General features: G+C 74.5%; 48 protein-coding genes and 1 riboswitch (2 of these 49 running past the window's edge). Of the genes, 20 read left to right on the top strand and 28 right to left on the bottom strand.

The features are described from left to right. Positions 1 to 904 carry the 3' portion of a glutamate-1-semialdehyde 2,1-aminomutase gene (locus ACZ56L_RS27160; protein WP_401761746.1) on the top strand. 413 nt of this gene lie to the left of the window's left edge, so 904 of the gene's 1,317 nt are visible here — the last part of the coding sequence; its start codon lies off the left edge, out of view; its stop codon occupies positions 902 to 904. Between the two features lie 3 nt (positions 905 to 907). Here the strand turns inward: ACZ56L_RS27160 and ACZ56L_RS27165 are convergent, their stop codons facing one another. Both ACZ56L_RS27165 and ACZ56L_RS27170 read right to left on the bottom strand, forming a co-directional pair. Next, positions 908 to 1,600, bottom strand: coding sequence for a phosphatase PAP2 family protein (locus ACZ56L_RS27165; protein ID WP_471067042.1), 693 nt, complete (start codon positions 1,598 to 1,600; stop codon positions 908 to 910). Positions 1,601 to 1,755: 155 nt separating this feature from the next. Continuing rightward, on the bottom strand, positions 1,756 to 2,901 hold the full coding sequence (locus ACZ56L_RS27170) for a hypothetical protein (RefSeq protein WP_471066922.1): 1,146 nt from the start codon (positions 2,899 to 2,901) through the stop codon (positions 1,756 to 1,758). A 410-nt stretch (positions 2,902 to 3,311) separates the two neighbouring features. On the opposite strand from ACZ56L_RS27170, the gene ACZ56L_RS27175 reads away from it, so the two are divergent. The 3 genes from ACZ56L_RS27175 (at position 3,312) to ACZ56L_RS27185 (ending at position 7,478) form a co-directional block, all read left to right on the top strand. Beyond that, entirely contained in the window at positions 3,312 to 4,637 is a 1,326-nt protein-coding gene (locus tag ACZ56L_RS27175) for an MFS transporter (RefSeq protein WP_401761520.1), read from the top strand. Positions 4,638 to 4,917: 280 nt separating this feature from the next. Beyond that, entirely contained in the window at positions 4,918 to 6,558 is a 1,641-nt protein-coding gene (locus ACZ56L_RS27180) for a FadD3 family acyl-CoA ligase (protein ID WP_471066924.1), read from the top strand. Continuing rightward, the gene (locus ACZ56L_RS27185; RefSeq protein WP_468690402.1) at positions 6,555 to 7,478 is read left to right on the top strand and encodes an alpha/beta hydrolase; all 924 of its coding nucleotides are present in this window, start codon (positions 6,555 to 6,557) and stop codon (positions 7,476 to 7,478) included. Before ACZ56L_RS27180 ends, ACZ56L_RS27185 begins: the two co-directional genes overlap by 4 nt. A gap of 55 nt (positions 7,479 to 7,533) precedes the next feature. On the opposite strand, the gene ACZ56L_RS27190 is transcribed toward ACZ56L_RS27185, so the two are convergent. Together ACZ56L_RS27190 and cobN are read right to left on the bottom strand one after the other, a co-directional pair. Continuing rightward, complete coding sequence (locus ACZ56L_RS27190) at positions 7,534 to 9,144, bottom strand: flavin-containing monooxygenase (protein WP_471066927.1); 1,611 nt, start codon at positions 9,142 to 9,144, stop codon at positions 7,534 to 7,536. A 576-nt stretch (positions 9,145 to 9,720) separates the two neighbouring features. Continuing rightward, positions 9,721 to 13,320 (bottom strand): cobaltochelatase subunit CobN, encoded by a 3,600-nt coding sequence (gene cobN, locus ACZ56L_RS27195; protein ID WP_471066929.1) that lies wholly within the window; start codon positions 13,318 to 13,320, stop codon positions 9,721 to 9,723. A 66-nt stretch (positions 13,321 to 13,386) separates the two neighbouring features. Continuing rightward, positions 13,387 to 13,512: riboswitch (cobalamin riboswitch) on the bottom strand. A gap of 100 nt (positions 13,513 to 13,612) precedes the next feature. On the opposite strand from cobN, the gene cobG reads away from it, so the two are divergent. The 3 genes from cobG (at position 13,613) to ACZ56L_RS27210 (ending at position 17,163) form a co-directional block, all read left to right on the top strand. Continuing rightward, positions 13,613 to 14,944 carry a precorrin-3B synthase gene (gene cobG, locus ACZ56L_RS27200; RefSeq protein ID WP_471066931.1) on the top strand — a complete coding sequence of 444 codons (1,332 nt, stop codon included), beginning with the start codon at positions 13,613 to 13,615 and terminating at the stop codon, positions 14,942 to 14,944. A gap of 69 nt (positions 14,945 to 15,013) precedes the next feature. Continuing rightward, complete coding sequence (locus ACZ56L_RS27205) at positions 15,014 to 15,640, top strand: precorrin-8X methylmutase (RefSeq protein WP_345226743.1); 627 nt, start codon at positions 15,014 to 15,016, stop codon at positions 15,638 to 15,640. Then, entirely contained in the window at positions 15,637 to 17,163 is a 1,527-nt protein-coding gene (locus tag ACZ56L_RS27210) for a precorrin-2 C(20)-methyltransferase (RefSeq protein ID WP_471066933.1), read from the top strand. The genes ACZ56L_RS27205 and ACZ56L_RS27210 overlap by 4 nt, the downstream gene beginning before the upstream one ends. Before the next feature lie 46 nt (positions 17,164 to 17,209). On the opposite strand, the gene ACZ56L_RS27215 is transcribed toward ACZ56L_RS27210, so the two are convergent. After that, positions 17,210 to 17,959 (bottom strand): cobalt-precorrin-6A reductase, encoded by a 750-nt coding sequence (locus tag ACZ56L_RS27215; protein WP_471066935.1) that lies wholly within the window; start codon positions 17,957 to 17,959, stop codon positions 17,210 to 17,212. Between the two features lie 20 nt (positions 17,960 to 17,979). Here ACZ56L_RS27215 and ACZ56L_RS27220 point away from each other — a divergent pair, with 20 nt between their 5' ends. The 6 genes from ACZ56L_RS27220 to ACZ56L_RS27245 all read left to right on the top strand — a co-directional run bounded on the left by ACZ56L_RS27220 (position 17,980) and on the right by ACZ56L_RS27245 (position 26,147). Then, positions 17,980 to 19,146 (top strand): cobalt-precorrin-5B (C(1))-methyltransferase, encoded by a 1,167-nt coding sequence (locus ACZ56L_RS27220; protein ID WP_471066937.1) that lies wholly within the window; start codon positions 17,980 to 17,982, stop codon positions 19,144 to 19,146. A 733-nt stretch (positions 19,147 to 19,879) separates the two neighbouring features. Continuing rightward, on the top strand, positions 19,880 to 21,361 hold the full coding sequence (locus tag ACZ56L_RS27225; protein ID WP_471066939.1) for an MFS transporter: 1,482 nt from the start codon (positions 19,880 to 19,882) through the stop codon (positions 21,359 to 21,361). Beyond that, positions 21,358 to 23,313 carry an alpha/beta hydrolase family protein gene (locus ACZ56L_RS27230; RefSeq protein ID WP_471066941.1) on the top strand — a complete coding sequence of 652 codons (1,956 nt, stop codon included), beginning with the start codon at positions 21,358 to 21,360 and terminating at the stop codon, positions 23,311 to 23,313. Before ACZ56L_RS27225 ends, ACZ56L_RS27230 begins: the two co-directional genes overlap by 4 nt. Further along, the gene (locus ACZ56L_RS27235; protein WP_345225962.1) at positions 23,273 to 23,395 is read left to right on the top strand and encodes a hypothetical protein; all 123 of its coding nucleotides are present in this window, start codon (positions 23,273 to 23,275) and stop codon (positions 23,393 to 23,395) included. The genes ACZ56L_RS27230 and ACZ56L_RS27235 overlap by 41 nt, the downstream gene beginning before the upstream one ends. Positions 23,396 to 23,487: 92 nt before the next feature. Continuing rightward, positions 23,488 to 25,425: a RiPP maturation radical SAM C-methyltransferase gene (locus ACZ56L_RS27240; protein WP_471066943.1), complete on the top strand. Its 1,938-nt coding sequence runs from the start codon at positions 23,488 to 23,490 to the stop codon at positions 25,423 to 25,425. Between the two features lie 44 nt (positions 25,426 to 25,469). After that, positions 25,470 to 26,147 carry a DUF5825 family protein gene (locus ACZ56L_RS27245; protein WP_345225957.1) on the top strand — a complete coding sequence of 226 codons (678 nt, stop codon included), beginning with the start codon at positions 25,470 to 25,472 and terminating at the stop codon, positions 26,145 to 26,147. 16 nt (positions 26,148 to 26,163) lie between these two features. Here ACZ56L_RS27245 and cobM read toward each other — a convergent pair whose 3' ends face one another. From cobM to ACZ56L_RS27260, 3 genes are all read right to left on the bottom strand, one after another. After that, positions 26,164 to 26,913 (bottom strand): precorrin-4 C(11)-methyltransferase, encoded by a 750-nt coding sequence (gene cobM, locus ACZ56L_RS27250; RefSeq protein WP_345225955.1) that lies wholly within the window; start codon positions 26,911 to 26,913, stop codon positions 26,164 to 26,166. Next, positions 26,910 to 28,136, bottom strand: a complete 1,227-nt coding sequence (gene cbiE / locus ACZ56L_RS27255) for a precorrin-6y C5,15-methyltransferase (decarboxylating) subunit CbiE (protein WP_471067044.1) — start codon at positions 28,134 to 28,136, stop codon at positions 26,910 to 26,912. The genes cobM and cbiE overlap by 4 nt, the downstream gene beginning before the upstream one ends. Positions 28,137 to 28,401: 265 nt before the next feature. After that, a complete protein-coding gene (locus ACZ56L_RS27260; RefSeq protein ID WP_373312619.1) occupies positions 28,402 to 28,479 on the bottom strand; it encodes a 50S ribosomal protein bL37 in 78 nt (25 codons plus the stop codon). Positions 28,480 to 28,723: 244 nt separating this feature from the next. Between ACZ56L_RS27260 and pgm the strand changes: the two genes are divergently transcribed. Continuing rightward, positions 28,724 to 30,364: a phosphoglucomutase (alpha-D-glucose-1,6-bisphosphate-dependent) gene (gene pgm, locus ACZ56L_RS27265; protein WP_345225953.1), complete on the top strand. Its 1,641-nt coding sequence runs from the start codon at positions 28,724 to 28,726 to the stop codon at positions 30,362 to 30,364. Positions 30,365 to 30,470: 106 nt separating this feature from the next. Then, complete coding sequence (locus ACZ56L_RS27270) at positions 30,471 to 30,848, top strand: DUF779 domain-containing protein (RefSeq protein WP_345225949.1); 378 nt, start codon at positions 30,471 to 30,473, stop codon at positions 30,846 to 30,848. On the opposite strand, the gene ACZ56L_RS27275 is transcribed toward ACZ56L_RS27270, so the two are convergent. Beyond that, a complete protein-coding gene (locus ACZ56L_RS27275) occupies positions 30,836 to 31,780 on the bottom strand; it encodes a phosphatidylinositol-specific phospholipase C/glycerophosphodiester phosphodiesterase family protein (protein WP_471066946.1) in 945 nt (314 codons plus the stop codon). The genes ACZ56L_RS27270 and ACZ56L_RS27275 overlap by 13 nt on opposite strands. Positions 31,781 to 31,980: 200 nt before the next feature. Here ACZ56L_RS27275 and ACZ56L_RS27280 point away from each other — a divergent pair, with 200 nt between their 5' ends. Beyond that, positions 31,981 to 32,334 carry a hypothetical protein gene (locus ACZ56L_RS27280; protein WP_401761499.1) on the top strand — a complete coding sequence of 118 codons (354 nt, stop codon included), beginning with the start codon at positions 31,981 to 31,983 and terminating at the stop codon, positions 32,332 to 32,334. 5 nt (positions 32,335 to 32,339) lie between these two features. Here ACZ56L_RS27280 and ACZ56L_RS27285 read toward each other — a convergent pair whose 3' ends face one another. The 12 genes from ACZ56L_RS27285 to ACZ56L_RS27340 all read right to left on the bottom strand — a co-directional run bounded on the left by ACZ56L_RS27285 (position 32,340) and on the right by ACZ56L_RS27340 (position 45,051). Beyond that, positions 32,340 to 33,062: an ABC transporter ATP-binding protein gene (locus ACZ56L_RS27285; protein WP_468690382.1), complete on the bottom strand. Its 723-nt coding sequence runs from the start codon at positions 33,060 to 33,062 to the stop codon at positions 32,340 to 32,342. After that, entirely contained in the window at positions 33,055 to 34,149 is a 1,095-nt protein-coding gene (locus tag ACZ56L_RS27290; RefSeq protein ID WP_468690381.1) for an ABC transporter ATP-binding protein, read from the bottom strand. The genes ACZ56L_RS27285 and ACZ56L_RS27290 overlap by 8 nt, the downstream gene beginning before the upstream one ends. Beyond that, on the bottom strand, positions 34,146 to 35,051 hold the full coding sequence (locus ACZ56L_RS27295; protein WP_345225940.1) for an ABC transporter permease: 906 nt from the start codon (positions 35,049 to 35,051) through the stop codon (positions 34,146 to 34,148). The genes ACZ56L_RS27290 and ACZ56L_RS27295 overlap by 4 nt, the downstream gene beginning before the upstream one ends. After that, positions 35,044 to 36,009 carry an ABC transporter permease gene (locus tag ACZ56L_RS27300; protein WP_345226736.1) on the bottom strand — a complete coding sequence of 322 codons (966 nt, stop codon included), beginning with the start codon at positions 36,007 to 36,009 and terminating at the stop codon, positions 35,044 to 35,046. The genes ACZ56L_RS27295 and ACZ56L_RS27300 overlap by 8 nt, the downstream gene beginning before the upstream one ends. Positions 36,010 to 36,050: 41 nt before the next feature. Then, a complete protein-coding gene (locus tag ACZ56L_RS27305; protein ID WP_471066949.1) occupies positions 36,051 to 37,649 on the bottom strand; it encodes an ABC transporter substrate-binding protein in 1,599 nt (532 codons plus the stop codon). A 137-nt stretch (positions 37,650 to 37,786) separates the two neighbouring features. Then, a complete protein-coding gene (locus ACZ56L_RS27310) occupies positions 37,787 to 38,911 on the bottom strand; it encodes an acyl-CoA dehydrogenase family protein (RefSeq protein ID WP_471066951.1) in 1,125 nt (374 codons plus the stop codon). Then, the gene (locus tag ACZ56L_RS27315; protein WP_471066953.1) at positions 38,908 to 40,185 is read right to left on the bottom strand and encodes an acyl-CoA dehydrogenase family protein; all 1,278 of its coding nucleotides are present in this window, start codon (positions 40,183 to 40,185) and stop codon (positions 38,908 to 38,910) included. The genes ACZ56L_RS27310 and ACZ56L_RS27315 overlap by 4 nt, the downstream gene beginning before the upstream one ends. Beyond that, positions 40,182 to 41,150, bottom strand: coding sequence for an NADPH:quinone oxidoreductase family protein (locus ACZ56L_RS27320; protein WP_345225930.1), 969 nt, complete (start codon positions 41,148 to 41,150; stop codon positions 40,182 to 40,184). The genes ACZ56L_RS27315 and ACZ56L_RS27320 overlap by 4 nt, the downstream gene beginning before the upstream one ends. A 203-nt stretch (positions 41,151 to 41,353) precedes the next feature. Continuing rightward, complete coding sequence (locus ACZ56L_RS27325) at positions 41,354 to 41,788, bottom strand: SRPBCC family protein (RefSeq protein WP_345225928.1); 435 nt, start codon at positions 41,786 to 41,788, stop codon at positions 41,354 to 41,356. Between the two features lie 35 nt (positions 41,789 to 41,823). Continuing rightward, positions 41,824 to 42,705: an SDR family oxidoreductase gene (locus ACZ56L_RS27330; RefSeq protein WP_471066955.1), complete on the bottom strand. Its 882-nt coding sequence runs from the start codon at positions 42,703 to 42,705 to the stop codon at positions 41,824 to 41,826. A 211-nt stretch (positions 42,706 to 42,916) separates the two neighbouring features. Further along, positions 42,917 to 43,663 carry a PIG-L deacetylase family protein gene (locus tag ACZ56L_RS27335; protein ID WP_345225924.1) on the bottom strand — a complete coding sequence of 249 codons (747 nt, stop codon included), beginning with the start codon at positions 43,661 to 43,663 and terminating at the stop codon, positions 42,917 to 42,919. An 89-nt stretch (positions 43,664 to 43,752) separates the two neighbouring features. Then, positions 43,753 to 45,051, bottom strand: coding sequence for an alpha/beta fold hydrolase (locus tag ACZ56L_RS27340; RefSeq protein WP_401761489.1), 1,299 nt, complete (start codon positions 45,049 to 45,051; stop codon positions 43,753 to 43,755). Between the two features lie 178 nt (positions 45,052 to 45,229). Here ACZ56L_RS27340 and ACZ56L_RS27345 point away from each other — a divergent pair, with 178 nt between their 5' ends. Beyond that, the gene (locus tag ACZ56L_RS27345; protein ID WP_471066957.1) at positions 45,230 to 46,396 is read left to right on the top strand and encodes an ABC transporter ATP-binding protein; all 1,167 of its coding nucleotides are present in this window, start codon (positions 45,230 to 45,232) and stop codon (positions 46,394 to 46,396) included. A gap of 175 nt (positions 46,397 to 46,571) precedes the next feature. Further along, positions 46,572 to 47,513 carry an ion transporter gene (locus ACZ56L_RS27350; protein WP_471066959.1) on the top strand — a complete coding sequence of 314 codons (942 nt, stop codon included), beginning with the start codon at positions 46,572 to 46,574 and terminating at the stop codon, positions 47,511 to 47,513. Here the strand turns inward: ACZ56L_RS27350 and ACZ56L_RS27355 are convergent. Genes ACZ56L_RS27355 through ACZ56L_RS27365 form a run of 3 tightly spaced genes read right to left on the bottom strand, consistent with a single transcriptional unit; the run spans position 47,486 to position 49,772 of the window. Next, positions 47,486 to 48,433 carry an ABC transporter substrate-binding protein gene (locus tag ACZ56L_RS27355; protein WP_471066961.1) on the bottom strand — a complete coding sequence of 316 codons (948 nt, stop codon included), beginning with the start codon at positions 48,431 to 48,433 and terminating at the stop codon, positions 47,486 to 47,488. The two genes, ACZ56L_RS27350 and ACZ56L_RS27355, sit on opposite strands and share 28 nt — an antisense overlap. Next, complete coding sequence (locus ACZ56L_RS27360; RefSeq protein WP_345225913.1) at positions 48,430 to 49,104, bottom strand: ABC transporter permease; 675 nt, start codon at positions 49,102 to 49,104, stop codon at positions 48,430 to 48,432. Before ACZ56L_RS27360 ends, ACZ56L_RS27355 begins: the two co-directional genes overlap by 4 nt. Then, positions 49,101 to 49,772, bottom strand: a complete 672-nt coding sequence (locus ACZ56L_RS27365; RefSeq protein WP_345225908.1) for an ABC transporter permease — start codon at positions 49,770 to 49,772, stop codon at positions 49,101 to 49,103. Before ACZ56L_RS27365 ends, ACZ56L_RS27360 begins: the two co-directional genes overlap by 4 nt. Before the next feature lie 181 nt (positions 49,773 to 49,953). On the opposite strand from ACZ56L_RS27365, the gene ACZ56L_RS27370 reads away from it, so the two are divergent. Continuing rightward, positions 49,954 to 50,328 (top strand): tetratricopeptide repeat protein, encoded by a 375-nt coding sequence (locus ACZ56L_RS27370; RefSeq protein WP_345225906.1) that lies wholly within the window; start codon positions 49,954 to 49,956, stop codon positions 50,326 to 50,328. Positions 50,329 to 50,396: 68 nt separating this feature from the next. Here ACZ56L_RS27370 and ACZ56L_RS27375 read toward each other — a convergent pair whose 3' ends face one another. Beyond that, positions 50,397 to 51,554, bottom strand: a complete 1,158-nt coding sequence (locus tag ACZ56L_RS27375; protein WP_345225903.1) for a methyltransferase — start codon at positions 51,552 to 51,554, stop codon at positions 50,397 to 50,399. A 271-nt stretch (positions 51,555 to 51,825) separates the two neighbouring features. Here ACZ56L_RS27375 and ACZ56L_RS27380 point away from each other — a divergent pair, with 271 nt between their 5' ends. Then, on the top strand, positions 51,826 to 52,275 hold the full coding sequence (locus ACZ56L_RS27380) for a nucleoside deaminase (protein WP_401761479.1): 450 nt from the start codon (positions 51,826 to 51,828) through the stop codon (positions 52,273 to 52,275). 65 nt (positions 52,276 to 52,340) lie between these two features. Here the strand turns inward: ACZ56L_RS27380 and ACZ56L_RS27385 are convergent, their stop codons facing one another. The 3 genes from ACZ56L_RS27385 to ACZ56L_RS27395 form a co-directional block, all read right to left on the bottom strand. Then, the gene (locus ACZ56L_RS27385) at positions 52,341 to 54,233 is read right to left on the bottom strand and encodes an ABC transporter ATP-binding protein (RefSeq protein WP_471066965.1); all 1,893 of its coding nucleotides are present in this window, start codon (positions 54,231 to 54,233) and stop codon (positions 52,341 to 52,343) included. Positions 54,234 to 54,415: 182 nt separating this feature from the next. Beyond that, the gene (locus tag ACZ56L_RS27390; RefSeq protein WP_471066966.1) at positions 54,416 to 55,330 is read right to left on the bottom strand and encodes a LysR family transcriptional regulator; all 915 of its coding nucleotides are present in this window, start codon (positions 55,328 to 55,330) and stop codon (positions 54,416 to 54,418) included. After that, a protein-coding gene (locus tag ACZ56L_RS27395; protein ID WP_401761477.1) for a glycine C-acetyltransferase crosses the window boundary here: on the bottom strand, positions 55,327 to 56,267 show its 3' portion. It continues 253 nt past the right edge of the window; only the last 941 of its 1,194 coding nucleotides appear in the window; its start codon lies off the right edge, out of view — the gene reads right to left on this strand; it ends in the stop codon at positions 55,327 to 55,329. Before ACZ56L_RS27395 ends, ACZ56L_RS27390 begins: the two co-directional genes overlap by 4 nt.

A 56,267-nucleotide genomic window follows, 5' to 3' on the forward strand; every position in this document is an offset into this window, starting at 1 on the left:
CGGGCGCGCGCGGGTGGCGGTCTGCGGCGACCACCCGTTCTTCTCCGCCGACGACTGGTTCGTCGCGACGACGCCGATGTCCGCCGGGATTCCGGCGGCGGTCGCCGAGCTGACGGTGTCCTTCCCGTACGGGGACCTGGCCGCCACCGAGGACCTGCTCACCCGGTACGCCGGTGAGGTCGCCTGCCTGGTCCTGGAGCCCGGCGAGCCCGCCCCCGGATATCTGGAGGGGCTGCGCGCGCTGGCCGACCGGCACGGCTGCGTGCTGGTCTTCGACGAGATGATCACCGGGTTGCGCTGGTCCGAGGCGGGCGCGCAGGGCCTGTACGGGGTGGTGCCCGACCTCTCCACCTTCGGCAAGGCGCTGGGCAACGGGTTCGCGGTGTCCGCGCTGGCGGGGCGGCGCGAGCTGATGGAGCGGGGCGGGCTGCGGCACGCGGGCGAGCGGGTGTTCCTGCTGTCGACCACGCACGGGGCGGAGACGCACGCCCTGGCCGCTGCGATGGCCGTGCAGAGCACGTACACCGAGGAGGGCGTCACGGCCCGACTGCACGCGATCGGGGACCGGTTGGCGGCCGGGGTGCGGGCGGCGGCGGCCGGCGCGGGCGTCGGCGGCCACGTCGTCGTGCGGGGCCGGGCCAGCAACCTGGTCTTCGCCACCCTGGACGAGCGGGGGCGTCCCTCGCAGGAGTACCGCACGCTGTTCCTGCGCCATCTCCTCGCGAACGGGGTGCTGGCGCCGTCCTTCGTGGTGAGCAGCGCGCTCACCGACGCGGACGTCGACCGCACGGTCGAGGCGGTGGCCGGGGCGTGCACGGTGTACCGCAAGGCGCTGGACGCGGGTGATCCCACGCCCTGGACGGGCGGACGGCCGGTGCGGCCGGTGTTCCGCAGCCGGGCGTGACCGTCAGGCGCGCCCGCCCCGGCCGGCGTCGGCCACCCGGTCGACCAGCCGGGCCGTCGCCGGCACCACCGCGAGCGCGGTGCACCAGCCGCCGACGGCGTCGGTCGGGTAGTGCGCGCTGAGCGCGGCCTGCGCCCACCCCATGACCCCGCCGGCGAGCAGGGACGCGGCGAGCACCAGCAGCGTCCCGGCCGCTCTCCCCAGCCCCCACCGGCCCGCCGCGAGCAGCGCCAGGACCAGCGCGAACGCGGTGAGGAAGGCGGTGTGCCCACTGGGGTAGGACAGATTGCCGTCCCCGTGGATGGTGCGTCCCACCACGTACTTGAGCGCTTTCGCCGCCCCCACGGCGACGGCCGCGCCCGCCACCACGAGCACCGCCGCGCGCGGCCGCCGCATCAGCAGGCACGCCGCCACGGCGGCCACCACCAGGACGGCCGCCCCCAGGGGCTCCCCCAGGAAGTCCGCGGCGAGGGCGACACCGCGCCAGGGCGGTCCGACGCTGTCCGCTCTCGGGTCGACGAGCCAGCCGTCCATCGCGCTCGGCTCGCTGTCCCCGGCGTACGCCGCACCGAGCGCGGCGACCACGAGCGCGGCCAGGACCGCGACCGCCCCGAGCCGGCCGCGCAGTGCCGACGGCAGCACCGCGGACGCCGCCGGGGCCGGTGTCCGCGCGCTCCCGTGCTGCCATGGCTCCACGAACTCCCCCTGCAGTCGGCCCACTTGGACTTTCGAACGGCCTCTCGTCCGGCCGGACGTACGGCCTGTGGCCACCCTGCCCGCACCCCGGTCGCGGAAACCGCCGTCGGGCGCGGCCGCTCCTCCCCCGGCGGGTCCGGGCGGGCCCGGCGGGTCTACTTGCCCGCCCCCCGGAAGCGGCCGAAGGCCTTGGTGAGGGCGCCCAGCGGTGAGGCGGGTGCGTCGGGGGCCGCCGGACGGGGCAGGACGGTGCCGCCGGTCGCCTCGGCGAGGGCCGCGTGCGCCGCCTCGGCCGCCTCCTGGTAGCGGTCGCGGGACGTGGTCATCGCGTCGAGCGCCTCGGCGTACATGACGGCCATGCGCTGGGCGTGGACGAGTTCCTCGTCCGGGGTGAGCAGGTGCCAGCCCCGGCGCAGCCGGTTCAGGGCGGTCTCGGCGTCGGCGGACATCGGCTGCGGGAGGGCGGCGAACGCGCCGATCCGCTCCAGGAGTTCGGTGGGGATCGAGCCGTCGAGGAAGACGGTGCTCACCGTGAAGTCCTCCGCCGTGTAGGCGGCGTCGGGCGGCGAGGTGGGCAGCACGACGGCCCCGCCGCGCGGCAGCCGTACGTCCAGCTCCCGTTTGACGGCGAAGTCGGCGATCTGCGCCTGCTCGGGGGTCGCCCGGTGCTCGATCACCCGGTGGCGCAGGCTCGGCGGCAGATGGCCGGTGAGCGGGCGCTGCCCCAGCGCGTCCGGCGTCATGGCCTCGTGCACGAGGAGGTGGACGTACCAGCTCTGCCGGGCGCAGTCGCGCAGCAGGTGGCGCAGGTCGTCGTCGTCCTTGGGCAGGTGGTTCGCCTCGCGCAGGCGCACGTCGGCGGCCGTGTCGTGGTCCCAGGGGACGCGGTCGCTGTCCGGCCAGAACATCGTCGCGGGCGACGGCCAGTACGCGTCCCACACGTCCTCGGCCTCGGCGGCGAGCACCCAGGTGACGCCCGCGCCCTCCTTGCGGCGGCCGTCGGGGTCGTACGTGACGAGCTGGGCGCGCACGGTGATGTCGCCGTCGCCGACCCGCCAGCGGGCCTCGAAGAGGCGGCGGGCCGCGGGGCCGGGGTCGGCGGACTCGTCCCGCGGGTGCAGGACGGTGGAGCGGGCCGCCTCGACGGGGTCGAGGTCCAGGAAGTCGTCGAGCACCCCGGCCGCCTTGAGGGCGATCAGGTTGCGCCGGACGTCCTGCTCGGGCTCGGGCCCGAGGTGGCGCCCGCGCCCCAGCCATGCGGTGTCGGGGACGGTGGTCGAGGTGCTGCTGTTCTTCGCCATGGAGTCGTTCTGTGAGGAGTCGGGGCCCGACCAGTATGGTCCGTGGACCTGTGGAAGGTACCGGTGCCCCGCCCCTGGCTTCGCGGCGCGTGCCGGGCCGGGGCCGGGGCGGTGGTGCGGGGCTCCCTACCCCGGCTCGGTCCCGCTACCCCTCCCCGTCCGTCGTCACCCGGTTTCGCGGCGCCGTCGCGCGCGGCATGTCCCGCCGTGGGCGGGCGACTTCGGGACGGGCTCCCGCTGAGTGGGAAACCGTCCGGACGAGCGGTGGCGCGGCGGCCCGCCGCCCGCACAATCGTCCCCACGCGAGGGGCGCGCCGCCCGTGCCCCGCCCTTCCACGCCAGGGGCCGTGCCGCCCGCGCCCGCCCCTCCCTTCTCTTCCCTCCGCACCGCCCACTCCCACAGGAGCGTCATGCCGGCCTTCCCCGTCCCCACGGGCGCCCCTCCCGCCGGAGGGGCCGCCGCCGACGCCGCGCAGATGCGCCGCGTGGCCTTCTCCAGCCTGCTCGGCACCGTGGTGGAGTACTACGACTTCCTGCTGTACGGAACCGTCGCGGCCCTCGTCTTCGGCACCGCCTTCTTCCCCGGGGCCAGCGTCGCGGCAGGCACCGTCGCCGCGTTCGGCACCTTCGCCGCGGGCTATCTGGCCCGTCCGCTGGGCGGGATCGTCTTCGGGCACTTCGGCGACCGGCTGGGCCGCAAGAAGATGCTGGTGCTGACGATGGTCCTGATGGGCGCGGCCAGCGCCCTGATCGGGCTGCTGCCCGACTACCGGGCGATCGGCATCGCCGCCCCGGTGCTGCTCGTGCTGCTGCGCGTCGTGCAGGGGCTGGCCATCGGCGGCGAGTGGGGCGGCGCGACGCTGATGGTCGTCGAGCACGCGGCGCCCGGCCGCCGGGGCGCGTGGAGCGGGGTGATGCAGTCCGGCACCTCGCTGGGCTTCCTGCTGTCGGCGGGCGTGGTCGCCGCGGCCAACTCCCTGCTCACGCCGGGGCAGTTCATGGCGTGGGGCTGGCGCGTCCCCTTCCTGTTCAGCGTGGTGCTGATGGCGGTGGGTCTCTACACCCGGCTCAAGGTCACCGAGAGCCCGCTGTTCCGCGAGGCCGCGGCGAAGGCGGCACAGGCCGGGCCGCCGCCGCGGATGCCGCTGCTGACGGTGCTGGGGCAGCCGCGCACGGCGCTGCTGGCGGCGGCCGTGGGGCTGGGCCCGTTCGCGCTGACCGGTCTGGTCACGACGTACATGCTGACGTACGCGACCGGCATCGGTTACTCGGTCGGCGAGGTGATGAACGGGCTGCTGGTCGTCTCGGTGACCGGCCTGTTCACCATCCCCGCCTTCGCCGCCCTCTCCGACCGGCTGGGCAGGCGGCGGGTCGTCCTGGGGGCGGCCGTGCTCGGGCTGGTGGCGGTCAAACCGGTGTACGTCCTGGTGGATTCCGGCGAGCCGGGGCTGCTGGTACTCGGGATGGCCTCGGTGATGGTGGTGCAGCACGCCATGTACGCGCCGCTGGCGCCGATGCTCTCGGAGCTGTTCGCGACGGGGGTGCGGTACACGGGGGCCTCGCTGGGCTATCAGCTGTCCGCGCTGGTCGGCTCGGGGCTCGTCCCGCTGGCGGCGAGCTCGCTGCACGCGTCCTTCCCGGGCAGCACACCGCTGGTGCTGCTCGCGGGCGGCTGCGTCCTGACGTCGCTGCTGGCCGCGTGGCGGCTGCGGGAGACGCGGGGCGACGCGCTGTGACCAGCGCCGCGGTCCGCACCGTGGTCCGCACTGCGGCCGGGCGCGGGGCCGTGGCCTGCCCGTCCCTCCCCCGGGGCGTCCGTGGCGTCTTCGGCGTCCTTGTGTCCTCGGCGTCCTTGGCGTCCTCGCGCGCATGCTCCCGCTCAGCGGGAACCGGCTCTGGCCGGTGGCTGGTTCCGGCCGGTGTCATGGCCACCGGCACCGCCCCACCCTCTTCCCACGTCCCCTCGCACGGCTCCCGCTCCGCACCCGTGTTCCTCTCCCGCACGCCGGAGGCTTCATGCCCACCGCCCCCTCCCGCCCCACCCCGCCCGTCGCGTACTCCGCCGCGACGACCCTCGCCGACCTGCCCGACGTCGCCGCCCGCGCCTTCGGGGCGCGCGAGGCGCTCGTCGACGACGAGGTCCGCTGGACCTTCACCACGCTGCGGGACCGCATCCGGGCCGCCGCGCGGGCCGCGATCGCCCACGGCATCGAGCCGGGCGACCGGTTCGCGCTCTGGGCGCCCAACAGCCGCACCTGGGTGGTGGCGGCGCTCGGGGCGGTGTCCGTCGGCGCGGTCCTGGTCCCGCTCAACACCCGCTACCGGGCGGCGGAGGCGGCCGACATCGTGCGTCGCAGCGGGTGCACGGTCCTCTTCACCGAGCGCGGCTTCCTCGGCACGGACTACGTCGCCATGCTGCGGGAGTCCGGCGAGGACCTGGGCGCGCTGCGCAGCACGGTCGTCCTGCGCGGCGCGGACCCCGGCTCCGCCGACGGCACCACGAGCTGGGAGGCCTATCTGGCGGCGGGCGAGGCCGTCCCGGAGGAGGTGCGGGCCGCGCGGGCCGCCGCCGTGCGCCCCGGGGACCTCTCCGACATCCAGTACACCTCGGGCACCACCGGCCGCCCCAAGGGCGTGCTGACCACCCACCACCAGACGGTGCGGGTCTTCGACGCCTGGGCCGAGGCCGTCACCCTGCGCGAGGGCGACCGCTACCTCCTCATCAGCCCCTTCTTCCACACCTTCGGCTACAAGGCGGGCGTCGTGGCCTGCCTGCTGCGCGGGGCGACCGTCGTCCCCGAGGAGGTGTACGACGGGGACCGGGCGCTGCGCCGGGTCGCCGAGGAGCGCGTCAGCGTCCTGGCGGGCGCCCCGGCGATCTTCCACGGGCTGATCACCCACCCGCGCCGCGCCGCATACGACCTCTCCTCGCTGCGGCTGGCGGGCACCGGGGCCGCGAACATCCCCGCCGGCCTGATCGACGACGTGCGCACGGTCCTCGGCGCCCGCGACGTGTTCGCCGCGTACGGGCTGACCGAGTCGACGGGCGTCGTGACGATCTGCCCGGTCGACTCCCCCGCCGAGACGCTGGCACGCAGCGTGGGCAGACCGATCGAGGGCGTCGAGCTGCGCGTCGTGGCCCCGGACGGCACACCGCTGCCGCCCGGCTGCCAGGGCGAGGTCGTCACGCGCGGCTACCACGTCACCCAGGGGTACCTGGACGATCCGCGGGCCACGGCGGAGGCGATCGACGCGGACGGCTGGCTGCACACCGGGGACGTGGGCGTCCTGGACGAGGACGGCTTCCTGGCGCTGACCGACCGGCTGAAGGACATGTACGTCGTCGGCGGGTTCAACGCGTACCCCGCCGAGGTGGAGAACACCCTGCGCACGCATCCGGCGGTGTCCGACGCGGCGGTGGTGGGCGCCGCGGACGCCCGGCTCGGCGAGGTCGGGGTGGCGTTCGTCGTCGCGGACGGCGACCTCCCGGATGCGGCGGAGCTCACGGCGTGGACGCGCGAGCGGCTCGCCAACTTCAAGGTGCCCCGCCGGTTCGTGGCGGTGGACGCCCTGCCGCGCAACGCCGCGGGCAAGGTCCTCAAGAACGAGCTGCGGGCCCTGGCGGAACGCCGGGAGCCCCCGACGGAGAAGGTGTGACGACGACCGTGGAACCCACTGCCGAGGTGCGCCGGCTGATCGAGCTGGCGACCGCGAACTTCCCCGCCCTGGGCACCGGGGTGACCGACATCGCGGAGGTCCGCGCCTTCCTCGCCGCCCGGCCCGCTCCCCCGCCCTCCGGCATCGAGGTGGCACACGTCGCCGACGAGGACGCCGACGGGGTCCGGGTGCGGGTGTACGACCCGACGGACGGCGCGGCGGACACCCCCGTGGTGGTCTTCGCGCACGGCGGCGGCTTCTGCGTGTGCGGGCTCGACTCGCACGACGGGTTCTGCCGGGCGATGGCGGTGCGGACCGGGGCGGTGGTGGTCTCGGTCGACTACCGCCTCGCGCCGGAGCACCCCTTTCCCGCCGCGCCCGACGACTGCTGGACCGCGCTGCGGTGGACGGCGCGGCGCTACGCGGGTCGGCGGATCGCGGTCGCCGGGGACAGCGCGGGCGCCAACCTGGCGGCCGTCATGGCCCTGACCGCGCTCGACCGGGGCGGCCCGGAGCTGGTCTGCCAGGCGCTGTACTACCCGATGCTCGACCCGCAACGGCGCGGCGACTCGCACCGTCGCCACGCGCGGGGCTACTTCCTCACCGCCGACCACCTGCGCTGGTACTGGGACTGCTACCTGCCCCGCCCGGCGGACCGCACCGATCCGTACGCCGCCCCGCTGCACCGCGCCGACCTGTCGGGCCTGCCGCCGGCGCAACTGGTGACGGCGGGTCTGGACCCGCTGTGCGACGACGCGTGGGCGTACGCGCACGCGCTGGCGGGCGCGGGGGTGGACGTGACGCTGGCGCACCTGCCCGGGATGTTCCACGGGTTCCTGTCGATGGCGGGAGCGCTGCCCCGGGCACTGACGGCACGCACGGAGGCCTTCGCGGCGCTGCGGCGGGCGCTGCACGGGTGAGGCGACGCGCGGAGGTGACGCGGCGGCGGCCGTGCCCCCTCCGCGCCCGCCCGGCTCAGCTGAACCGGAACCCCTTGTAGCCGTCGGCCGCGACCGCGTCGATGATCTCCTGGTAGACCTTGAAGCCCCCGACGTACGGCATGAACACCCGCGGCTTCCCTGGGATGTTGGCGCCGAGGTACCAGGAGTCGGCCTCCATGAGGAGGGTCGCCCCGGCCCGGTCCCGGCATTCGCGGACCCAGTCCTCGACGGCGTCGGGAGCGGCCTCGACGGCACGGTGGCCGTGTGCCTCCATGTACGCCAGGAGGTCGGCGAGCCAGTCGCCGTGCTGCTCGCCGGCGAGAACCACGTTGACCATGACGCTGGGGCTGCCGGGGCCGGTGAGGTTGAAGAAGTTGGGGAAGCCGTCGGTGCCGAGGCCGAGGTAGGTGCGCGGGCCGGCCGCCCAGGCCTCCTTGAGGGTGCGGCCGTCCCTTCCCCGCACCTCGATCCGGTCCACGGAGCCGGTCATCGCGTCGAAGCCGGTGGCGTGGACGAGGGCGTCGAGGGCGATGTGCTCGCCGTCGGCGAGGACCACACCGGTCGCGTCGACGCGCTCGATCGGACGGGACCGCAGGCTGACGAGGCGGACGTGGGGCTGGTTGTACGTCTCGAAGTAGCCGGAGTCGGTGACGATCCGCTTCGCGCCGATGGGGTGGTCGCCCGGGACGAGCAGTTCCGCGACGGCCGGGTCGTCGACGCGGGCGCGGACCTTCTCCTCCCAGAAGGCGCGGGCGGCGTCGTTGGCGGCACGGTCGACGAGCTGGTCGGGGAAGGTCTTGGAGTACAGGACGCCGCCGAGCTGCCAGCGCTTCTCGTAGGCGGCGCGCCGCTCCTCCTCGCCGACCTCGAAGGTCTTCTTCGGGTACGTGGTGAAGGGCGAGCCGCCGCCGCTGAGCCGGGCGAGCCTGCGCCGCTCGGCGTAGCCGGCCTTGACCTGCCGGCGCCGGGCGTCGTCGAGGGGCTCGTTGCCGGCCGGGACGGAGTAGTTGGGGCTGCGCTGAAACACCGTCAACTGCCGCGCCTGGGCGGCTATTTCCGGTATCGACTGGATGCCGGAGGACCCGGTGCCGACGACGCCGACGCGCAGCCCGGTGAAGTCGACGCCCTCGTGCGGCCATTCGCCGGTGTGGTACGAGGGTCCGGCGAAGGAGTCGAGACCGGGCACGTCCGGGCGCTGGGCGCTGGAGAGGCAGCCGACCGCGAACACGACGAAGCGGCTGGTGACGGTCTCGCCCGTGTCGGTGCGCACCGTCCAGGTGAGGGTGTCCTCGTCCAACTCCGCGCTTCGCACGGACGTTTCGAAGGTGTAGGCGTCGCGGAGCGAGAAACGGTCGGCGACGTGGTGCAGGTAGCGCATGATCTCGGGCTGGGTGGCGTACTTCTCGCTCCAGTCCCACTCCTGCTGGAGGTCCTCGTCGAAGGAGTACGAGTAGTCGAAGGACTCGACGTCGCAGCGGGCGCCCGGGTAGCGGTTCCAGTACCACACGCCGCCGACGTCAGCGGCGCGGTCGAAGCCGCGCACCCGGTGGCCCAGGGTGCGGAGCCGGTGGACGGTGTAGAGGCCGGTGACGCCGGCTCCGACGACGACGACGTCCGTGTCGGGGGCGGGGGTGTTCTCACTCACGTGCGGTATCTCCTCGGATCCGTGGGGGCGGCGGCGGGTGCGGCCCGGCACGGACGGGAGCCTTCCATCGGGGCGGGCGGGGCGCACCAGCTCCTTCCCGGTGAGTGGGAAGGGGCCTGCCGGGGCACGGTGACCTGCCCGCCCGGCTCCCGCCACGAGTGGCGCCCCTTCAGGGGCGCGGGGAACTGCGCGCCCAGCCACGACGCATCTGCAGTGAACCGTGCACTGGCCGCGCGGCGAGCGCTTTAGGTGGAGGGGCGGGTCCGGGGCCTCTCCTGCCCGAGCCGGGCGGGGCTGCCTGGCCCGGTGCCGGGGCTGAGCTCTCGACCTGGGCGGGGACGCGCGCCCGGCGCAGGCGCTCACGCGAGGGGCGGCCCCGTCGCCCAAGGGGGCGGGGGCGGAGCGGGGGCTGCGACGCGCAAGGGGACGGGGGCGACGGGGGCTGTGACGCCTGCGGGGCGGTGGTGGAGGCCGGTGTTTGAGAGGGGGCGACCGGAGATGCGGTCGCCCCCGTCGGGCGGGGAGGGCCGGGGATGCGGTCGCCCCCGTCGGGTGGGGAGAAAGGAGGAGCGAGGACTAGTCCTTGTCCTCCAGGTCGCCCTCGGTCTCCAGGTACGCCTGCCGGAGCGCGTCCAGAACCGCCGGGTCCGGCTTGGCCCACATGCCCCGCGACTCGGCCTCCAGAAGCCGCTCCGCGATGCCGTGCAGCGCCCACGGGTTGGCCTGCTTCAGGAACTCGCGGTTGGTCGGGTCCAGGACGTACGTCTCGGTGAGCTTGTCGTACATCCAGTCGGCGACCACGCCGGTCGTCGCGTCGTACCCGAAGAGGTAGTCGACGGTGGCGGCGAGCTCGAAGGCGCCCTTGTAGCCGTGGCGGCGCATCGCCTCGATCCACTTGGGGTTGACGACGCGGGCGCGGAAGACCCGCGAGGTCTCCTCGACCAGGGTGCGGGTGCGGACCGTCTCCGGGCGGGTGGAGTCGCCGATGTACGCCTCGGGGGCCTTGCCCTTGAGGGCGCGCACGGTGGCGACCATGCCGCCGTGGTACTGGAAGTAGTCGTCCGAGTCGGCGATGTCGTGCTCGCGGGTGTCGGTGTTCTTCGCCGCGACCTCGATGCGCTTGTACGCCGTCTCCATCTCCTCGCGCGCCGGACGCCCGTCGAGCTCGCGGCCGTAGGCGTAGCCGCCCCAGACCGTGTAGACCTCGGCGAGGTCGGCGTCGGTGCGCCAGTCGCGGGAGTCGATGAGCTGGAGCAGGCCCGCGCCGTACGTTCCCGGGCGGGAGCCGAAGATGCGGGTGGTGGCGCGGCGTTCGTCACCGTGCTCGGCGAGGTCGGCCTGGGTGTGCGCCCGTACGTAGTTGACCTCGGCCGGCTCGTCCAGCGAGGCGGCGAGGCGCACCGCGTCGTCCAGCAGGCCGATGGTGTGCGGGAACGCGTCGCGGAAGAAGCCCGAGATGCGCAGGGTGACGTCGACGCGGGGACGGCCCAGCTCCTCGGCGGGGATGGCCTCCAGGCCGGTGACGCGGCGCGAGGCGTCGTCCCAGACGGGGCGTATGCCCAGCAGCGCGAAGGCTTCGGCGATGTCGTCGCCGGCGGTGCGCATGGCGCTGGTGCCCCAGAGGGACAGGCCCACGGAGGTCGGCCATTCGCCGTTGTCGGCCCGGTAGCGCTGGAGGAGGGAGTCCGCGAGGGCCTGGCCGGTCTCCCAGGCCAGCTTGGAGGGCACGGCCTTGGGGTCGACGGAGTAGAAGTTGCGGCCGGTCGGCAGGACGTTGACCAGGCCGCGCAGCGGGGAGCCGGAGGGGCCCGCCGGGACGAAGCCGCCGTTCAGTCCGTGGACGGCGTGGGTGAGTTCGTCGGTGGTGGCGGCCAGGCGCGGCACGACCTCGCGGGCGGCGAAGTCGAGGATGTCGGCGACGGCGGCCGGGTGTCCTTCGGCGACGCCCGCCACGGCCTCCGGGGCCCAGTCCGCGTCCTCCATGGCCTGGACCAGGCCGCGGGCCTGCTCCTCGACCGTGTCCGCGTCGGTGCGCTTCGCCGCCGACTCGTCCAGGCCGAGGGCCTCGCGCAGGCCGGGCAGCGACGCCGTGCCGCCCCAGATCTGGCGGGCGCGCAGGATCGCCAGGACCAGGTTGACGCGGGCCTCCCCGGCGGGGGCGCCGCCGAGGACGTGCAGGCCGTCGCGGATCTGGACGTCCTTGATCTCGCAGAGCCAGCCGTCGAGATGCATGATGAAGTCGTCGAAGCCCTCGTCCTCGGGCCGGTTCTCGATGCCGAGGTCGTGGTCGAGCTTCGCGGCCTGGATGAGCGTCCAGATCTGGGCGCGGATCGCGGGCAGCTTCGCCGGGTCCATGGCCGCGATCTGGGCGTGCTCGTCGAGGAGTTGTTCCAGGCGGGCGATGTCGCCGTAGCTGTCGGCGCGGGCCATCGGCGGCACCAGGTGGTCGATCAGGGTGGCGTGCACCCGGCGCTTGGCCTGGGTGCCCTCGCCCGGGTCGTTGACCAGGAACGGGTAGATCAGGGGGAGGTCGCCGAGGGCGGCGTCGGGGCCGCAGGCGGCGGACAGGCCCGCGTTCTTGCCGGGCAGCCACTCCAGGTTGCCGTGCTTGCCGAGGTGGACCATCGCGTCGGCGCCGAAGCCGTTGTCGGCGGCGGACGCGGCGATCCAGCGGTAGGCGGCCAGGTAGTGGTGCGAGGGCGGCAGGTCCGGGTCGTGGTAGATCGCGATCGGGTTCTCGCCGAAGCCGCGCGGCGGCTGGATGAGGACGAGGAGGTTCCCGAACCGCAGGGCGGCGAGCACGATGTCGCCCTCCGGGTTGGCGGACCGGTCCACGAACATCTCGCCCGGGGCGGGGCCCCAGTGCCGCTCCACGGACTCGCGCAGCTCGGCGGGCAGGGTGGCGAACCAGCGCCGGTAGTCGGCGGCCGGGATGCGCACGGGGTTGCGGGCGAGCTGCTCCTCGGTGAGCCACTCCTGGTCGTGGCCGCCGGCCTCGATGAGGGCGTAGATCAGCTCGTCGCCGTCGCCGGACACCAGGCCGGGGATCTCCTGCGTGCCGAAGTCGTACCCCTCCTCCTGCAGGCGGCGCAGCAGGGCGACCGCGCTGGCGGGGGTGTCGAGGCCGACCGCGTTGCCGATCCGGGAGTGCTTGGTCGGGTACGCGGACAGGACCAGCGCGAGCTTCTTCTCGGCGTTGGGGATGTGCCGCAGCCGGGCGTGGCGCACGGCGATCCCGGCGACGCGGGCGGCGCGCTCGGGGTCGGCGACGTACGACGGCAGGCCGTCCTCGTCGATCTCCTTGAAGGAGAACGGGACGGTGATCAGGCGGCCGTCGAACTCGGGGACGGCGATCTGGGTGGCGGCGTCCAGCGGGGAGACGCCCTCGTCGTTCTCCTCCCAGGCGGCGCGCGGGCTGGTGAGGCACAGCGCCTGGAGGATCGGGACGTCGAGGCCGGTGAGGGCGCCCGCGTCCCAGGACTCGTCGTCGCCGCCCGCGGAGGCCTCGGCGGGGCGGGTGCCGCCGGCCGCGAGCACGGTGGTGACGATGGCGTCGGCGGCGCGCAGCTCCTCGATGAGCTCCGGCTCCGGGGTGCGCAGGGACGCGACGTACAGCGGCAGCGGGCGGGCCCCGGCCGCCTCGATCTCGCCGCACAGGGCGTCGATGAAGGCGGTGTTGCCGCTCATGTGGTGGGCGCGGTAGTAGAGCACCGCGACGGTCGGGCCCTCGACGTCCTCGCGGGCGGTGCGCTCCAGGGGGCCCCAGGAGGGCGCCGGCGCGGGCGACTCGAAGCCGTGGCCGGTGAGCAGCACGGTGTCGGAGAGGAACCGGGCGAGCTGCTCCAGGTTGGCGGGGCCGCCGTGCGCCAGGTAGGCGTGCGCCTCGGCGGCGATGCCGACGGGGACGGTGGAGGCGGCCATGAGCTGGGCGTCGGGGGCCTGTTCGCCGGTGAGGACGACGACGGGGCGGCCGGTGGCGAGGACCTGGTCGAGACCCTCCTGCCAGGCGCGGACGCCGCCGAGGAGGCGCACCACGACGAGGTCGGTGCCCTCCAGGAGGGCGGGCAGGTCCGCCAGGTCGAGGCGGGAGGGGTTGGCGTAGCGGTAGCTGACCGGTCCGTCCGAGGAACGGGCGCTGAGCAGGTCGGTGTCGGACGTCGACAGGAGCAGGATCATGCGGCGTCGGGCCTTCCTCGGGGTGTCCACGCCCCGGGCGGTGTTCGGACTGCTCGAACCAGGTCGAGAAGCTACGGAAGGGAGTTCCTGACTCGCCCGGCCTGGGGCCGGGCTCACAGTGGCGGGACCGCGCCGGAATCGCACCGGGCTTCCTCCCCTGTCGCCTTTCGGTGGCGACTGCCGCCCTGGCGGGCGACGGCGACGGACCGCAGGGTCCGCCACCAGGCATATTAGGCGTACCGGTCAAGGCCCCGGCACCCGGCGGTCGAACAGGAGTCGGCCTCGGGTCGGTATGCTCGCCGCCATGCCCCCGTCCCCCTCTTCGCCGTCGGCCTCCGGTGCGAACTCCGCGCGCACCCGTGGTGACGCGTGCCCCGGGTCCCTGCGGCTGCACCGCGCGGACGACGGAGCGCTGGCGCGGGTGCGGCTGCCCGGCGGCGTCCTGACCGCGGAGCAGGCCGACGTGCTCGGGAAGTTGGCCGGGGAGCTCGGCGAGGGTGACATTCACCTCACTTCCCGGGGCAACGCGCAACTGCGTGCGCTGCCCGCCGACTGCGGCGGTGAACTCGCGCGGCGGCTCGGCGAGTCGGGGCTGCTGCCGTCCGCGCGGCACGAGCGGGTGCGCAACCTGGTGGCGTCGCCGCTGTCGGGCCTGGACGGCCGGGGGAACGCCGATGTGGGGCCGTGGCTGGCGGAGTTGGACGCGCTCCTGTGCGCGAGCGGGCGGGCCGTCGCCCTGTCCGGCCGGTTCCTGTTCGCGCTGGACGACGGGCGTGGTGACGTGGACGCGCTCGGGGCGGACGTGACGCTGCTCGCGCAGGGTGACGGTGACGCGCTGCTGCGTGTCGGCGCTGCCGCCGACGCGGTGCGCGTCCCGGGCGCGTGGGCGGCCCGTGCGGCCCTGGTGGCTGCCGAAACCTTTCTGGACAGTGCGCCGGACGCGGGCACCTGGCGGGTCGCCGAGCTGCCGGCGGGCCCGGACGTCCTGCTGGCACAGGTGGCGCGGAAGCTGGCTGCCGCCCCTGCGCGGACACCGGGCGCGGTCCTGGCGGGTGCGGCCCGCACCCCGGCACCGGCACGGCCGCGCGAGGCCGCCGCGCCCGGGTTCGGCGTCGTCACCGGGGGTGCGCCCGGTGCGGCGGCACTGTCGGTGGGGGTGCCCCTGGGACGTGTCGCCGCCGCACAGTGGCGGCTGCTGGCCGACACCGCGCGCAGCCAGGGAGACGGCACGCTGCGCCTGACGCCGTGGCGCGGGGTCGTCGTGCCGGGGGTCGCCCCCGGGCGGGCCGCCGCGCTGCTCGACGCCCTGGGCCGCGCCGGGCTGGTCACCGGCCCCGGCTCGCCCTGGAGCGGCGTCGGGGCGTGCATCGGACGGCCCGGCTGCGCGAAGTCGCTGTCCGACGTGCGGGCCCTGGCGGGGGCCGCCGTGGGCCCCGTGGGAACGCTTCCTGTCTACTGGTCGGGCTGCGCGCGCCGGTGCGGGCACCCGCACGGCGACCGGGTCGACGTCGTGGCCACCGCCGAGGGGCACGAGGTGTCCGTCGTGCGCGGTGCGTCCCGCACCGCCCCCGTCGTGGTCACGGACCGGTCGCTGCCCGCCGCCGTGGCCGCCGCCCGCGGCTGATCCACCCCGGTACTCCGTCTTTTCCCCATGCCCGTCCGCAGACCGTCCGCAGAAGAGAGCGACAGCACAGTGCACCAGTACGAGAAGGACGGACCGGCGATCTACCGCCAGTCCTTCGCCACGATCCGCGCCGAGGCGGATCTGGCGGGCCTGCCCGCCGACGTCAGCCAGGTCGCGGTCCGCATGATCCACGCCTGCGGCATGGTCGACCTCGTGCGCGACATCGGCTTCAGCCCGAACGTGGTGGCCGACGCCCGGGCCGCGCTGCGCGCCGGTGCGCCGATCCTGTGCGACGTGCAGATGGTCGCCAGCGGGGTCACCCGCAAGCGGCTGCCCGCCGGCAACGACGTGGTGTGCACCCTGTCGGACCCCTCGGTGCCGGACCTGGCGAAGGAGCTGGGGACGACGCGCAGTGCCGCCGCCATGGAGCTGTGGCGGGACCGTCTGGAGGGCTCCGTCGTCGCCGTCGGCAACGCGCCGACCTCGCTGTTCCGGCTGCTGGAGATGATCGAGGCGGGTGCGCCGCGTCCGGCGGCCGTCATCGGCGTGCCGGTCGGGTTCGTGGGCGCCGCCGAGTCGAAGGACGCCCTGGCGGCGCACGCCTCCGGTCTTGAGCACCTGGTCGTGCGCGGCCGGCGCGGCGGCAGCGCGATCGCCGCCGCCGCCCTCAACGCGATCGCCAGCGAGGAAGAGTGAGCGTGAGCGAGCAGAGCACGGGACGGCTGTACGGCGTCGGGCTGGGCCCGGGCGATCCGTCCCTGATGACGGTGCGCGCCGTCGAGGTCATCGCCGGAGCCGACGTGGTGGCGTACCACAGCGCCCGGCACGGGCGGTCGATCGCCCGGTCCATCGCGGCGAAGCACCTGCGCGCGGACCACATCGAGGAACCGCTGGTCTACCCCGTCACCACGGAGACCACCGACCACCCGGGCGGCTACCGGGCGGCCATGGAGGAGTTCTACGAACAGGCCGCGGCCCGGCTGGCCACGCACCTGGAGGCCGGGCGCACCGTCGCGGTGCTCGCGGAGGGCGACCCGCTCTTCTACGGCTCGTACATGCACATGCACAAGCGGCTCGCGGACCGCTTCCCCACCGAGGTGATCCCCGGGGTCACGTCGGTGAGCGCCGCCGCCGCCCGGCTGGGCACCCCGCTCGTGGAGGGCGAGGAGGTGCTGACGATCCTGCCAGGCACGCTGCCCGAGGAGGAGCTGACGGCACGGCTCGCCGCCACGGACACGGCGGTGGTGATGAAGCTGGGGCGCACGTTCCCGGCCGTGCGCGGCGCGTTCGAGGCGTCGGGGCGGCTGGCCGAGGCCCGCTACGTCGAGCGCGCGACCATGGACGGCGAGCGCACCGGCGACCTGGCGGACGTGGACGCCGGCTCGGTGCCCTACTTCGCGGTCGCCGTGCTGCCGAGCCGGATCGGTTCGGCGCACACCGCGCAGCCGGTGGAACCCAGCGCGGGTGACGGCGAGGTCGTCGTGGTCGGCACCGGCCCGGCCGGGCCGCTGTGGCTGACGCCCGAGACGCGCGGCGCGCTGGCCGCCGCCGACGACCTGGTCGGGTACACGACGTATCTGGACCGGGTGCCGGTGCGGCCGGGCCAGGTGCGGCACGGCTCCGACAACAAGGTCGAGTCGGAGCGCGCCGAGTTCGCGCTGGACCTGGCCCGTCGCGGGCGTCGGGTGGCCGTGGTGTCGGGCGGCGACCCGGGGGTGTTCGCCATGGCCACGGCGGTCCTGGAGGTCGCGTCGCAGGAGGAGTACGCGGAGGTTCCGGTACGGGTCCTGCCGGGCGTGACGGCCGCCAACGCGGCGGCCGCCCGGGCCGGTGCGCCGCTGGGGCACGACTACGCGACGATCTCGCTGTCGGACCGGCTGAAGCCGTGGGAGGTCATCGCGGAGCGGCTGCGGGCGGCGGTGTCGGCGGACCTGGTGCTGGCGCTGTACAACCCGGGCTCGCGCAGCCGGACCTGGCAGGTGGGCAAGGCCAAGGACCTGCTGCTGGAGCACCGTTCGCCGGACACCCCGGTGGTGCTCGGGCGGGACGTGGGCGGTCCGGCGGAGAGCGTGCGCACGGTGCGGCTCGGCGACCTGGTGCCGGAGGAGGTCGACATGCGGACCATCCTGCTGGTCGGGTCCTCGCAGACGCGGTGGGTGCGGCGGGGCTCCGGCGGCGAGCAGGTGGTCTGGACGCCGCGGCGGTATCCGGAGGTGTGAGCCGCCGGTTCCGGACACGCCGCGGCGTGTCCGGAGGCCCGGCCGCTCAGTTCCGGAGGCGGTGACCCGCCAGCCAGGCGGCCGCCGCTTCCGGGGTGCCGGCCACCGGCACCCCCTCCGGCACGGGCGGGCGGCGCACCACGACCACCGGAATGCCGGCTTCCCGGGCGGCGGTCAGCTTCGGGGCGGTGGCCGCTCCCCCGCTGTCCTTGGTGACGAGGACGTCGATGCGGTGGCGGCGGATCAGGTCCCGCTCGCCGTCCAGGGTGAAGGGGCCGCGCTCCAGCAGGACCTCCATCCGGGCCGGGTGCGGGGCCTCGGGCGCGTCGACCGACCGCGTCAGGAACCACTGCGCGTCCAGCGCGGCGAACGCGGCCAGGCCCATCCGCCCGGTGGTCAGGAAGACCCGCTCCCCCAGCGCGGGCAGTGCCTGTGCCGCCCCGGCCAGTGAGCCGACCGGGTGCCAGCGGTCGCCGTCGGCCGCCGTCCAGCCGGGCCGGCGGAGCGCCAGCAGGGGAACATGGGTCTGCGCGGCGGCGGCGGCCGCGTTGAAACTGATCGTCTCGGCGAAAGGATGGGTGGCGTCGATGAGTACGTCCACCTCGTGGGTACGCAGCCACGCGGCCAGTCCGTCGGCTCCGCCGAAACCGCCGACGCGCACCTCCCCCGGGGGGAGCCTCGGGCTGTTCACCCGGCCGGCGAGGGAGCTGGTCACCCGTGCGGCGGGCTCTGCGGCCACCAGCAGTTCCGCGAGGCGGCGGGCCTCCGTCGTACCGCCGAGGACGAGTATGTGCATCGGGTCCATCCATGGGTGACATGAGCGAGAAGAACGAGAGCGGCGCGTCCGCCGTCGCCGGAACTTCCGGAACTTCCGGTGCCGAGGGCGGGCGCACCGCCCAACTCAAGCACACCGGCCTGCGGCCCGGCTGGACGACCGGGGCCTGCGCCACGGCGGCCGCCACGGCCGCGTACACGGCGCTGCTGAGCGGCGAGTTCCCCGACCCGGTGACGGTCACCCTGCCGCGCGGCCAGACGCCCGCCTTCGCGCTCGCCGTGGAGGAGCTGGGCGAGGGCACCGCGATGGCCGGGGTGGTCAAGGACGCGGGCGACGATCCGGACGTCACGCACGGTGCGCTGGTACGGGTGACGGTGCGGCGGCTGCCGCCGGGCTCGGGGGTCGTCTTCCGGGCCGGCCCCGGAGTCGGCACGGTGACGCTGCCCGGACTGCCGCTGGAGGTGGGCGAACCGGCGGTCAATCCGGTGCCCCGGCAGATGATCCGCGAGCACGTGGCGGCGGTGGCCGCCGCGCACGGCGGAACCGGTGACGTGGAGGTCACCGTGTCGGTGGACGACGGCGAGGAGATCGCCCGCTCCACGTGGAACCCCCGGCTGGGGATCCTGGGGGGCCTGTCCATTCTCGGTACGACGGGGATCGTCGTGCCGTACTCCTGCTCGGCGTGGATCGACTCGATCCGGCGGGGCGTGGACGTGGCACGGGCCGCCGGGCACACGCATGTGGCGGGGTGCACGGGGTCGACGTCGGAGAAGACCGTCGTCGCCGAGTACGGCCTGCCGGAGATCGCCCTGCTGGACATGGGGGACTTCGCGGGGGCCGTCCTGAAGTACGTGCGGCGGCATCCGGTGGACCGGCTGACGGTGTGCGGAGGCTTCGCCAAGCTGTCGAAGCTGGCGGCAGGGCATCTGGACCTGCACTCGGCACGCTCGCAGGTCGACAAGGGGTTCCTGGCGGAACTGGCCCTGCGGGGCGGCGCGGACGCCGGGCTGGCGGCGGAGGTGGCCGCGGCCAACACGGGACTGGCGGCGCTCCAGCTCTGCCAGGCGCGGGGGGTGCCGCTGGGGGACCTGGTGGCGGTGGCGGCACGGGACGAGGCGTTGGCGGTGCTGCGGGGCGCGCCGGTGGCGGTGGACGTGATCTGCATCGACCGGGCGGGAACGGTCGTGGGACGCAGCGACGTGCGCTGAGCGCGGGTGGGGGAAGGGCGCGCGCGGCGGGGGGTGCGCTGAACGGGCGGGGCCGAGCATGCGCGGCGGGGGCGCGTGAGCCTGCGCGGGGGAAGGCAGGCGCGGCGGGAGGCATGACCGTGGGCCGGTCCTGGGCCTTCCCGTCAGCCCCGGCGCCGGGTCCGCGCCCTCCTGCTCCGGCGGCCGGGACTGTCCGCCCACCTGGACGAACCGCTGCCCCCGGCGGCCACAGTCTCTTCCGGCCAATGATGGCGACGGAAAGGGCTTTCGCCTCCGGACCCCGCAGAGGCCGACCCCGTCCGGGGCGTCGCCGCCGCACGGGCCCCCGCCACCGGCGTGCGGCGCGGTACGGGCGGGACAGGGGTTCACCTTCGGGAACGCGCGGGGGTGATCCCGCGCCCGGTCGCCGTGGCCGGTGTGTGCCCGCGTGAATTCGCCCCGCGCGGCCGGCCCCCCTCCCCGGGTGCGCGCCGCGGTCCCGCGGTTCCGCGCGCGGTAAGCCTCGCACGGCGGCATGGACCTCCTACAACCTCCGCGCCCACAAGCGGAATTGAGCCACCCCGGAGCCCGGCATGCCGTCACCAGAGGTCTTGTGGCGTTCGAAGACGGGTGGTTAGGCTCCGGCTCGTTTCAGTTCCTTCGCACTTTCTGCAATTCCTTGAACCAATGGTGAACAGCTCTGCCGTGCCCGCAGAAGCGGTGCCCGGCGTCGTGCAGCCGGAAGGGAGCAGGGGTGAAGGGGACTTCGGCGGCGCGCACGGACCGCGGGACGGCCGCGTCCGGCCCCCCGGCCGGGGTCGCACCGCGCGACGCACGTCTCTTCTGGTGCTCCAGCACGGCCGACGCGCTGGGCAGCCAGGCTTCCGGCGTCGTCCTTCCGCTCCTGCTGCTGTCCCTCGGCCATTCGCCCGCCGCGGTCGGCGGGATCGTGGCCGCGTCCGCCGTGCTCGGCCTGGTCCTGGGACCGCTGGCGGCCGTGCCCGCCGACCGGGGGGCCCGCAAACCGGTGATGGTGGGGGCCGCCTGCACGGCCGCGCTGGCGATGGCCGTCGTGGCCGTCGCGGTCGCCACCGGCCGGCCACCCCTGGCGCTGGTACTGGCGGGCGTGCTGGTGGAGCGGTTCGCCACGGCGGTGTACGAGGCCGCCGCGCGCGGCACGGTCGCCCTGCTCACCCCGCCCGGGGGATACGCCCGTACGGTGGCGCGCCTGGAGGCCGGGGAGCGGCTGGCCCTCGTCCTGGGGCCGGTGCTCGGCGGCGCGCTGTACCAGGTGGGCCGCGCCCTGCCGTTCGCCCTCGACGCCCTCTCGTACGCGGTGACCGCGCTCTGTGTCCGGTGCATGCGGGCCGACCTGCGCCCGGCGGGCCCGGCCCGGGCGCCGGAAGCCCCGGCGGGCGGGCCGCCGGACGCACGCCCCGGTCCGTCGCGGTCGCCGGAAGAGCGTCCGAACGGGGCCCCGGGCCCGCACCCCGCGGCGGCCTCGGACGCCCCGCACACCACCCGGTCCGCACACCCCCCGGCGATCCCGGCCGACACCGGCCCGGACCGGGCGCACGTACCGCCCCGCGTCCCGCTGCGCACCGAACTCTCCGCCGGACTGCGGCTCGTGGCGGCCTCCCCGGTCCTGCGCCTGGTGCTCCTGTGGCTCTCCGTCGTCAACGGGGCACTGGCGGCACTCTCCTTCGGCGTCCTGGTCGGCCTCCAGCGCGACGGCCACGGCGGCGCCGCCACCGGCGCGGTCCTGGCCGCCGCCGGGGCCGCCGGCATCGCGGGCGCGCTGGCCGCCCCCTCGCTCGCCGCCCGCGCCGGTGACGTACGCAGCGTCCGCGCGGTGACCTGGCTCCTCGTACCGCTCACCGCGGCGCTGGCCGCAACCGGCTCGCCCTGGTGGCAGGCCGCCCTCTTCGGCGGGATCTGCCTGGTCATGCCCGTCGCCACCGTGGTCCTCCAGTCCCGGGCCATCGCCGCCGTCCCCGTGCGCCTCCAGGCCCGCGCCGGGGCGGTGCTGGCCACCGGGGCCGGCGCGGCGGCCGCCCTGGGGCCCGCGGCGGCGGGTCTCCTCGCCGGGTTCGGCGCGGCGGGCCCCGCGCTCGGCTGCGCCGGGGCGCTGCTGGCGCTGGCGGCGTACACCACCCGGAGCCGCGCCCGCACGCTCGCCGCCCCTCGCGGCGGACAGCGGAGGCCGGCCGGCGACGGGACCGGGGGCGCCCCGTGACGGCCGCCGCCGGGGCCGGGCCCGGCTCGACCGCGCCGCGGACGCCCGCTCCCCGCTACCGCGTCTTCCACGCGGCCCTGCCCGAGGTGTGCGCCGCGGACCCCGCCCGCATGGTGTTCACCGCCGACGCCGACGGCCGCTGCGAGGTCTTCACCTGGCACGCGGCCACCGCCTCCGCCCGCCGGGTCACCGACCGGCCGGGCGGCACCTTCCACTGCTCGATCGACGCCGACGCCCACGTGTGGTGGTTCGAGGAGGACGCCCACGGAAGCGGCCGGTGGCGGTTCCGGCCCTTCGACGGCGGACCGGCGCGCGACGGCCTGCGCGGGACGCCCGAGGGGCAGGCACGCGGGCTCGCGGTCAGCGCCGACGGAGCCGTCGCCCTGGCACTGGGCGATGGGGCCGGCACCACCGTGTACCGGGGCCCCCGCGGCGGCGCCGCCCGCCCGGTCGCCCGGCTGCCGTACCAGGCGTCCTTGACCGGCATCAGTTCCGACGGGGAGTTGCTGGCCGTCGGCGGCCAGGCCCGCTCCTCGCGGGCGGTCACCGTGCTCCGCGCCTCCGACGGGACCCGCATCGCCCGGCTCCCCTGCGGACAGGGCGCGTTGTGGTCCCTCGGCTTCACTCCCCGGCCCGGCTCCCAGGAGCTGCTGCTCGTACGGGAGGACGGCGGACGCTACCTGCTGGCCACCTGGCGGCCGGGCGGGGAACCCGTCACCCACGCCTGGGCCTCGTTCGACACCGAGATCACCGCCCGGTGGCGGCCCGACGGCCGCGGCGTCCTGATCCGGCAGGACCGGCACGGACGGAGCATCCTGCACCGCGCCGACCTGGGCACGCGCGGCCTCAGCGTCCTGCCCACCGCGCCCGGCACCCTCCTGGACGCCGCCGAACACGCGGGCGGCGACCTCCACACCCTCTGGACCAGCACCGCCGAACCCCCGCGCGCCCTCTCCAGCGCCGGCACCCCGCTGCCCGCCGCGCCCCGGCCGCCTGCCCCCCTGCCCGGGGTGTCGCGCGACCTGTGGACCCCGGGCCCCGACGGCGACCTGCACACCCTGGTCACCCTGCCCGAAGGGGCGCGCGGCCCGGTGCCCACGGTGTTCCTCGTGCACGGCGGGCCCGCCGACCACGACCGGGACGCCTACGACGGCACCGTGCACTCGCTGGTGGCCTCCGGTTTCGGCGTCGCCCGGGTCAACTACCGGGGCTCCACCGGGTACGGGCCCGCCTGGCGGGCCGCGATGACCGAGGGCGTCGGTCTCACCCAGGTCGCCGACCTGGCAGCCGCCCGCGCCGACCTCGTGGAACGCGGCTGGGCCGACCCCGGCTCCTGCGCCCTGTGGGGCACGTCGTGGGGCGGCTACCTCACGCTCCTGGCGCTCGGCGTGCGCCCCGGGCTCTGGCGGGCGGGAGTGGCCGTGAAACCCGTCGCCCACCTCGCCCTCGCCCACGCCGCCACCACCCCGGCGCTGCGCGCCCTGGACGAACGCCTCTTCGGCGGCACCCCGGAGGAACTCCCCGAGCTCTACGCGCGCAGTTCGCCGCACACCTACCTCCCGCACCTCGACGCCCCGCTGCTGATCGTCGCGGCGCGGCACGACGCCAAGTGCCCGCCCGGCCAGGTGCTGGCGTACACCGACGGCCTGACGCGGCAGCACAAGCCGCACGACGTCCTGTGGCTGGACACCGGCCACGACGGCTACGACGGCGCGGACCACGTGCGCGCCCTGCGCGCGGCCGTCGTCTTCCTGGACCGCACCCTGCGCGGCGGCCCGGCCCCCGGCCGCCGTCGCACCGCCCCCACAGCATCCCCCGCCACCCGGCGCGGGGAGTCCGGCCCAGCGGAGCACGCCGCCGTACCGGCCGGAGGCAGCACACCGCACCACCCCACGGAGAGGACGACCCACCATGCAGAAGGACATCATCCACAACGACCCGCTCGCGGGTGACGAGGAGAACCGCAAGCCGAGCGTCGGCATCACCGTCACGGTCCCCTTCCGCAACACCGAGGAAGGCCAGGACGAGGAGTAGGGGCAACCCCCTCCCGCTCTGAAGGGCCGGTCCGGGGCGTACGCGCCCCGGACCGGTTCCGCCCCCTCCCCCGCCACCCAAGGAGTGCCCCCGTGCGTGTCCTGCTGGTCAACATGCCCTGGTCGCCCATCGACCTTCCGTCGCTCGCCCTGGGGATACTCAAACGCAGCGTCGACGAGCGCGTGCCCGGCGCGTCGGCGGCCGTACTGCACGCCAACCTCGAATTCACCGACTGGATCACCGAGCGCACGGAGTTCACCGCCGACGACTACGAGTACTACGCGCTGTCCTCGTACTTCATGGGCTGCGGCGACTGGGTGTTCTCCTCGGCGCTCTACGACGATCCGGCGTGGCGGGAGAAGGAGTTCACCGAGACCATGCGGACCCGGCTGAACAGGGCCCGCATGAAGATGTCGCACGAACTGCACGCCGTGGTGCCGGAGTTCGTCGACGCGATCGCCCGGCGGATCGTCGCCGAGAGCCCGGACGTGGTGGGCTTCACCTCCACCTTCCAGCAGAACACCGCCGCGCTGGCCGCCGCCAAGCACGTCAAGCGCCTCGCGCCGCACATCAGGACGGTCATCGGCGGCGCCAACTGCGACGCCGAGCAGGGCGCCGCCCTGCACCGCAACTTCGACTTCGTGGACTTCGTCGTACGGGGCGAGGGCGAGGCGGCGTTCCCGCGGCTGCTCACCGCGCTCGGCGGGGACGACGACCTGAGCGGCGTCCCCGGGCTGTGCCGGCGCACCGACGACGGGCAGTCCGTCGCCAACCCCATGGCGACCAGTCCGCTGCCGCCCGCCACGATCCTGCCGCCCGACTACAGCGGCTACTTCGAGCGCCTCGCCGCCTCGGTCGCCCGCAACTGGGTCGAGCCGAAACTCGTCGTCGAAGGCGCGCGCGGCTGCTGGTGGGGCGAGAAGCACCACTGCACGTTCTGCGGCCTCAACGGCTCCTTCATGCAGTTCCGCAGCAAGAGCCCGGACGTCTTCTACGACGAGATCATGGACCTGGCGCGCAAGCACAAGGTCCTCGACATGTACGTCGTCGACAACATCCTCGACATGGGCTACCTCAACACCGTGCTGCCCCGCATCATCGAGAGCGGCTACGACCTGCGCCTGCACATCGAGATCAAGGCCAACATGCGCCGCAGCCAGCTGCGCACGCTCTCCGACGCGGGCCTGATCTACGTGCAGCCCGGCATCGAGAGCCTCAACAACCGCGTGCTGGACCTGATGGACAAGGGCGTCAGCGGCTGCCAGAACGTGCGGATGCTGCGCGACGGAGCCGAGACCGGGCTGTCCGTCTCGTGGAACTACCTGCACGGCTTCCCCGGCGAGAGCGCCGAGGACTACGACGGCGTCATCGGCCAGATCGCCGCCCTCGAACACCTCGATCCGCCCGTCGACCTCTCCGCCCGCATCGCCATCGAGCGCTTCAGCCCGTACTTCAACCGTCCGGAACTCGGTTTCGACGGCCTGCGCCCGGAGGCGCACTACCGCTTCACGTACGACCTTCCCGAGCAGGAGCTCTACGACCTGGCGTACGTCTTCGAGGCGCCCGAGCGCGGCATCTCCGAGCCCACGGTCTCCGCCCTCAACGACGCCCTCGCGCTGTGGAAGAAGCACCACGCGGACGCCCGCCTCACCCACACCGACCTCGGCGAGCGCATCGTCCTGGTCAGCAGGCGGCGCGCCTTCGACTGGCGTACGAAGGAGCTCACCGACCCGTTCGAGGTCGCCCTCTTCCGGCTGCTGGACCAGCCGCACACGCCCGCCGCCCTCCTCCGCAAGGCGACCGCGCGGGTCCGGGACCACGGGCGCACCGAGGCCGACGTCGAGGAGCTGCTCGCCGCGTGGGTCCGCCTCGGGCTGGTCTTCACCGACGCCGGGCAGTACGTCCACCTCGCCCCGGCGGCCGTCAACGAGGACCTGCTGCGCCTGGACTTCATGCGCCACCTGCACGCGGCCCCCGCACCGGATGCGGCCGGGGAAGCCGCCACGGACCGCACCCCGGTGCCGGCCTGACCAGGCCCGCAGCCCTCCCCGACCCGAGACGAAAGGCCGCCGCCATGGACACCGCCGCCCCCTGCGAACCGACCTCCCCGCTCACCGTCACCGCCTGGCGCGACTACGACGAGGCCGCCTGCGCGCTGCCCGGCATGCTGCTGGGCGAGGTCGAGCTGACCGGCCCCGCGGACGCGGAGGCCGACCGGCTCTGGGACAGCGGGGCCCGCCGGGTCCGGCTCGCCGAGCCCGTCGACCTCACCGCCACCGACGGTCCGGCGGCGGCCCGCCGCACCGTGCGGGCGCTCAGCCTGGTCCGTGACCTCACCGCCCGCGCCGTACTCGTCGAGTGGGACCTGCGCCTGGACCCGGCCCGCCCGGACGACACCCTCGTCCTCAGCCACCTCCAGCCGCCCCGGACGCTGCACGGCCACCCCGGGCCCGAAGCCGCGCTGGCGGCCTGGCGCGGCGGGCACTACCTGGGCAAGTGCCTGTGGCGCGACGGCCCCGGCTTCTTCCAGATCCGCGACCGCCGCTGGGGCAACCTCCAGCGCTTCACCGCCGACGAACCGCACTACCGCACCGCCGTGGACGCGCTCGCCCGGGGAGCCCACCCGGACGACGTCCCCCGGGACGCCCTGGACGACTTCACCGAGGAGCGGCTCGTGCTGCGCCTGGGCCCGCTGGCCTGGTGGGTGCCGTACCGGGTGAGCCGGTGGACGCAGGAGGCCATGGCGATCTGAGCGGTACCGCGCCCGTTCAGCACACGTGGCGGTCCCTGGACGGGGAGTAGAGGTGGCTGTCGTGGAACTGGGCCGCGCCCAGCGTGCGGCCCACCATGATCACGGCGGTGCGGAGCACCCCGGCCTCCTTGACCTGCGCCGCGATGTCCTCCAGCGTCCCCCGGAGCACGATCTCGTCCGGCCGGGACGCGTAGGCGACGACGGCGGCCGGGCAGTCGGTCCCGTAGTGCGGGACGAGTTCCGCGACCACCCGGTCCACGTACTGCGCGGCCAGGTGCAGGACGATCAGCGCCCCGCTGCGGCCCAGGGTCGCCAGGTCCTCGCCCTCGGGCATGGCGGTGGCCCGCTGCGCGATACGGGTGAGGATGACGGTCTGGCCGACGGTGGGGACCGTCAGCTCCCGCTTCAGGGCGGCCGCGGCCGCCGCGAAGGCGGGGACGCCCGGGATCACCTCGTAGGGGATTCCCGCCTCGTCCAGGCGGCGCATCTGCTCGTTCACCGCGCTGAAGACCGACGGGTCGCCCGAGTGGAGCCGGGCGACGTCCTGGCCGGCCCGGTGCGCGGCGAGGAGTTCGGCGGTGATCTGCTCGATGTCGAGCTGCGCGGTGTCCACCAGCCGGGCGTCCGGCGGGCACTGGGCGAGCAGCTCGCGCGGAACGAGGCTGCCCGCGTACAGGCAGACGCCGCAGGAGGCGAGCGTGCGGGCGCCGCGCACGGTGATCAGGTCGGCCGCGCCGGGGCCGGCGCCGATGAAGTACACGGTCATGAGGGGGCTCCAGAGAGGTTCGGGGAGGGCTTCGTGACGGACCACTGCGTGACCGGCATCGCCTGCCGCCACCCCGTGAACCCGCCCACCGGCACCGCGTGCGCCACCGCGAGCCGCACCAGGTCGCCGCCGTGGCGGCGGTGCCAGGAGGCGAGCAGCGCCTCGGACTCCAGGGTGACGGTGTTGGCGACCAGCCGGCCGCCGGCCGGGAGCGCGTCCCAGCAGGCGTCCAGCAGGCCGGGCGCGGTGAGCCCGCCGCCGATGAAGACGGCGTCGGGGGCGGGCAGACCGGTGAGGGCGTCGGGGGCCCGGCCGGTCACCACGCGCAGTCCCGGCACGCCGAGGCGGTCGGCGTTGCGGGCGATGCGTTCCGCGCGCACCGGGGCGCGCTCCACGGTGACCGCCCGGCAGGACGGGTGCGTACGCATCCACTCGACGGCGATGGAACCCGAGCCGCCGCCGACGTCCCAGAGCAGTTCGCCGGGGGCGGGGGCGAGCGTGGCGAGGGTGGCCGCGCGGACGTGGCGCTTGGTGAGCTGGCCGTCGTGCTCGTAGGCGTCGTCGGGGAGGCCCGGTACGGCGCCCAGCCGCAGGGCGCCGGGGGTGCGGGAGCAGTCGACCGCGATGACGTTGAGGGGGTCGCCCGGGGCGTGCGCCCAGGTGTCGGCGGTGCCGTCGGCGCAGTGCTCGTCCTCGCCGCCGAGCTGTTCCAGTACCCGCATCCGGCTCGGCCCGAAGCCCCGCTCGCGCAGGAGGTCCGCCACGGCCGCCGGGGTGTCCGGGCCGGCGCTGAGCACCAGGACGCGGCGTCCGTCGTGCAGGGCGGCCGCGAGGCGGGCGGCCGGGCGGCCGACGAGGGTGACGACCTCGGTGTCCTCCAGCGGCCAGCCGACGCGCGCGCAGGCGTACGACACGGAGGACGGGTGCGGCAGGACGTGCAGCGCTTCGGGGCCGAGGGTCTCGGTGAGGGCGCGCCCGATGCCGTAGAACATCGGGTCCCCGCTCGCGAGGACGGCGATCCGGCGGCCCGTGTGGGCGGCGATCAGCCCGGGGACGGCGGGGCGCAGCGGCGACGGCCAGGAGACGCGCTCGCCCGCGCAGGAGGGGGGCAGCAGGGCGAGCTGACGCGGTCCGCCGATGAGGACCTGGGCGTCCTGGAGCACGGAACGTGACCGCTCGGGGAGGCCCGGCCAGCCGTCCGCGCCGATGCCTATGACGGTCACCGCAGGTGGGGCGGGGGGTGCGGGTGCTGCGGTGGTCACGGACGGTACCTCGGTGCTCGGGGGACGACGCAGCCGAAACTCTACTGTCCGCATGTCGCGCCCTTCCGCGCAGGTGTACGAAACGGGGAGGGCGGGCGAGCGGGCGCGCGGGGCTGCTCCGCCGTCCGTGCGCGGCCGGGGCCGGCACGCGAAACGGCGCCCCTCCCGGTCTGCCGGAAGGAGCGCCGTGACGGCACCACGTCAGCGGTGGTTCAGCGCTGACGGCTCAGCACTGGGGACGGCTGCCGTGGTTGGCGCCGTTCTTGCGACGGGCCCTCTTCTTGCGGCGGCGCTTCGACGACATGGTGCCTCTCCTCACGTTCGACGGATCTGTGCCTCGTCGTCGAGTCTCCACCCGTCCGACCGGGTGTTCCACTCGTCGACATCGGCCCTGCTACCCGCCGCAACGAGAGTCACTCCCGTCGCGTTACGACTCGTCTCATGACGAACACGCGTGCGTGCACGCACCCCCTCCCATCCGGGACAATGTGTCGAGAACGTGCCGACCGCACTGCGACACACATGACACACATGGAGGTAACGGGCGGATGCCGCACCAACGAGCGGGACAGCAGACCCGGCCGGAAGATCTCGTCGACGTCTCCCGGCTGGTGACCGCGTACTACGCGCTCCACCCCGACCCCGCCGAGCCGCGCCAGCGGGTCGCCTTCGGCACCTCGGGCCATCGCGGTTCCTCGCTCAACACGGCGTTCAACGAGGACCACATCGCCGCGACCAGCCAGGCGATCTGCGAGTACCGCGCCCAGCAGGGCATCGACGGGCCGCTGTTCCTGGGCGCCGACACGCACGCCCTGTCGGAGCCCGCGAAGGTCACCGCGGTCGAGGTGTTCGCCGCCAACGGGGTACGGGTGCTGATCGACGCGGCGGACGGCTACACGCCCACACCCGCGGTGTCGCACGCCGTCCTGACGTACAACAAGGGCCGGACGAACGGTCTCGCGGACGGCGTGGTGGTCACCCCGTCGCACAACCCGCCCGCCGACGGCGGCTTCAAGTACAACCCGCCGAACGGCGGCCCGGCGGGCTCCGACGCCACCGGGTGGATCCAGGACCGGGCCAACGAGCTGATCGCGCACGGCCTCAAGGGCGTCCTCCGCGTGCCCTACACCCGCGCCCTCGCCGCCGACACCACCGGGCGGTACGACTTCCTGGGGACGTACGTCGCCGACCTGCCCTCCGTGCTCGACCTGGACGCGGTCCGCACGGCCGGGGTGCGCATCGGCGCGGACCCGCTGGGCGGCGCGGCGGTGGCGTACTGGGGCCGCATCGCCGAGCAGCACCGCATCGACCTCACGGTGGTCAATCCGCTGACCGACCCGACCTGGCGCTTCATGACGCTGGACTGGGACGGGAAGATCCGGATGGACTGCTCGTCGCCGTACGCGATGGCCTCGCTCATCGAGCAGCGCGAGAAGTTCCAGATCGCGACCGGCAACGACGCGGACGCCGACCGGCACGGCATCGTCACGCCCGACGGCGGGCTGATGAACCCCAACCACTACCTGGCCGCCGCGATCTCCTACCTGTTCGCGCACCGCGAACAGTGGGCGGCGTCCGCCGGGATCGGCAAGACGCTGGTGTCGTCGTCGATGATCGACCGGGTGGCCGGCGACCTGGGGCGCACGCTGGTGGAGGTGCCGGTGGGCTTCAAGTGGTTCGTGGACGGGCTGAGCGACGGATCGCTGGGCTTCGGCGGCGAGGAGTCGGCCGGTGCGTCGTTCCTGCGCCGGGACGGCTCGGTGTGGACGACCGACAAGGACGGCATCATCCTGGCGCTGCTCGCCTCGGAGATGCTGGCGGTCACCGGGCGTACGCCGTCGCAGAGCTACGCGGACCTCACCGCCCGCTTCGGCGAGCCCGCGTACGCCCGCATCGACGCGGCGGCCACCCCCGAGGAGAAGACGGTGCTCGGCAGGCTGTCGCCGGAGCAGGTCGGCGCGGACACCCTCGCGGGCGAGCCGGTGACGGCGGTGCTGACCGAGGCCCCCGGCAACGGCGCGGCGCTCGGCGGCATCAAGGTGACCACCGAGAACGCCTGGTTCGCGGCCCGCCCCTCGGGCACCGAGGACGTCTACAAGATCTACGCGGAGTCCTTCCACGGCGCGGACCACCTGGCCCGCGTCCAGGAGGAGGCCAAGGCGGTCGTGTCGGCGGCACTCGCCGGCTAGCGGCCGCCCGGGGGGGGCCGCGTCCCCTCCCGCGGGGTGTCGGAGACGGCGTCCGGCAGGGATGCTGGGCGGTGACGACCGACCGATCGCGAGAGGGGCTGCGCCCATGAGTTCCGTCCCCGAGGTCCAAGAGGTCCGGCAGGCTCCCCTCGTGGAGCTCACCCCGGAGGCCGCCGGTCTGGTGCGGCGGCTGCGGGAGGCCCACGGGCCGCTGATGTTCCACCAGTCCGGCGGCTGCTGCGACGGCAGCGCCCCCATGTGCTACCTGGACGGGGAGTTCCGCACCGGCGGCTCCGACGTCCTGCTCGCCTCCCTGGCCGTGGAGGGCGTCGAGGAGAGCGTTCCGTTCTGGATGTCGACGCGCCAGTACGAGGTGTGGCGGCACACCCGGCTGATCGTGGACGTGGTGGAGGGCAGGGGCAGCGGCTTCTCCCTGGAAGCCCCGGAGGGGGTGCGCTTCCTGATCAGGTCTCAGGTGATCTGACCGCCGTCGGCCGGTCCGGGCCCGGACCGGCCGGGGCGGCGCCCGCCGGCCTGCGGGTCGTACCGGCGCAGGAACTCCTCCAGGGCGTCCAGGTCGTCGGTGTTGACGTGGTCGACGCGGGCGTCCAGCAGGGCGTGCCACAGGGCGTCGCGCGCCGGGCCCGGTGCGTCGGGCGTGCCCCAGAAGCGCAGGCGCCGGCCCCGGCGGTGGGCGCCGCGCACGAGGGCGTGCAGGGCGTCCCGTTCGGCGCGCGGGAAGGGGCCGGTGCCCGTCCAGGTGAAGCTGTCCGCCCAGTCGGCGCTGACCAGCGGGATGAGCGAGGGCGGGACCGGGGACGCCAGGTCGGGCAGGCGGCCGTCGAGGAAGGCGTACCGGGTGCGCTGCGCCGCCATGGGGGCGCGGGCGGCCCGGTCGCCGGAGACGACGGCGCTGACCGCGCCGAGCCGCACGCGCCCGCCGCCGTACGTACTGAGCATGCGCCGGTACGGGTGCAGCCTGCGGTGGAGTTCGCGGTACGTCGCCGCTCCCTGCGTCTTGATGTCGACCAGCAGGTGCACCGGGCGGCGGTGTCCGGGGTGGACGCTGCCGTGGTGCGCGCGCACCCGTGCGGCGAGGGGGTCGAGGTAGAGCGCTTCGAGGGTGCGCGCGGGGTCGGCGTCCGCGAGGTCGTGGGCGACCAGGAGCCGGCCCTCCACCAGGTGGACGTCCGCCTCGAAGCTGGTGAAGCCGTGGTCGAGGGCGTCCAGGAGGGGGCGTTCGTGGAGGTAGTCGTTGTGGGCGTGGGCGCGCCGCAGCGGGCGCTTCGGGCGCGGGCGGTCCTGTGCCGCGTACGGGGAGCCCGCGGCGGACAGGGTGCTCGCCCAGCCGGCCGCGCCCACGAGTGCTCCGGCGAGGGTCGCGGCGGCGGTGCGCCGGGTGGTCAGGGACGCCATGGGGCGGGTGCCTCCGGGGTCGGCAAAGTGTGCGCGAGGACATCGGGCTGCGGCAGAGTATCCGCCCGGGGCGGCCCATGTGCCAGGCGGTGACCGCGAGTTCGCGCCACGGTCGCGGCCGTCGGGCATCGACGCGGGGCCGGGGCCGGAGGGGCGGGCCCGGTGGATCATCCGTGCGAACCGTCTGAAAGAGTGCTCGCATGGTCCTCACAGGTGAGCTGTCCACGCATGTCCCCGGCCCGCGCCGCAGGAATCTCCTGATCGCCGCCGTCGTCGCGGCGGCCGTCCTCGCGACGGCGACCTGGGTCCTCATCGCCCGGTTCAACGAACGGCCGCCGTGGGCCCAGAACGTCGGTTACGAGGCCGGGTACTACCGGGGCCAGCAGATCCGCAAGACGGACCGCACCGGCGACAAGGTGAAGGAGGCCGTCGCCGGGGGCTGCGCGAGCGCGGTGGCCGACGGCGGCAAGAAGGCCGACGACGCTCCCGAGGCGTGGGTACGGGGCTGCCTGGACGCCGTGCGGGGCAAGCCCAGCAACCCCAACGGGGCCTGAGCCGGTCAGCCCGGCACGACGACCGGGGCGGCGTCCCCCGTCGGCGTGGCGGCGCCGCCCGCGGCGGCGGCCCCGGCGGTGATCTCGTCCCAGCGCACCGTCCGGTCGCACCAGCGTTCCAGCAGCACCCGGTCGTGACCGACCGTCAGCAGGCCGGCGTGGTGGGCGCTGCGGTAGTCCTCGACGACGGCGACCAGGGCGGCGGTGGTCGAGGCGTCCAGCATGGCCGTCATCTCGTCGCACACCAGCCAGCGCGGTTTGAGCACCAACGCCCGTGCCAGACAGGCCCGTTGCAACTGGCCGTCGCTGACCTCGTGCGGGCGGCGGCCCAGCAGGTCGTCGCCGAGGCCGACGGTGTCACTCAACTCGGCCACCCGCGACGCCGCTTCGTCGCGCCGCCCGTTCGCGCGCAGCGGCTCGGCGATGAGGTCGCGCAGCCGCAGCCGGGGGTCGGCGGAGAGCCGGGGCTGCTGGAAGACGACGCCGATCGCGGTGCGCTGGGCGCGGGGCGCCCGGTGCCGCCAGCCCCGGACGCGGGTCCCGTCGAGGGTGACGGTGCCCGCGTCGGGGCGGTGCAGCAGCGCGGCGACGCGGGCGAGGGTGGACTTGCCGCAGCCGCTGGGGCCCAGGAGCCCGACGGACTCCCCCGGCCGCACGGTCAGGTCGGCGTCCCGCACGACGGGGCGGCCGCGTTCGTATCCGGCGGTGACGGCGGCGAGTTCAAGCACCGGTGTGCTCCTCGGGGAAGGGATGCGGGGCCCGGCCGGCGGCCCTCCGGTCCGGCGGGTAGTGGCAGGCGATGCCGTCGGCGAACACGGGCTGGGCGTCGCAGGCCTCGGCCGCGTGCGCGCAGCGGGCGGCGAAGGCGCAGCCGCGCGGCAGGTCGCCGAGCTCCGGCGGCATGCCGGGGATCGGGGTGAAGTCCCGCTCGGGGAGGGCGGCGAGGAGCCCGCGCGCGTACGGGTGCCGGGGGCCCGGGGCGCCGAAGAAGGCCCGGGCGTCGGCGAGTTCGACGATGCGGCCCGCGTACATGACGGCGATCCGGTCGGCGACGCGCTCGGCGGCCGCGAGGTCGTGGGTGATCATCAGCAGGGCGTGGCCGGCGTCGACGTGGCGGCGCAGTTCGTCCACGGTGCGGTGCACGAGGTCGCGGTCGAGACCGGTGGTGGGTTCGTCGGCCAGCAGCAGGGGCGCGTCGCCGACCAGGGCGAGGGCGGTCGCCGCGCGCTGGGCGAGGCCGCCGGACAGCTCGTGCGGGTAGCGGTCCAGGTGTCCGGCGGGGAAGGAGGCGCGTTCGGCGGCGGCGAGCACCGCCTTGTCCAGATCGGGTTTGCGCACCCCGGTGAGCTCGCGGAGGGTCTCGCCGAGCTGGTCGCCGACGGTGCGCACCGGGGTGAGGTGGGCGGCCGGGCTCTGCGGCACGAGTCCGACGCGCCTGCCCCGTACCGTGCGGGCGAGGGTCTTCTCGTCGGCGGCCAGCAGGTCGGTGTCGCCGAGGAGGGCCCGGCCGGCGGTCTGGGCGTTGCCGGGGAGCAGCCCGAGGAGGGCGGAGGCGAGCACGGACTTGCCGCAGCCGCTCTCGCCGACGAGGGCCAGGCACTCCCCCGCCGGGAGGTCGAAGGTGGCCGCGGTGACGGCGGCGATGTGGCGGCCGCCGCGCATCCGGAACCGTACGGACAGGTCCCGTACGGCGAGAACGGGCGCGGTGGCGGGCGCGGTGTCCGCGGGCCGCGCGGCGGCTTCCGCGGGCCGGGCGTCGGACGCCGCGGCGGGCCGCGTGCCCGGGGCGCCGGCTCCGGCGGGTCGGGTGGTCACAGCATCAGCTCCGATCGGCGGCGCGGGTTGATGCGCTCGCGCCAGGCGCCGGCGAGGCCCGCGATGGCGAGCGTCGGGACGATGAGGAAGAGGCCGGGGAAGAGCGTCGGCCACCAGTCCCCCGCGAGGAGCGAGCTGCGGGCGGTCTGGATGAGGTTGCCCAGGCTCGCCTGGTGGCTGGGCAGGCCCAGGCCCAGGAAGGACAGCGCCGATTCGTGCCACATGGCGTGCGGCACCATCAGGACGGCCGCGAGTGCCGCCTGCGGCATCACCCCGGGCAGCAGGTGCCGGACGATGACGCGCAGCCGGGAGGCGCCGCCGGAGACCGCCGCGTCGATGTACGGGCGCGAGCGCAGCGACAGCACCTCGGAGCGCACGATGCGTGCCGTCGACAGCCAGTGCGTGAGCGCGACCGACACGATGACCGGCCACACCCCGGGGCGGAACATGGCGACGATGAAGATGCCCAGCAGCAGGTGCGGCACGGAGGAGAAGGTGTCGACCAGGCGCATGACGATCCGGTCGACCCAGCCGCCGAAGGCGGCCGCCGCCGCGCCGACGGCGGTGCCGATGACGGTGGCGACGAGCGCGGCCACCAGGCCCACCAGCAGCGACACCCGCAGCCCGTAGACGCAGCGCAGCAGCAGGTCGCGGCCGACGTCGTCGGTGCCGAAGGGGTGCGCCGGGGACGGCGGCCGGAGCCGCAGCGTGAGGTCGACGGCCTGTTCGTCGAGGTTCACCAGTGGCGGCACCACCAGGACGGCGAGCGCCACCAGGGCGACGATCACCGCGGAGGTGCGCACGCGCAGGGTGCGGGTGGAGCGGCGGGTGCGCCCGTGGGCACGCCAGTGCGTGCCGTCGTCCGTGCGCGACGCCTTTGCGGCAGTGGCCGTGTCAGCCATCGAAGCCCACCCTCGGGTCGGCGATTCCGTACAGGAGATCGGACAGCAGGTTTCCCGCCAGCACGGCGGCCGTGGCGAGCACGGTCAGCGCGGCGAGCAGCGGGAAGTCGACGGAGGTGGCGGCCTGCACGGTGGCGGCGGCGATGCCGGGCCAGCTGAAGACCGTCTCCACGAGGAGTGCCCCGGTGATGAGCTCGGGGACGCGGGAGCCGACCAGGGTGAGCGCGGGCAGCATGCCGGAGCGCAGGGCGTGCCCGAAGAGCACGGTGCGCTCGCTGGTGCCGCGGGCGCGCGCGCCGCGGACGGGGTCCTCCTCCAGGGCGTCGGCGACGCCCTGGCGTACGTACAGGAAGAACCACGGCAGTTGGGTGATGCCGAGCACCAGCGCCGGCAGCACCAGGTGCGAGGCGACCTGGCCGAAGGTGACGGTGTCGCTCGCGGTGTCGGTGAGCCCGCCCGCGGGCAGCACTCCGAGCTTCAGGGCGAAGAACCACATGGCGAGCAGCCCGAGCCAGAAGGCGGGCGCGGCCTCCAGGGTGTACGCGGCGGAGCCGGCGCCGCGGTCGAGCCAGCCGCCGGGGCGGCGGGCGGCCAGTACGCCCAGCGTGGTGCCGAGCACGATGGCGACGGCGAACGCGGTGGCGGCCAGCAGGGTGGACCAGCCGAGGCGTTCGGTGATGACGTCGGCGACGGGCTGGCGCATCACGCCGGAGTCGCCGAGGTCGCCGGTGACGGCGGCGGTGAGCCAGTTCCACCAGCGGGCCACCAACGGCTGGTCGACGCCGAGGTTGGCGCGCAGCTGGTCGAGGTTGGCCTGCGAGGAGGTGAGGCCGGCGGTGCCCGCGTACGCCTTGACGGGGTCGAAGGGGGACGCCTCGGCGACCGCGAAGACGCCGAAGGTGACGACCAGGAGGACGGGGACGGCGAACAGGGCCCGCCGTCCCGCCATCCGCGCCATCGGTCCCCAGGGGAACCGGCGGCGTACCGCTGCGGCCGTGGTCACTTCTTCGGCTTCCAGTCCTCGACGTTCCACCAGGGGCCGGACGCCAGGCCGTGGTCGTGCGGCTCGATCTGGGTGGTGAGGGTGTCCCAGGTGTCGTTGACGACGTAGAGGTGGTCGATGTGGGTGAGGAAGGTGTAGCCCGGGTTCTTCACCAGCTCCTGCTGGACGGTGGTGTAGGCGGCCTTGCGGTCGGCTTCCTTGTTGGTGCGCCGGCCCGCTTCCAGGGCGGTGTCGACGGCCTTGTTGTCGTACCAGGCCATGTTGTTGAAGCCGTCGCCCGCGAGGGAGGACTTGAGCAGGGTGTACTGGTCGAAGTCGGGGTCGCCGGGCGAGCCGCCGCCCGCGAGGACGGCGTCCTGCTTCATCCGCGGCTCGATGACCTCCCAGGTGCCCGCCTGGGTCCTGATGTCGATGCCGGCCTTCTTGGCGTCGGAGGCGTAGGCGAGGGCGTGGTCCTGGCGGAGCTTGTCGCCGGAGAGGTACCAGAGCGGGAAGGTGGCGCGCACGCCGTCCTTGACGCGGACCCCGTCGGCGCCCGGCTTCCACCCGGCGTCGTCGAGGATCTTCTTGGCCTTCGCCAGGTCGTGGACGCGCTCGGTGCCCTTGGCGAACCAGGGGCTGTCGGTCGGCACGGGCCCGTAGGCGGGCTTTCCGGCGCCGCCGAGGATCTTGTCGACCATGACCTCGCGGTCGACGGCGACGTCGAGTGCCCGGCGCACGGCGGTGTCGCCGGCGACCTCGTTGTGGGTGGGCAGGGTGACGGTGCGGTAGTCGAAGGACTTCGCCGCGTACGTCTTCCTGCTCTTGTCGCCCTGGAAGGCCTTGGCGAGGTTGGGCGGCAGGATCGCGCCGTCCAGGTCGCCGGAGCGCAGCCGGGTCATGCGGACGTCGTCGTCCTTGATGATCGCCATCGTGAACTTCTTCACGGCGGGCGCGCCGCCCCAGTAGCCGGGGTTCGCCTTGAAGCTGAGCTTCTCGCCCTTGGACCAGCCGGTGAGGACGTACGGGCCGGTGCCGACGGGCTTGGTGGTGAACTCGCCCGTGTTCACGTCCTGCTTGCCCGCGATGTGCTCGGGGGCGATCGGCAGGACGGTGCGCTCGGCGAACGGCGCGTACGGGTACTTCAGGGTGAAGACGACCGTGTCGTCGCCCCGGGCCTTGACGCTCTCGACGGCGTCCAGCTCGGTCTTGGCGGCGTTGTTGGTCTTCTTGTCGAGAATGGTCTCGTACGTGAAGACGACGTCCTTGGCGCCGAAGGGCTTGCCGTCGCTGAACTTCACGCCCTGCCGCAGTCTGTACGTGTACGTGAGGCCGTCGGCGCTGACCTCGGGCAGTTCGGCGGCGAGCGCGGGCTTCAGCTTCATTCCGGCGTCGAAGGCGAGCAGCCCGTCGAAGATCTTGGAGTTGCCGTCCTTGCCGTAGCCCAGGAGCGGGCTCAGGGACTCCGGCTCGTACGCGATGCCGACGACCGCGGAGTCCTTGGCGCCGGTTCCGGCGCCGGCGGTGCCGCCCGGCGTGGAGCAGGCCGCCGCGGTGGTGGCCAGGGTCGCGGCCAGCGTTACGGCGGCCGCCGTCCGTATCCTTCGGGCCGTCATGGCGCCCCACACCCCTTTTGGTGATCAACTGTTCTTGCAAACAGCGTGCAATTAAACAGTACGTAAGGGTGCCGTGCTGTCCCACCCCCTCGCGGGGCGGGACGGCACGCGGGACGGCGAGTCCGCAGCTCAGCGGGTCAGTCCGGGACCGGAAGCCCGACGAGCCGCCCCACCGCCTCCCGGTGGGCCCCGGAGCTGCCGAGGGCGAGGGAGTCGGCCTTGGCCCGCTTCAGGTAGAGATGCGCCGGATGCTCCCAGGTCATTCCGGTTCCGCCGTGGAGCTGGACGCACTCCTCGGCCGCGTGCACGGCGACCCTGCCGCAGTAGGCCTGCGCGAGGGCCGCCGCGAGCGGTGACTCCGCGCTGCCGGCGGCGAGGGCGTCGGCGGCGTTGCGGGCGGCGGCGCGGGCGGACACGACCTCCAGCCAGAGCTGCGCCATGCGGTGCTTGAGGGCCTGGAAGGAGCCGATGGGACGGTTGAACTGGTGGCGCTCCTTGGTGTGGCGGACGGTCTCCGCCAGGCACCACTCCGCGAGGCCGAGCTGTTCGGAGGCGAGGAGTCCGGCGCCGGCGAGCAGCCCCCCGCGGACGGCCGCCCGGGCGGTGCCGCCGTCCGCGAGCAGGGTGCCCGCCGCACCGGCGAGGGTGACCTCGGCGAGCGGGCGGGTCAGGTCCAGGGGGATCTGCGGCGTGACGGACACGCCCTCCCCGGTCCGCTCCACGGCGTACAGCCCGGCGGCCGTCGGGACCAGCAGCACGTCGGCGGTGGCCGCGTCCGCGACGCCCGCGAGGACCCCGTCGGGGCCGGGCCGCAAGGTGACGTCGTCGGGCCCCACGGCGAACGGGGCCACCAGGGCGGCCGTGCGCCGCCCGGACGCCAGCGCGCCGAGCAGTCCGGCCACGTCCGGCCTGCCGGCGTCGCACCCCAGCAGCACCTCCGTCGCCACCACCGCGCTGGTCAGGTACGGCGCGGGAGCCATCGCCCGCCCCAGCTCCTCCAGGACGACGGCGGCCTCCCGGTGCGAGGCGCCCTGCCCGCCCAGTTCCTCCGGCACGAGCAGCCCGGCGACGCCCATGTCGGCGGCGAGGGCCTTCCAGAGCTCCGGGTCGTACGGGTCGCCCTCCTCGGCGCGGACGGCGACGCGGGCGGGGTCGCCCCGGTCCGCGAGCAGACCGCGCACGGCGGCCCGCAGGTCCTCCTCGGTCTCGGAGTACAGCAGGTCGGGCGTGCGCGGCTCGGGCGTTTCGGCGGTGGGGCTCATCGGGCCAGGTCCTTCCAGGCGACGTCCTTGTCGGTGCGCGGTTCGGCGGGCAGCCCGAGGACGCGCTCGGCGACGATGTTCAGCAGCACCTCGGAGGTGCCGCCCTCGATGGAGTTGCCCTTGGAGCGCAGGTAGCGGTATCCGGCGTCGCGGCCGGTGAAGTCGACGAGTTCGGGGCGGCGCATCGTCCAGTCGTCGTACAACAGCCCCTCCGCGCCCCGCAGTTCGACCTCCAGGCCGCTGATCTCCTGGTTGAGGCGGGCGAAGGCGAGCTTCATGCCGGAGCCCTCGGGTCCCGGCCGGCCGGCGGCGAGCTGCTGGCGCAGCCGCTCGCCGGCGAGCCGGGCGACCTCGGCCTCCACGTACAGGTCCAGGAGCCGTTGGTGCAGGGCGTGGGTGCGCAGTTCGGGGCGCTCGCGCCAGGTCTTCGCGACGGGGCCGATCATGCCGCCCTCGCGGGGGAGGCGGGCGCCGCCGATGGAGACGCGCTCGTTCATCAGGGTGGTCCTGGCGACCGTCCAGCCCTCCCCGGCCTCGCCGACGCGCAGGGAGTCGGGGATGCGGACGTCGCTGAGGAAGACCTCGTTGAACTCGGCCTCTCCGGTGATCTGGCGCAGCGGCCGCACCTCGACGCCGGGGTCGGTCATGTCGCACACGAAGTACGTCATGCCGCGGTGCTTCGGCTGCTCGGGGTCGGTGCGGGCGACGAGGATCGCCCACCGGGCGAGGTGGGCGCTGGAGGTCCACACCTTCTGCCCGTTGACGATCCAGGTGTCGCCCTCGCGCACGGCGCGGGTGCCGAGCGCGGCGAGGTCGGACCCGGCTCCGGGCTCGCTGAAGAGCTGGCACCACACCTCCTCGCCGACCCACAACGGCCGCAGCAGGCGCTGCTTCTGCTCCTCGGTGCCGTGGGCGAGAATCGTGGGCGCGGCCATGCCCAGGCCGATGCCGATGCGGCGCGGGTCGTTGTCGGGGGCCCCGGCGGCGGCCAACTCGGCGTCCACGACGGCCTGGAGGCCGCGCGGCGCACCGAGCCCGCCGAGGCCGACGGGGTAGTGCACCCAGGCGAGCCCGGCGTCGAAGCGGGCCTTGAGGAAGTCGGTGCGACTGGTGGTGGCGGGCGGGTGGGCGGCGAGCAGTTCCCTGGTACGCGCGCGGAGTCCGGCGGCGTCGGCCGCGGGCTCGGGTACGGCGTCGGCCACCGCTTCGGGCGCGGCGTCGGTCACCGGCCGCGATGCCGGGTCGGTCACCGGCCCGGACACGGGTTCCGTCATCGGGACGCTCCTTCCGGTACGACGGCCACGCGGCCGGTGCTGCGCCCGTCTGCGACGCGCTGGACCGCGTCGGCGGCGTCCTTGAGCGGCACGCGCTCGCTGATCAGCGGCCTGACGGCGCCCTCGGCGGCGAGCCGGGTCAGCTCGGCGTGGCAGGCGGCGACGGCCGCCGGGTCCTTGGCGTTGTAGAGCCCCCAGTGCAGGCCCAGAATGCTGTAGTTCTTCACCAGCGCGTGGTTGAGGGCGGGCGCGGGGATCGTGCCGCTGGCGAAGCCGACGACGACGATCCGGCCCTCGAAGGCGACGCACTTGGCGGACCGGGTGAACGCCTCGCCGCCGACCGGGTCGTAGACGACGTCCGCGCCGCGCCCGCCGGTGGCCTCCTTCACCGCGCCGACGACGTCGCCGCCGTGCCGGTCGACGACCAGGTCGCAGCCCAACTCCCGCGCCACCGCGGCCTTCTCGGGCCCGCCGACGACCCCGATCACCCGCGCACCCGCGGCCTTGCCGAGCTGGACGGCGGCGCTGCCGACCCCGCCGGCCGCCGCGTGCACCAGCAAGGTCTCCCCCGCCCGCAGGCGCGCGCGCCGGTGCAGGCCGAACCAGCCGGTCTGGTACCCGATGTGCAGGGCGGCCGCCTCGGCGTCGTCCAGCACGTCGGGCGCCGCCAGCAGCGCTGCCGCGTCCGCGACGGCGTACTCGGCGAAACCGCCGTACGGCAGCGCCGGGTTGGCGATGACGCGCCGCCCGTCCTCGGTCTCGCCGCAGATCTCGACGCCGGGGGTGAACGGCAGCGGCGGACGGACCTGGTACTCGCCCCGGCAGAGCAGCGCGTCGGGGAAGTTGATGTTCGCGGCGCGCACCCTGAGCAGTACCTGCCCGTCGCCCGGAACCGGCCGGTCCACCTCCTCCAGGCGCATCGCCGTCCCCGGCTCGCCGTTCTCGTGCACTCGCCATGCCTGCATCAGGGGGCCTCCACGCGCTGTCGTCGCCGCTACCGTGCACGCGCATACTAAGCGGTCGCTTGGACAGCGGGAAGGGTTCGCCCGTACGAAGAGGCGCAGTCCCCCCGTTTCCTCCGCCGCGCGCTCGCCCGGGATACGACGACGCGCGGCGGCCCCGGTCCGGCACCGGGGCCGCCGCGCGGGCACGGAACGGCCGACAGGGGTCAGCCTGCGGCGAACCTCTCCCGGAGGGCGGCCAGGCCCGTGCCGTACGTGCCGTCGCCGAAGACCGCCTCGACCTGCGGGACGACCTCGTCGGCCCCGGCGTACTCGGCGCTCCAGTCGATCTCGGCGCCGTCCGCGTGCGGACGCACCGCGAGGGTGGCGACGTAGTCGGTGACCGGCAGCATCGGGTCGATCACCGTGTAGGTGTACGCGGCCGCCTCCTTGCCGAGCAGGCGTTCGCGGGCGACGACCCTGCCGTCGATCGTGAACACCCGTACCGCTCCGGGCGTCTCGGGGTCGGCGTCCTCCTCGACGGTGGACGGCGGGACGTGGGGGTGCCAGGCGCCGAGGCCGCCGAAGCCGCCGATGAGCTCCCAGACCTCGGCGGGCGTGGCGGGCACGACGGCCGTGCGACGCAGTGTGTGCGTGGTCATGCGCGGTGCTCCCTCTTCCTGTGGGGTGTCGCTCGTCACCAGGTGCGGTCGCCGCGCAGGACGGCGTCGGCGCCGCCGTCGACGAAGACGACCTGGCCGGTGACGTGGGTGTTCTCCGCGGAGGTCAGCCACTCCAGGAGGGGTGCGACCTGCTCGGGGGCGGCGTGGCCGTTCAGCGGCATGGGGACGGCGCCGTCGACGACGGCGCGCGTCTGCGGGTCGTCGATCATCGGCCGGGTCATCGGCGTGACGACGGTGCCGGGCGCGACGGCGTTGAGGGCGATGCCGGCGGCGGCCCAGTCCTCGGTGGCGGCGGTGCGGCGCACCCAGCGGGCGACGGACTGCTTGGAGGAGCCATAGATCACGCGGCCCTCGCCGCGGTCCACCGCGGCCTGCGCGGCGGTGACCGCGGCGTCCTCGTCGCCGGAGAGCGCGGCCGCCACGAGGGCCTCGTCGGCGGGGTGGATAGAGGCGACCGAGGAGACGACGACGGCGCGCGGGGCGGCGGACGCGGCGAGCAACGGACGCACGCCCTCCAGGGTGGCGACGGCGCCGAAGTGGTTGACCCTGATGGTCAGCGGGTCGAAGGCGGCGGTGCCCGCGCAGGCCACGACCGCGTCCAGTCGGCCGCCGGACAGCTCCGTGGCACGTGCCACCAGGGCGGTACGGCCTTCGGCGGTGGCGAGGTCGGCCGTGATGTCCGCGCCTTCGAGGTCGGCGCCGATCACGGTGTGCCCCCGGTCGCGCAGCCGGGCGGCGGCGGCCCGGCCGATGCCGGAGGCGGCGCCGGTGACGAGGTAGGTACGGGCCATGGAGGACTCCCTGGTCTCGCGGGCCGGGCAGGGGCCGCCGTACGGGGCCCGTGCGGGCTCGGCGGCGAGGATCGCCGAGAGCGCCACCTTATGCCCGCATGACACAACGTGCCAAGGTGCCGTGAGGTGCCATACCGGTCTCGACCCGGGGCCGGGGCGTCGCCCGGTGCGCGCCCGCCACCGGTGCCGTCGGCCGCGGGAGGACGCACCGACACCGTTGACGGCGGGAGGGGGCGGGGCGAGCTCTCCTCGCGACGGGCCCCGCCGCGCCCCCTCCGCCGAACGGTGCGCGGCAGGGCCCCGGGAGGGTGCCGGCTCAGCGGTGGAAGACCTCGAAGGCCACCGCCGGGATTCCGCCGAAGCGCTGGGCGTTGGCCTCCACGTTCGCGGTGAGGAAGCCGCGGCAGTACTGCTCGGGGTCCTCGTCGGTCAACGCCTCGATGTACGCCCGGTGTTCGAGCAGCGAGAGCACCGAGCGCTCCAGGCCCGGCCGGGCGTCCACGGCGTGCGTGGGCGACGTGGTGCCGGAGACGGCGACCCAGCGCACCCCGTCCCAGGGCGCGAGGCCCTGCTCGGCGAGCTCGGGGAAGATCCACCGGTTGCCGGCGTCCCCGGCGGCGTCCAGCGTCGCGCGGCCGACGGCGAGGTGGTCGGGGGTGTTCCAGACGCTGGTGCCCCAGGTGTCCCGGTGGTTGAGGGTGATGACCAGTTCGGGCCGGTGCCTGCGGATGGCGGCGGCGATGTCGCGGCGCAGCGCGGGCCCGTACTCGATCACCCCGTCACGGTGGTCGAGGAACTCGACCTCGGCGACGCCGACGACGGCGGCGCTCGCCCGCTGCTCCTGCTCGCGCAGCGGGCCGCACTTGGCGGGTTCCAGGGTGTCGATGCCGGCCTCGCCGCGGCTGGCGAGGACGTAGGTGACCTCGCGTCCGGCGTCGGTCCATCCGGCGACGGCCGCCGCGCACCCGTACTCCAGGTCGTCGGGGTGCGCCACGACGGCGAGGGCCCGCTGCCAGTCCTCCGGCATGGGCTGGAGCTGATCGAACGGCATTGCTGTAGTCATACGCGCAGGATAAGTCGGGGCACCGGCATCAACCCCGGGCGCGCGGGAACCAGTTCGGGTCCCTGACGCACCCGGGGCGGGCGTCCGGCTCAGGTCTCGTCGCGCGCCAGCGCCAGCAGCCGGTCCAGCACCCGCGGTCCCCCCGCCCGTACCCCGTCGTGCTCGAACTCGTCGGTCACCCAGGTGCGCAGGCCCCGGATCGCGCGGGCGGTCTCCAGGGAGTGCGCGGTGTCCACGTACATGTCGTCGTGGTAGACGGCGGCGGCGACCGGCACCTCGTTGGCGGCGAGCCGCGCCGGGTCGTACAGCGGCGCCCAGTCGGTGCGGGCGGCGAGGAGTTCGGCGGTCTCGCGCAGGGGGCGCAGCGCCGGGTCCGCCTCGAAGTGCCAGGGGTGGATGGTCTCGCCGGTCAGCGGCAGCGGCCCGTCCCCGGCGAGCGCCGCGGCGGCGTCGAAGCGGGGGAACTCCGCGCGCACCCGTTCGGCGGCCCAGGCGGTGGGCTCCTGGCCCTGCCCGTAGATCGACTCGTGCAGCAGGGCGTACAGGGGATGCCCGGCGAAGGAGAGGGCGGCCTGCACGTTCTCCAGGAAGGCGTCCGAGAGGGCGGGCCCTCCGGGGGTCGGCACGAAGGCGCCCTCCAGCAGGTGGTGCAGTTGGTGGCTTCCGTCGCCGACGCCCAGGCCGAGGCCCAGCGACTGGAACGCCTCGGGGGTCAGCGTGTAGCCGCTCGGGGTGACGGTCGGGTGGGCGGCCAGGTGGGCGGCGATGTCGCGGGCCCGTTGGACGTCCTGCGGATAGCGCGCGTAGTGGGCGGCGACCTTGCGCTCGATGCGCGGATAGGCCGCCCGGTACACGTCGTCGGCGTGCGCGTGGAGCGAGGGGAGGCCGCCGGTGATCAGGACGGTGGCCAGGCCCTCGGGGGCCGCGGAGAGGTAGTGGGTGGCGCAGAAGCCGCCGAAGCTCTGGCCGAGGACCGTCCAGGGGGCGCCGCCGGTCAGCCGGGGCCGGACGGTCTCGCAGTCCCGGACGATCGAGTCGGCCCGGAAGTGCGCCAGGTGGTCCGCCTGCTCGCGGGGGCCGCCGCGCAGTGGCAGGGTCTGCCGGTTGACCGGGCTGGAGAGGCCGGTGCCGCGCTGGTCGAGCAGGAGCACCCGGAACTCGCGCAGCGCGCGGCCCAGCCAGGCCTGCTGCCCGACGAAGCGGCGGGCGCCGAATCCGGGGCCGCCCTCCAGGTAGACCAGCCAGGGCAGGTCGCTGTCCTCGCGTCCGGCGGCCACGACTTCGCGCGCGTACAGCTCGATCTGCTCGCCGGAGGGGTCGGCGTGGTCGAGGGGAACGGTGAAGCGGTGGTCGGTCTGGACGGTTCCGGGCTGGCGATAACGGGTCACTCTTGCTCCTGCTCAGTCCTGTGGCGGTGGTCTGCGGTCAGTTCAGCACACCGCCGCGGAGCGTCCGGACCCGCCCCGAAGCACCCCGGGTCGCCCGGGGCGCCCGGGGCCCCGGAGCGCCCACCCGGTCGGTCCCGGCCCGTGTGCGGGGCGGCCCGCGCGCGCCTAGCGTGCGTACATGATCCGGTTCGAGCAGGTCAGCAAGGTGTACCCGGACGGCACCAGCGCCGTCGACGGACTGGACTTCGAGGTGGCCGAGGGCGAACTGGTCACCCTGGTCGGTCCGTCCGGCTGCGGCAAGACCACCACCATGATGATGGTCAACCGGCTCATCGAACCGACCGCGGGCCGCGTCCTGGTGAACGGCGAGGACATCGCGGGCGTCGACCCGGTGGAGCTGCGCCGCCGGATCGGCTACGTCATCCAGCAGGTCGGCCTCTTCCCGCACCGCACGGTCCTCGACAACACCGCCACCGTGCCGTTCCTGACCGGCTGGAAGAAGGACCGGGCGCGTGCCCGGGCCGCGGAGCTGCTCGACCTCGTCGGCCTCGATCCGTCCGTGTACGGCCCCCGTTATCCCGAGCAGCTCTCCGGCGGCCAGCGCCAGCGCGTGGGCGTCGCCCGGGCGCTGGCCGCGGACCCGCCCGTGCTGCTCATGGACGAGCCCTTCGGCGCGGTCGACCCGGTGGTGCGCGAGCGGCTCCAGGACGAGTTCCTCGGCCTCCAGGCGACCGTGCGCAAGACCGTGCTGCTGGTGACGCACGACATCGAGGAGGCGGTCCGGATGGGCGACCGGATCGCGGTGTACGGGCAGGGGCACATCGAACAGTTCGACACTCCGGCGTCGGTGCTCGGCGCACCGGCCACCCCCTATGTGGCGCAGTTCGTGGGCGCCGACCGCGGCCTCAAGCGGCTGTCGGTGACCTCCGTCCAGCAGGAGGACCTGGAGGAGCCGCCGCGCGCCCGGCTCGACGAGCCGGTGGGGCCGGCCGCCGCCCGGCTGCGCGCGGAGGGCGCGCGCTGGGCGGTGGTGCTCAACGAGCGCGGCGAGCTGCACGGCTGGGTGTCGACCGACGACCTGGCCCGGGTGGGCTCCGACGACCTGGTGGTGGGGAACCTGGCCCGGCGGATGAACGCGTGGGTGCCGATGGGGGCCCCGCTGAAGCACGCGTTCAGCGAGATGCTCCAGTGGGACGCGGGCTGGGTGGCGGTCCTGGACGGGGCGCGCCTGGTGGGCGTGCTGACTCCGGGGAAGCTGCACGAGGCGCTGCGTCGCTCGGTGGAGGCGGACGCGCTGGGCGTCGCACCGCACGAGGTGGCGTTCGACTCGGTCGCGGACGCGTAACCGCACGCCGGGGCCCAGGGGCACAACGGCGCGCCGGGGGCTCGTTCGCGCAGGTGTGCGCGCCGTCCGTCGGTGCGGTGACAACCTCCGGGTCCGGTGTGAGGGGCGGTGTTCACGGATAGGGGTGCGGACGGCCCTGTCCTCCACCACACCATGCCGGGCGGAATGCGACCTCATGAACCACAAGCACCGCGGTACCCGCGTCTCCCCCGCCCCGCGCCCGGGCCCGCGGCGGGCACTGGCGCGCAGGGCCGGCCGGCTCGTCGAAGCACCCTGGTTCTCGGTCGTCGTGATGGCCGTCATCCTCGCCAACGCCGTACTGCTGGGCGTGGAGACGTACGCGGGTCTCGCGCAGCGCCACCACGCCGCGCTGACCCTGCTGGAGAATTGTTTCCTCACGGTGTTCACGGTGGAGGTGGTGCTGCGGCTCGCCGCGCACGCCGACCGTCCCGGCGACTTCCTCCGCAATCCGTGGAACGTCTTCGACGCCGCCGTGGTGCTGTTCGCGTTCCTGCCCGTCACCAGCGACAACACCACGCTGCTGCGGCTGCTGCGGCTCTTCCGGGTGCTGCGCACGGCGCGTTTCCTGCCGCAGCTGCGGGTGATCGTCACGGCCCTGGGCAAGTGCCTGCCGGGCACCCTGAGTTTCGTGCTGGTGGGCACGCTGCTGCTGTACGTGTACGCGATGGTGGGCTGGCTGTTCTTCGCCGCCTCCGACCCCGAGCACTACGGCTCGCTCGGCCGGGCGGTCGTCACGCTGTTCATCCTGATGTCGCTGGACGGCCTGGGCGACGCCGTGCACGCCGGGCTGCTCATCTCCCCCTGGTCGCTGGTCTATTACGGCTCGTACGTGCTCCTCAGCTCCTTCCTGCTGGTGAACCTGCTGATCGGGGTGGTGATCAACTCCCTCGAGCAGGCCCGCGAGGTGGACCTCGGCACGAAGTCCGACCTGCCGCCCGCGATTCCCGGCCCCGCCCACCGGCGGCACACCGGCGATCCCGGCCAGGAACCGGACCCGCTGGACTCCTTCGGGGTGCGCGACCGGATCCTGGCCGCCCGGCTGGCCCTGGACGACGCCGAACGGCTGCTTCAGATCAGCCGCTTGGACTCCAGGTAGGCCCGCGCCACGTCCTGCGGCAGCCGCCGCCAACTGTCGACCTGCCGGTTGAGGGAGGCCAGGTCGGCGGTGGTCAGTACGGTGTTGAGCTTGCCGAGCGCCTTGGTGACGCCCGCGGAGCCCGCTTGGGCCCTGTTCACCACGGGCACGATGTGATCCGCGTTCTGGAGGTGCTTGTCGTCCTCCAGCAGGACCAGGCCGAACGCGTCCAGGGTGGCGTCGGTGGTCGTGGTCAGCACCATCTGGTCCTGCCCGCTCTGCACGGCCTGCTTGGCGGGGGTGGTGCCGACGCCCTTGGGGTCCACGGCGGTGATGTCGATGCCGTACGTCTTGCGCAGCCCGGGCTCGCAGTACGGGCGCTGCACGCACTCGTCGCCCGCCGCCAGCCGCACCGGGAGCCCCGACCTGCCGAGGTCGGAGAGCGTCGTGAGGCGGTGTTCCCTCGCGTACGACGCGGAGACCGCGAAGGCGTTCTGGTCGACGGCCCGGCCCGGGTCGAGCACGGTCAGTCCGCGCGGCTCCGCGAGCGCGCGCAGGGCCCGCAGGGTGGCCGCCGGGTCGGGCGAGCCGACGGGGGCGGCGTCGGCGCCGTTCTCCTTGGCGTTGAGCCAGTCGGCGAAGGTGGCCGCGTACTCCGGGACGACGTCGATCTGGCCGCTCTCCAGGGCGGGCTCGTACAGCTCCCGGTTGGTGACGGACAGGAGGGAGGTGCGGTATCCGGCCCGCTCCAGGAGCAGGGCGTACATCTGGGCCAGCAGGTCGCTCTCGGTGAACCCGGCCGAGCCGACGACGATGTCCCGGCTGTCGCCGGGGGCCGCGGTGATCTCGCCCCGGTTCTCCAGCGAGGGCCCGGTCGCGCAGGCGGTGGCCGTGGTCACGAGGAGCAGCAGAGCGGCCCCGTGCCGTCGTCGCCCCGTCATCCGGCCCTCCCCCGCGCCCAGGGGGGCGCCAGGCGCTGCGCCCCTTCGAAGAGCCCTTCGACCAGCAGGGCGAAGACCGCCACCAGCACCGCCCCGGCCAGCACTTGCGGTGTGCTGGCGAGGTTGAAGCCGGCGGTGATGATGCGCCCCAGTCCGCCGCCGCCGGCGAGCGCGGCGAGGGTGGCCGTCGCCACGAGCTGCACGGCGGCGATCCGCACACCCGTGAGGATCAGGGGCAGGGCGAGCGGAAGTTCCACGTGGAACATCAGCTGGCGGCCCGTCATGCCCATCCCCCGCGCGGCCCGCACGGTGTCGCGGTCGACGCCCCGCATCCCGACGTAGGCGTTGGTGAGCAGCGGCGGCACCGCGAACAGCACCAGGGCGATGATCGTCGGCCACTCCCCCGCGGCGCCCAGCGGGGTGAGCAGCAGGAGGACCAGCACGGCGAAGGTGGGGACGGCCCGGCCGACGTTGGAGATGTTGACGGCGAGCGTCCCGCCCCTGCCGAGGTGGCCCAGCACCAGGGCGACCGGCAGGGCGATCAGGCAGCTGAGCAGCAGGCACACGACGGTGAGGAAGAGGTGCTCGCCGAGCCGGCTCCAGATGCCTCCGTCGCCGTTCCAGTGCGCGGCGCTGGTGAGCCAGGTCCAGGCGGCGGTGAGGGTGTTCATGCGCGCGTCCAGGGGGTGAGCAGGCGCTGTGCGCCCAGCAGGAGCAGGTCGGCGGCGACGGCGATGAGCACGCAGAGCACGGAGGCGGTGAGGACCTGTGCCTTGAAGTAGGTGTTCATCCCGGAGTAGATGAGGTTGCCGAGTCCGCCGTGGCCGACGATCGCGCCGACGGTGACGAGGGAGACCGCGGAGACGGTGGCGATGCGCAGGCCCGCCATGGCGGCGGGGAGCGCCAGGGGCAGCTCGACGGCGAGCAGGAGACGGACCGGCCCGTAGCCCATGCCGCGCGCGGCCTGCCGGGTCTCCTCGGGCACGGAGCGCAGACCGGCGAGCAGGTTCCGGACGAGGAGGGTCAGCGAGTACAGGACGAGCCCGGCGACCACCAGGGAAGCGGAGAGCCCGTACACGGGCAGCAGCAGCGAGAACATCGCCAGCGAGGGGATGGTGTAGAGCACCGTCGTCACCCCGAGGACCGGTGCGGACGCCCATCGCCAGCGGCGGGCGGCGATCGCCAGGGGAAGCGCGACCAGGAGGCCGAGCAGCACGGACACGGCGGTCAGCTGGAGGTGCTGGAGCACCGCGTCGGCGAGGATGTGGCGGCGGCTGGAGAGGTAGGCGCCGCAGATCCAGTCGTTGCGGGCGAGGCAGTCGTCCGGGGGCGCCGTCATGGGTCCATTGCAGCCCGGGGGCCCGGCGGCCGCCCGTCCGCGTGGACCGTACGGGTGCCGCCGCAGCATGGTGGAATGTTCAACCACCTGGGTGTGTTGGAGGGGGTGAACAGCCGTCCGGCTGCACCCCAGGCGATCCGGCCGCACCAGGCCGGAGTCGCCCGACGGAAGAAGGGCGCACGTGAACGTGCAGGTGAACCTCAACGACGCGTACTACCAGCGGGGCACCGAGGCCGAGCGCTGGGACCGCGCGCAGCTCTTCTTCGACGCCAAGGAGTACGACAAGGCGGCGCGCGTGCTGCGGCCGCTGGTCGACGAGGCGCCGGAGCTGACCTCGCCGCGGCTGCTGCTGGCCCGGGCGTACTACCACTCCGCCCAGCTCGCCAGGGCCGAGGCGGAGCTGCGCGCGGTGCTGGACGGCTGCCCGGTGGAGCAGTACGCGCAGCTCATGCTGGGGCGCACCCTGGAGCGCCAGGGCCGCCACGAGGAGGCCGCGCCGTACCTGCGGACGGCGGCCGCCCTGTCCGGCGACTTCGACGCGCTGGAGAGGGCCTGAGTGAGGTGCTGCGCGCGGTCGTTCCGTGACGGCGCGCAGCACCGCTCCGCATCACTCCTTGCGGGACATCACTTCTTGACCGAGCGCAGCACCACGAACTTCGGGTCGCTCGCGACCACGTCGCAGTTGCCGAAGAGGCGGCGCAGCCGCAGGTGGTAGCCGAGGTGCCGGTTGCCGACCACCCACAGTTCCCCGCCGGGGCGCAGCACCTCGCGCGCCCCGGCGAACATGCGCCGGGCCGTGGCGTCGGTGGTCGCCTGGTGGGAGTGGAACGGCGGGTTGTTGAGGACCAGGTCGACCGACGCGGCGGGGAGGCCGGCCGTTCCGTCGCCGACGGTGAACTCGGCCCTGCCGCCCGCCGGCACGTTCGCCCGGTACGTCGCCTCGGCCGAGGCCACCGCCTGGTACGACTCGTCCACGAACAGGACCTCGGCGCCGGGGCGGGCCAGCGCGGCGGCGGTGCCGACGACGCCGTTGCCGCAGCCGAGGTCGAGGACGCGGGCCGGGCCGGCGCCCCCGGGCAGGTGCTGGAGGAAGAACCGGGTGCCGATGTCGAGGCGCTCCGCGCAGAAGATGCCCGCGTGGTTGGTGACGGTGATCCCGGAGCCCGCTCCCGCGTCGCCGTCCAGGGTGTACGTCAGCGGCCAGGGGTCCGTGGTGCGCTCGGGCGCGGCGCCGGGGGTGCAGAAGATCAGGCGGGCCTTCTTCTCCGCGAGGGAGGTGCGGGTCGGGCCGATGATCCGCTCGAAGAGGCGCAGTGTGGAGGTGTGGATCTCCTTGACCATGCCGGTGCCGATGACGACGGTGCCCTCGTGGACGCCGGGGGCCAGCCGGTGCAGCTGGTCCTCCAGGAGCGCCAGGCTCTTGGGCACCCGCACGAGCAGGACGTCGACGCGCGCGGGCGGGGTGTCGCGGGTCGACAGCAGGCCCAGCGTGCCGGGGTCGACGCCGTTGCGGGCGAGGTTGGCACGGGTGGCCCGGTGGCCGAGGTAGGAGTCGGTGATCTGCACGGGCCGGTGCGCGGCCAGGGCGGTGACGAGGGCGCCCCAGCGGTCGCCCAGGACCACGACGTCGCCGGAGAGGTCCGTCGGCGGTACGTCGTCGGAACCCGCCAGGTGCCTCAGGAGGTATTCGTCGGCGGCGTCCCACGCGCGCAGCGTGTCGCGGGGGTCCTCGGGGAAGCGGGCAAGTGCGGACACGCCCCAGGGCGTCGTCAAACGGTTCATCGTGGGTTCAGGCTAACCCGCTGCGCCGGACCCCGGGTCGCCTCCCCCTGTCCGGCGGTCCCGCCCTGCGCGGCAGGTCAGCGCGTACCCGGGCGTCCTCGCGGCGGGGAGTGCCGCCTTCCGGACCGCGGTGCGGCGGCCCGGCCCGTGCCCGCCGGGCCCCGTGCTCGGAGCGGTGCCGTACGCGGCGCCGCGCCGCCGTGACGTCCGACACTCGTCCTGTCCGCACTCGTACCGTCCGCACTCGTACCGAACGCCAGGAGAAGAACCCATGGATCACCACCAGGCCCGTCAGTGGCTGGCGACCGCCGTCGCGGAGGCCGAGGCCGGTCTCGCCGAGGGCGGCATCCCGATCGGCGCGGCGCTGTACGGCGCGGACGGCACGCTGCTGGGGCGCGGTCACAACCTGCGCGTCCAGGACGGCGACCCCTCGATGCACGCGGAGACCTCCGCCTTCCGCGACGCCGGGCGGCAGCGCTCGTACCGGGGCACCACGATGGTGACGACCCTGTCGCCGTGCTGGTACTGCTCGGGGCTGGTGCGTCAGTTCGGCATCTCGCGGGTGGTCGTCGGCGAGTCGGAGACCTTCCACGGCGGGCACGACTGGCTGGCCGAGCACGGCGTGGAGATCATCGAGCTGAACGACCCGGGGTGCGTGCGGATGATGCGGGAGTTCATCGCGGCGAAGCCGGAGCTGTGGAACGAGGACATCGGCGAGTAGCGCCGCCGGGGGGCGGGACCGGCACGGTGCCGGTCCCGCCCCTGCGCGCTCTCCCGCCCTGCCGTTCAGCGGACGGGGTGCGCCTCCTGCTCGGCCTTCGGGCGTTCGAACTGGGTGCGGTGGAGCTGTTCGTAGCGGCCGCCGGCGGCGAGCAGTTCGGTGTGGGTGCCGCGTTCGACGATCCGGCCGTCCTCGACGACGAGGATCAGATCGGCGGCCCGCACGGTGGAGAGCCGGTGCGCGATGACCACCGCGGTGCGTCCGTCCAGGGCCTCGGCGAGGGCTTCCTGCACGGCCGCCTCGGACGTGGAGTCGAGGTGCGCGGTGGCCTCGTCGAGGATGACGACGCGCTGCTGGGCCAGGAGCAGGCGGGCGATGGTGAGGCGCTGGCGCTCGCCGCCGGAGAGCCGGTAGCCGCGCTCCCCCACCACGGTGTCCAGGCCGTCCGGCAGGGAGGCCACCAGCCCGTCGAGGCGCGAGCGGCGCAGGGCGTCCCAGATGTCCTCCTCGGTGGCCTCGGGGCGGGCCAGGAGCAGGTTGGCGCGGACGGACTCGTGGAAGAGGTGGCCGTCCTGGGTGACCATGCCGAGCGTGCCCCGCAGCGAGTCGGCGCTGAGGTCGCGGACGTCGACGCCGCCGATGCGCACGGTGCCCTCGTCCGCGTCGTACAGCCGGGGCAGCAGTTGCGCGATGGTGGACTTGCCCGCTCCGGAGGAGCCGACGAGGGCGATCATCTGGCCGGGTTCGGCGCGGAAGGAGACCTCGTGCAGCACGTCGGTGCCGCCCCGGTTGTCGAGGACGGCGACGTCTTCGAGGGAGGCGAGGGAGACCTTGTCGGCGGACGGGTAGCCGAAGGTGACGTGGTCGAACTCCACTGACACCGGCCCCTCGGGGACCTTCCGCGCGTCCGGCTTCTCGGCGATCAGGGGCTTCAGGTCGAGGATCTCGAAGACCCGCTCGAAGCTGACCAGCGCGCTCATCACCTCGACGCGGGCGCCGGCCAGCGCGGTCAGCGGGGCGTACAGCCGGGTCAGCAGCAGGGCCAGGGCGACCACCGCACCCGGGTCCAGGCTGCCGCGCAGCGCGTAGAACCCGCCGAGCCCGTAGACCAGGGCCAGGGCGAGGGCCGAGACGAGGGTCAGGGCGGTGATGAAGGTGGACTGCACCATCGCGGTGCGCACCCCGATGTCCCGCACCCGGCGGGCCCGGGCGGCGAACTCGGCGGACTCGTCGGCGGGCCGCCCGAAGAGCTTGATGAGGGTCGCGCCGGGAGCGGAGAAGCGTTCCGTCATCTGCGTGCCCATGGTGGCGTTGTGGGCGGCGGCCTCCCGCTGGAGCCTGGCCATCCGGGAGCCCATCCGCCGCGCGGGCACCACGAACACCGGCAGCAGCACCAGCGCGAGCAGGGTGACCTGCCAGGAGATGCTGAGCATGACCGCGAGGGTGAGCAGCAGGGTCACCAGGTTGGAGACGACGCCCGAGAGGGTGTTGGAGAAGGCCCGCTGCGCGCCGATGACGTCGTTGTTCAGCCGGCTCACCAGAGCGCCCGTGCGGGTCCGGGTGAAGAAGGCGACGGGCATCCGCTGCACGTGGTCGAAGACCGCCGTGCGCAGATCGAGGATCAGCCCCTCCCCCAGGGTGGCCGAGAGCCAGCGCGTCGCGAGCCCGAGCCCGGCCTCGGCGACGGCGATCACGGCGATGAGCAGGGCGAGCCGGGTGACGGTCCCCGTCTCGTCGCCCTTGACGATCGCGTCCACGACCTGTCCGGCGAGCACCGGGGTGGCGACCGCCAGCAGAGCGGTGACGACGCTGAGCGCCAGGAACTGGACGATCTTCTTGCGGTGCGGTGCGGCGAACGCGGCGATGCGGCGCAGCGCGGCCCGGGAGAAGGGACGTCTGTCCTGCTCCGCGGTCATGACGCTGTGCATCGACGTCCAGGCGGTGACTTCCATGTCCACGGGGTGCCTCCGGCATGCGTGAGTCCGACGATCTTCGAGTCCCGTCGGCCTGTGCGGCTGGGGGAACACTCCGAACGCTAAAACCTCAACCGGACTTGCGGTCAACCGATTCCCCGAACCCCACCCGAACGAGTGTGCCCATCACGGGAATTGACCCTGCCGCACCACCGCGAAGCCGCACGTCACCCGGGAGCGAGCCCCGCCGCCGAGGCCACCAGGGCGTCCAGCACCGGCCGGATCAGGGGGTGCTCGTCGGCCCCCCGGCGCACGGCAGCGAACACCCGGCGGGTCGCCGCCGGCCCCGCCACGGGACGTACGACAGCCTCCTTCAGCTCCATCCCCAGCAGGGCGGAGCGCGGCACCAGGGCGACCCCGGCGCCGGCGCCGGCGAGCGCGACGACGGCGCGGAAGTCGTCGGACGAGTGCTTCAGGCGCGGCTGGAACCCGGCGCGTTCACAGGCCAGCAGCACCATGTCGTGACAGGGGTTGCCGGGGTAGGGCCCGATCCAGTCGCTGTCGGCGAGCCCGGCGAGCGCCACCTCCGGGCGCGCGCACAGGGGGTGCGCGGCGGGCAGCACCGCGTCGAAGGGCTCGGCGTACAGCGGTACGCGCGCCAGCCTGCGGTCGTCCTCGCGGGGCGCGCCCCGGTAGTCCACGGCGACCGCCACGTCCGCCTTGCCGCCCAGCACCAGCGGGAGGCTCTCGTCGCCCTCGGCGTCCCAGACCCGCATGGTGATGCCGGGGCGCAGGGCGCGCAGCCGGCCGACGGCGGGGGCGACGACCTCGGCGATGCCGGTGGCGAAGGAGGCGACGGCGACCTCGCCCGCGACGCCTCCCGCGTAGTCGGCCAGCTCGGCCTCGGCGCGCTCCAGCTGGGCGAGGACGGCGTGGGTGTGGGCGAGCAGGATCTCCCCCGCCGCCGTGAGCTCCACGCCCTTGCCGCCGCGGATCAGCAGGGAGTGCCCGGTCTCCTGCTCCAGCGCGTTGAGCTGCTGGGACACGGCGGAGGGGGTCAGGTACAGCGCGGAGGCCGCGGCGGTCACCGTACGGTGGTCCGCCACGGCCCGCAGAATGCGAAGCCGTCTGGGGTCGATCACCCAGCCAGTGTCGCCCGTGCGTCGACGAACGCCGCAATCGCCCTCTCGACGTCCTCGGTGGAGTGCGCGGCGGACAGCTGCACGCGGATGCGCGCCTTGTCCATGGGCACGACCGGGTACGAGAACCCGATCACGTACACGCCCCGCTCCAGCAGCAGCTCGGCCATGCGGCCCGCCTCGGCGGCGTCGCCGATCATGACGGGGGCGATGGCGTGGTCGCCGGGGAGGACGTCGAATCCGGCCTCGGTCATCTTGGTGCGGAACAGCCGGGTGTTCGCGGCCAGCTTCTCGCGCAGCTCGCCGGCGGACTCCAGCAGGTCGATGACCTTGAGGGAGGCGGCGGCGATGACCGGGGCCAGGGAGTTGGAGAAGAGGTAGGGGCGCGAGCGCTGGCGCAGCAGGGCGACGATCTCGGCGCGGGCGGCGACGTAACCGCCGGACGCGCCGCCCAGTGCCTTGCCGAGGGTGCCGGTGACGATGTCCACGCGGTCCATCACGCCGTGCAGCTCGGGGGTGCCGCGCCCGCCTTCGCCGACGAAGCCCACCGCGTGCGAGTCGTCGACCATGACCAGGGCGTCGTACTGGTCGGCGAGGTCGCAGATCTCCTTCAGCGGGGCGACGTAGCCGTCCATGGAGAAGACGCCGTCGGTGACGACGAGGCGGCGGCGGGCGTCCTGGGTGTCCTGGAGCTGCTTCTCCAGGTCGGCGAGGTCGCGGTTGGCGTAGCGGTGGCGGCGGGCCTTGGAGAGGCGGATGCCGTCGATGATGCTGGCGTGGTTGAGGGCGTCGGAGATCACCGCGTCCTCGGGGCCGAGGAGGGTCTCGAAGACGCCGCCGTTGGCGTCGAAGCAGGAGGAGTAGAGGATCGTGTCCTCCTGGCCCAGGAAGGACGAGAGGCGGGCCTCCAGCTCCTTGTGGATCTCCTGGGTGCCGCAGA

Source organism: Streptomyces sp. NPDC039736 (assembly GCF_055596485.1).

Excerpts from the sequence above, each read along its gene's own strand:
- ACZ56L_RS27300 (WP_345226736.1), bottom strand. The coding sequence starts at position 36,009 with ATGGCGCGGATGGCGGGACGGCGGGCCCTGTTCGCCGTCCCCGTCCTC.
- ACZ56L_RS27345 (WP_471066957.1), top strand. The coding sequence starts at position 45,230 with ATGATCCGGTTCGAGCAGGTCAGCAAGGTGTACCCGGACGGCACCAGC.
- cobG (WP_471066931.1), top strand. The coding sequence starts at position 13,613 with ATGCTCGCCGCCATGCCCCCGTCCCCCTCTTCGCCGTCGGCCTCCGGT.
- ACZ56L_RS27270 (WP_345225949.1), top strand. The coding sequence starts at position 30,471 with ATGAGTTCCGTCCCCGAGGTCCAAGAGGTCCGGCAGGCTCCCCTCGTG.
- ACZ56L_RS27180 (WP_471066924.1), top strand. The coding sequence starts at position 4,918 with ATGCCCACCGCCCCCTCCCGCCCCACCCCGCCCGTCGCGTACTCCGCC.
- ACZ56L_RS27335 (WP_345225924.1), bottom strand. The coding sequence starts at position 43,663 with ATGACTACAGCAATGCCGTTCGATCAGCTCCAGCCCATGCCGGAGGAC.
- ACZ56L_RS27305 (WP_471066949.1), bottom strand. The coding sequence starts at position 37,649 with ATGACGGCCCGAAGGATACGGACGGCGGCCGCCGTAACGCTGGCCGCG.
- ACZ56L_RS27215 (WP_471066935.1), bottom strand. The coding sequence starts at position 17,959 with ATGCACATACTCGTCCTCGGCGGTACGACGGAGGCCCGCCGCCTCGCG.
- ACZ56L_RS27350 (WP_471066959.1), top strand. The coding sequence starts at position 46,572 with ATGAACCACAAGCACCGCGGTACCCGCGTCTCCCCCGCCCCGCGCCCG.
- ACZ56L_RS27280 (WP_401761499.1), top strand. The coding sequence starts at position 31,981 with ATGGTCCTCACAGGTGAGCTGTCCACGCATGTCCCCGGCCCGCGCCGC.
- ACZ56L_RS27260 (WP_373312619.1), bottom strand. The coding sequence starts at position 28,479 with ATGTCGTCGAAGCGCCGCCGCAAGAAGAGGGCCCGTCGCAAGAACGGC.
- ACZ56L_RS27355 (WP_471066961.1), bottom strand. The coding sequence starts at position 48,433 with ATGACGGGGCGACGACGGCACGGGGCCGCTCTGCTGCTCCTCGTGACC.
- ACZ56L_RS27360 (WP_345225913.1), bottom strand. The coding sequence starts at position 49,104 with ATGAACACCCTCACCGCCGCCTGGACCTGGCTCACCAGCGCCGCGCAC.
- ACZ56L_RS27170 (WP_471066922.1), bottom strand. The coding sequence starts at position 2,901 with ATGGCGAAGAACAGCAGCACCTCGACCACCGTCCCCGACACCGCATGG.
- ACZ56L_RS27365 (WP_345225908.1), bottom strand. The coding sequence starts at position 49,772 with ATGACGGCGCCCCCGGACGACTGCCTCGCCCGCAACGACTGGATCTGC.
- ACZ56L_RS27325 (WP_345225928.1), bottom strand. The coding sequence starts at position 41,788 with ATGACCACGCACACACTGCGTCGCACGGCCGTCGTGCCCGCCACGCCC.
- ACZ56L_RS27220 (WP_471066937.1), top strand. The coding sequence starts at position 17,980 with ATGAGCGAGAAGAACGAGAGCGGCGCGTCCGCCGTCGCCGGAACTTCC.
- ACZ56L_RS27380 (WP_401761479.1), top strand. The coding sequence starts at position 51,826 with ATGGATCACCACCAGGCCCGTCAGTGGCTGGCGACCGCCGTCGCGGAG.
- ACZ56L_RS27295 (WP_345225940.1), bottom strand. The coding sequence starts at position 35,051 with ATGGCTGACACGGCCACTGCCGCAAAGGCGTCGCGCACGGACGACGGC.
- pgm (WP_345225953.1), top strand. The coding sequence starts at position 28,724 with ATGCCGCACCAACGAGCGGGACAGCAGACCCGGCCGGAAGATCTCGTC.
- ACZ56L_RS27235 (WP_345225962.1), top strand. The coding sequence starts at position 23,273 with ATGCAGAAGGACATCATCCACAACGACCCGCTCGCGGGTGACGAGGAG.
- ACZ56L_RS27310 (WP_471066951.1), bottom strand. The coding sequence starts at position 38,911 with ATGAGCCCCACCGCCGAAACGCCCGAGCCGCGCACGCCCGACCTGCTG.
- cobM (WP_345225955.1), bottom strand. The coding sequence starts at position 26,913 with ATGACCGTGTACTTCATCGGCGCCGGCCCCGGCGCGGCCGACCTGATC.
- ACZ56L_RS27315 (WP_471066953.1), bottom strand. The coding sequence starts at position 40,185 with ATGACGGAACCCGTGTCCGGGCCGGTGACCGACCCGGCATCGCGGCCG.
- ACZ56L_RS27320 (WP_345225930.1), bottom strand. The coding sequence starts at position 41,150 with ATGCAGGCATGGCGAGTGCACGAGAACGGCGAGCCGGGGACGGCGATG.
- cobN (WP_471066929.1), bottom strand. The coding sequence starts at position 13,320 with ATGATCCTGCTCCTGTCGACGTCCGACACCGACCTGCTCAGCGCCCGT.
- ACZ56L_RS27175 (WP_401761520.1), top strand. The coding sequence starts at position 3,312 with ATGCCGGCCTTCCCCGTCCCCACGGGCGCCCCTCCCGCCGGAGGGGCC.
- ACZ56L_RS27275 (WP_471066946.1), bottom strand. The coding sequence starts at position 31,780 with ATGGCGTCCCTGACCACCCGGCGCACCGCCGCCGCGACCCTCGCCGGA.
- ACZ56L_RS27245 (WP_345225957.1), top strand. The coding sequence starts at position 25,470 with ATGGACACCGCCGCCCCCTGCGAACCGACCTCCCCGCTCACCGTCACC.
- ACZ56L_RS27375 (WP_345225903.1), bottom strand. The coding sequence starts at position 51,554 with ATGAACCGTTTGACGACGCCCTGGGGCGTGTCCGCACTTGCCCGCTTC.